Annotated in this window: 62 protein-coding genes (1 of these 62 cut by a window edge); 24 read left to right on the top strand and 38 right to left on the bottom strand. The window is 70.4% G+C overall.

Annotated features, from left to right (window positions below; all coding sequences use genetic code 11):
- The 7 genes from paaZ to AL2_RS02870 form a co-directional block, all read left to right on the top strand.
- On the top strand, positions 1-1,710 hold the 3' portion of the coding sequence (paaZ, locus tag AL2_RS02900) for a phenylacetic acid degradation bifunctional protein PaaZ (protein WP_067628833.1). The gene continues 327 nt to the left of window position 1, outside the view; 1,710 of the gene's 2,037 nt are visible here — the last part of the coding sequence; its start codon lies off the left edge, out of view; it ends in the stop codon at positions 1,708-1,710.
- Positions 1,707-2,636 (top strand): 1,2-phenylacetyl-CoA epoxidase subunit PaaA, encoded by a 930-nt coding sequence (gene paaA / locus AL2_RS02895; RefSeq protein ID WP_067628832.1) that lies wholly within the window; start codon positions 1,707-1,709, stop codon positions 2,634-2,636. The genes paaZ and paaA overlap by 4 nt, the downstream gene beginning before the upstream one ends.
- Positions 2,636-2,920, top strand: coding sequence for a 1,2-phenylacetyl-CoA epoxidase subunit PaaB (gene paaB / locus AL2_RS02890; RefSeq protein WP_067628830.1), 285 nt, complete (start codon positions 2,636-2,638; stop codon positions 2,918-2,920). The genes paaA and paaB overlap by 1 nt, the downstream gene beginning before the upstream one ends.
- A gap of 7 nt (positions 2,921-2,927) precedes the next feature.
- A complete protein-coding gene (gene paaC, locus AL2_RS02885; RefSeq protein WP_067628829.1) occupies positions 2,928-3,800 on the top strand; it encodes a 1,2-phenylacetyl-CoA epoxidase subunit PaaC in 873 nt (290 codons plus the stop codon).
- Positions 3,794-4,282: a 1,2-phenylacetyl-CoA epoxidase subunit PaaD gene (gene paaD, locus AL2_RS02880; RefSeq protein WP_067628827.1), complete on the top strand. Its 489-nt coding sequence runs from the start codon at positions 3,794-3,796 to the stop codon at positions 4,280-4,282. Before paaC ends, paaD begins: the two co-directional genes overlap by 7 nt.
- Positions 4,279-5,361 (top strand): 1,2-phenylacetyl-CoA epoxidase subunit PaaE, encoded by a 1,083-nt coding sequence (paaE, locus tag AL2_RS02875; protein WP_210748569.1) that lies wholly within the window; start codon positions 4,279-4,281, stop codon positions 5,359-5,361. Before paaD ends, paaE begins: the two co-directional genes overlap by 4 nt.
- 190 nt (positions 5,362-5,551) lie before the next feature.
- Positions 5,552-7,156: a GMC family oxidoreductase gene (locus AL2_RS02870; RefSeq protein WP_067628823.1), complete on the top strand. Its 1,605-nt coding sequence runs from the start codon at positions 5,552-5,554 to the stop codon at positions 7,154-7,156.
- Between the two features lie 19 nt (positions 7,157-7,175).
- Here AL2_RS02870 and AL2_RS02865 read toward each other — a convergent pair whose 3' ends face one another.
- The 5 genes from AL2_RS02865 to AL2_RS02845 all read right to left on the bottom strand — a co-directional run bounded on the left by AL2_RS02865 (position 7,176) and on the right by AL2_RS02845 (position 12,271).
- Entirely contained in the window at positions 7,176-7,610 is a 435-nt protein-coding gene (locus AL2_RS02865; RefSeq protein ID WP_067628820.1) for a protein-tyrosine phosphatase family protein, read from the bottom strand.
- Positions 7,611-7,637: 27 nt separating this feature from the next.
- Positions 7,638-10,136, bottom strand: a complete 2,499-nt coding sequence (locus AL2_RS02860; RefSeq protein WP_067630123.1) for an ATP-dependent Clp protease ATP-binding subunit — start codon at positions 10,134-10,136, stop codon at positions 7,638-7,640.
- Positions 10,137-10,240: 104 nt separating this feature from the next.
- Positions 10,241-10,726: an aldehyde dehydrogenase family protein gene (locus tag AL2_RS02855; RefSeq protein ID WP_083945871.1), complete on the bottom strand. Its 486-nt coding sequence runs from the start codon at positions 10,724-10,726 to the stop codon at positions 10,241-10,243.
- Positions 10,723-11,706, bottom strand: a complete 984-nt coding sequence (locus tag AL2_RS02850; RefSeq protein WP_067628815.1) for a TIGR01777 family oxidoreductase — start codon at positions 11,704-11,706, stop codon at positions 10,723-10,725. Before AL2_RS02850 ends, AL2_RS02855 begins: the two co-directional genes overlap by 4 nt.
- 70 nt (positions 11,707-11,776) lie before the next feature.
- Entirely contained in the window at positions 11,777-12,271 is a 495-nt protein-coding gene (locus AL2_RS02845) for a hypothetical protein (RefSeq protein WP_210748567.1), read from the bottom strand.
- A 130-nt stretch (positions 12,272-12,401) separates the two neighbouring features.
- Here AL2_RS02845 and AL2_RS02840 point away from each other — a divergent pair, with 130 nt between their 5' ends.
- Entirely contained in the window at positions 12,402-12,746 is a 345-nt protein-coding gene (locus AL2_RS02840; RefSeq protein ID WP_067628810.1) for a cupin domain-containing protein, read from the top strand.
- A 187-nt stretch (positions 12,747-12,933) separates the two neighbouring features.
- Here AL2_RS02840 and AL2_RS02835 read toward each other — a convergent pair whose 3' ends face one another.
- The 3 genes from AL2_RS02835 to AL2_RS02825 all read right to left on the bottom strand — a co-directional run bounded on the left by AL2_RS02835 (position 12,934) and on the right by AL2_RS02825 (position 15,607).
- The gene (locus AL2_RS02835; protein WP_067628808.1) at positions 12,934-14,166 is read right to left on the bottom strand and encodes an HNH endonuclease signature motif containing protein; all 1,233 of its coding nucleotides are present in this window, start codon (positions 14,164-14,166) and stop codon (positions 12,934-12,936) included.
- 483 nt (positions 14,167-14,649) lie between these two features.
- Entirely contained in the window at positions 14,650-14,835 is a 186-nt protein-coding gene (locus tag AL2_RS02830; RefSeq protein ID WP_067628806.1) for a DUF397 domain-containing protein, read from the bottom strand.
- A complete protein-coding gene (locus AL2_RS02825; protein WP_168444772.1) occupies positions 14,819-15,607 on the bottom strand; it encodes a helix-turn-helix domain-containing protein in 789 nt (262 codons plus the stop codon). Before AL2_RS02825 ends, AL2_RS02830 begins: the two co-directional genes overlap by 17 nt.
- On the opposite strand from AL2_RS02825, the gene AL2_RS36010 reads away from it, so the two are divergent.
- Positions 15,606-16,187, top strand: coding sequence for an ATP-binding protein (locus AL2_RS36010; RefSeq protein WP_083946003.1), 582 nt, complete (start codon positions 15,606-15,608; stop codon positions 16,185-16,187). The genes AL2_RS02825 and AL2_RS36010 overlap by 2 nt on opposite strands.
- A gap of 222 nt (positions 16,188-16,409) precedes the next feature.
- Here AL2_RS36010 and AL2_RS02815 read toward each other — a convergent pair whose 3' ends face one another.
- The 5 genes from AL2_RS02815 to AL2_RS02795 form a co-directional block, all read right to left on the bottom strand.
- Entirely contained in the window at positions 16,410-16,910 is a 501-nt protein-coding gene (locus tag AL2_RS02815; RefSeq protein ID WP_083945869.1) for a potassium channel family protein, read from the bottom strand.
- A gap of 803 nt (positions 16,911-17,713) precedes the next feature.
- On the bottom strand, positions 17,714-19,090 hold the full coding sequence (gdhA, locus tag AL2_RS02810; protein ID WP_083945868.1) for an NADP-specific glutamate dehydrogenase: 1,377 nt from the start codon (positions 19,088-19,090) through the stop codon (positions 17,714-17,716).
- Between the two features lie 243 nt (positions 19,091-19,333).
- Positions 19,334-19,984: a DUF4360 domain-containing protein gene (locus tag AL2_RS02805; RefSeq protein ID WP_067628795.1), complete on the bottom strand. Its 651-nt coding sequence runs from the start codon at positions 19,982-19,984 to the stop codon at positions 19,334-19,336.
- A 71-nt stretch (positions 19,985-20,055) separates the two neighbouring features.
- Complete coding sequence (locus AL2_RS02800; protein ID WP_067628793.1) at positions 20,056-20,721, bottom strand: DUF4360 domain-containing protein; 666 nt, start codon at positions 20,719-20,721, stop codon at positions 20,056-20,058.
- 293 nt (positions 20,722-21,014) lie between these two features.
- Positions 21,015-21,371, bottom strand: a complete 357-nt coding sequence (locus tag AL2_RS02795; RefSeq protein ID WP_067628790.1) for a DUF488 domain-containing protein — start codon at positions 21,369-21,371, stop codon at positions 21,015-21,017.
- 91 nt (positions 21,372-21,462) lie between these two features.
- Between AL2_RS02795 and AL2_RS02790 the strand changes: the two genes are divergently transcribed.
- A complete protein-coding gene (locus tag AL2_RS02790) occupies positions 21,463-22,704 on the top strand; it encodes an MFS transporter (RefSeq protein ID WP_067628787.1) in 1,242 nt (413 codons plus the stop codon).
- A gap of 97 nt (positions 22,705-22,801) precedes the next feature.
- Here the strand turns inward: AL2_RS02790 and AL2_RS02785 are convergent, their stop codons facing one another.
- Entirely contained in the window at positions 22,802-23,053 is a 252-nt protein-coding gene (locus AL2_RS02785; RefSeq protein ID WP_067628785.1) for a hypothetical protein, read from the bottom strand.
- Positions 23,054-23,138: 85 nt separating this feature from the next.
- On the opposite strand from AL2_RS02785, the gene AL2_RS02780 reads away from it, so the two are divergent.
- Positions 23,139-23,333, top strand: coding sequence for a hypothetical protein (locus AL2_RS02780; RefSeq protein WP_067628783.1), 195 nt, complete (start codon positions 23,139-23,141; stop codon positions 23,331-23,333).
- A 63-nt stretch (positions 23,334-23,396) separates the two neighbouring features.
- Here the strand turns inward: AL2_RS02780 and AL2_RS02775 are convergent, their stop codons facing one another.
- Together AL2_RS02775 and AL2_RS02770 are read right to left on the bottom strand one after the other, a co-directional pair.
- The gene (locus AL2_RS02775) at positions 23,397-24,194 is read right to left on the bottom strand and encodes a hypothetical protein (RefSeq protein WP_067628781.1); all 798 of its coding nucleotides are present in this window, start codon (positions 24,192-24,194) and stop codon (positions 23,397-23,399) included.
- Positions 24,195-24,202: 8 nt separating this feature from the next.
- Entirely contained in the window at positions 24,203-24,451 is a 249-nt protein-coding gene (locus tag AL2_RS02770; protein ID WP_157437978.1) for a hypothetical protein, read from the bottom strand.
- A 382-nt stretch (positions 24,452-24,833) separates the two neighbouring features.
- Between AL2_RS02770 and AL2_RS02765 the strand changes: the two genes are divergently transcribed.
- Positions 24,834-26,069 (top strand): PucR-like N-terminal domain-containing protein, encoded by a 1,236-nt coding sequence (locus AL2_RS02765; RefSeq protein WP_067628778.1) that lies wholly within the window; start codon positions 24,834-24,836, stop codon positions 26,067-26,069.
- 90 nt (positions 26,070-26,159) lie between these two features.
- Here the strand turns inward: AL2_RS02765 and AL2_RS02760 are convergent, their stop codons facing one another.
- Positions 26,160-27,071 (bottom strand): alpha/beta hydrolase family protein, encoded by a 912-nt coding sequence (locus AL2_RS02760; protein ID WP_067628777.1) that lies wholly within the window; start codon positions 27,069-27,071, stop codon positions 26,160-26,162.
- A gap of 407 nt (positions 27,072-27,478) precedes the next feature.
- Between AL2_RS02760 and def the strand changes: the two genes are divergently transcribed.
- Positions 27,479-28,012 (top strand): peptide deformylase, encoded by a 534-nt coding sequence (gene def / locus AL2_RS02755; protein ID WP_067628776.1) that lies wholly within the window; start codon positions 27,479-27,481, stop codon positions 28,010-28,012.
- On the opposite strand, the gene AL2_RS02750 is transcribed toward def, so the two are convergent.
- From AL2_RS02750 to AL2_RS02740, 3 genes are read right to left on the bottom strand one after another with little or no spacing between them, the layout of a single operon-like run.
- Positions 28,009-29,625 (bottom strand): CocE/NonD family hydrolase, encoded by a 1,617-nt coding sequence (locus AL2_RS02750; protein ID WP_210748147.1) that lies wholly within the window; start codon positions 29,623-29,625, stop codon positions 28,009-28,011. The genes def and AL2_RS02750 overlap by 4 nt on opposite strands.
- 48 nt (positions 29,626-29,673) lie before the next feature.
- Positions 29,674-30,789, bottom strand: a complete 1,116-nt coding sequence (locus tag AL2_RS02745) for a hypothetical protein (RefSeq protein ID WP_157437977.1) — start codon at positions 30,787-30,789, stop codon at positions 29,674-29,676.
- Positions 30,790-30,848: 59 nt separating this feature from the next.
- Positions 30,849-31,466 (bottom strand): DJ-1/PfpI family protein, encoded by a 618-nt coding sequence (locus AL2_RS02740; RefSeq protein WP_067628773.1) that lies wholly within the window; start codon positions 31,464-31,466, stop codon positions 30,849-30,851.
- Between the two features lie 255 nt (positions 31,467-31,721).
- Between AL2_RS02740 and AL2_RS37180 the strand changes: the two genes are divergently transcribed.
- Complete coding sequence (locus tag AL2_RS37180) at positions 31,722-31,874, top strand: hypothetical protein (protein ID WP_157437976.1); 153 nt, start codon at positions 31,722-31,724, stop codon at positions 31,872-31,874.
- Between the two features lie 22 nt (positions 31,875-31,896).
- Here AL2_RS37180 and AL2_RS02735 read toward each other — a convergent pair whose 3' ends face one another.
- On the bottom strand, positions 31,897-32,313 hold the full coding sequence (locus tag AL2_RS02735; protein WP_169806463.1) for an ATP-binding protein: 417 nt from the start codon (positions 32,311-32,313) through the stop codon (positions 31,897-31,899).
- 272 nt (positions 32,314-32,585) lie between these two features.
- Here AL2_RS02735 and AL2_RS02730 point away from each other — a divergent pair, with 272 nt between their 5' ends.
- The 3 genes from AL2_RS02730 to AL2_RS02720 are packed head-to-tail and all read left to right on the top strand — an operon-like array spanning position 32,586 to position 34,340.
- On the top strand, positions 32,586-33,467 hold the full coding sequence (locus AL2_RS02730; RefSeq protein ID WP_067628771.1) for an arylamine N-acetyltransferase family protein: 882 nt from the start codon (positions 32,586-32,588) through the stop codon (positions 33,465-33,467).
- A 53-nt stretch (positions 33,468-33,520) separates the two neighbouring features.
- Positions 33,521-34,072 carry a hemerythrin domain-containing protein gene (locus AL2_RS02725; protein WP_067628770.1) on the top strand — a complete coding sequence of 184 codons (552 nt, stop codon included), beginning with the start codon at positions 33,521-33,523 and terminating at the stop codon, positions 34,070-34,072.
- A 52-nt stretch (positions 34,073-34,124) separates the two neighbouring features.
- Positions 34,125-34,340, top strand: a complete 216-nt coding sequence (locus AL2_RS02720) for a hypothetical protein (RefSeq protein WP_067628767.1) — start codon at positions 34,125-34,127, stop codon at positions 34,338-34,340.
- Positions 34,341-34,344: 4 nt separating this feature from the next.
- Here AL2_RS02720 and AL2_RS02715 read toward each other — a convergent pair whose 3' ends face one another.
- The 4 genes from AL2_RS02715 to AL2_RS02700 form a co-directional block, all read right to left on the bottom strand.
- Positions 34,345-35,118, bottom strand: a complete 774-nt coding sequence (locus AL2_RS02715) for an MgtC/SapB family protein (protein WP_305790663.1) — start codon at positions 35,116-35,118, stop codon at positions 34,345-34,347.
- Between the two features lie 90 nt (positions 35,119-35,208).
- Positions 35,209-35,400 carry a hypothetical protein gene (locus tag AL2_RS02710; RefSeq protein WP_067628758.1) on the bottom strand — a complete coding sequence of 64 codons (192 nt, stop codon included), beginning with the start codon at positions 35,398-35,400 and terminating at the stop codon, positions 35,209-35,211.
- Between the two features lie 11 nt (positions 35,401-35,411).
- Complete coding sequence (locus AL2_RS02705; protein WP_067628755.1) at positions 35,412-35,771, bottom strand: DUF3140 domain-containing protein; 360 nt, start codon at positions 35,769-35,771, stop codon at positions 35,412-35,414.
- On the bottom strand, positions 35,749-36,669 hold the full coding sequence (locus tag AL2_RS02700) for a polysaccharide deacetylase family protein (protein ID WP_083945999.1): 921 nt from the start codon (positions 36,667-36,669) through the stop codon (positions 35,749-35,751). Before AL2_RS02700 ends, AL2_RS02705 begins: the two co-directional genes overlap by 23 nt.
- A gap of 105 nt (positions 36,670-36,774) precedes the next feature.
- Between AL2_RS02700 and AL2_RS02695 the strand changes: the two genes are divergently transcribed.
- A complete protein-coding gene (locus AL2_RS02695) occupies positions 36,775-37,608 on the top strand; it encodes a phosphoribosylaminoimidazolesuccinocarboxamide synthase (protein ID WP_067628752.1) in 834 nt (277 codons plus the stop codon).
- Positions 37,609-37,629: 21 nt separating this feature from the next.
- Here the strand turns inward: AL2_RS02695 and AL2_RS02690 are convergent, their stop codons facing one another.
- The 5 genes from AL2_RS02690 to AL2_RS02670 form a co-directional block, all read right to left on the bottom strand.
- Entirely contained in the window at positions 37,630-38,019 is a 390-nt protein-coding gene (locus AL2_RS02690; protein ID WP_067628751.1) for a YccF domain-containing protein, read from the bottom strand.
- An 87-nt stretch (positions 38,020-38,106) separates the two neighbouring features.
- Entirely contained in the window at positions 38,107-38,421 is a 315-nt protein-coding gene (gene trxA, locus AL2_RS02685; RefSeq protein ID WP_067628749.1) for a thioredoxin, read from the bottom strand.
- The gene (locus tag AL2_RS02680; RefSeq protein ID WP_157437975.1) at positions 38,303-38,797 is read right to left on the bottom strand and encodes a MerR family transcriptional regulator; all 495 of its coding nucleotides are present in this window, start codon (positions 38,795-38,797) and stop codon (positions 38,303-38,305) included. Before AL2_RS02680 ends, trxA begins: the two co-directional genes overlap by 119 nt.
- 136 nt (positions 38,798-38,933) lie before the next feature.
- The gene (locus AL2_RS02675) at positions 38,934-40,298 is read right to left on the bottom strand and encodes a carbohydrate-binding protein (RefSeq protein WP_245666269.1); all 1,365 of its coding nucleotides are present in this window, start codon (positions 40,296-40,298) and stop codon (positions 38,934-38,936) included.
- Positions 40,299-40,691: 393 nt separating this feature from the next.
- The gene (locus AL2_RS02670; protein WP_067628748.1) at positions 40,692-41,099 is read right to left on the bottom strand and encodes an ATP-binding protein; all 408 of its coding nucleotides are present in this window, start codon (positions 41,097-41,099) and stop codon (positions 40,692-40,694) included.
- Positions 41,100-41,240: 141 nt separating this feature from the next.
- Between AL2_RS02670 and AL2_RS02665 the strand changes: the two genes are divergently transcribed.
- The 4 genes from AL2_RS02665 to AL2_RS02650 all read left to right on the top strand — a co-directional run bounded on the left by AL2_RS02665 (position 41,241) and on the right by AL2_RS02650 (position 43,548).
- Positions 41,241-42,050, top strand: a complete 810-nt coding sequence (locus AL2_RS02665; protein ID WP_083945866.1) for a helix-turn-helix domain-containing protein — start codon at positions 41,241-41,243, stop codon at positions 42,048-42,050.
- Positions 42,041-42,235: a DUF397 domain-containing protein gene (locus tag AL2_RS02660; protein ID WP_067628745.1), complete on the top strand. Its 195-nt coding sequence runs from the start codon at positions 42,041-42,043 to the stop codon at positions 42,233-42,235. The genes AL2_RS02665 and AL2_RS02660 overlap by 10 nt, the downstream gene beginning before the upstream one ends.
- Before the next feature lie 228 nt (positions 42,236-42,463).
- Entirely contained in the window at positions 42,464-43,027 is a 564-nt protein-coding gene (locus AL2_RS02655) for a Uma2 family endonuclease (RefSeq protein WP_067628743.1), read from the top strand.
- Between the two features lie 110 nt (positions 43,028-43,137).
- A complete protein-coding gene (locus AL2_RS02650; protein WP_067628742.1) occupies positions 43,138-43,548 on the top strand; it encodes a hypothetical protein in 411 nt (136 codons plus the stop codon).
- Here the strand turns inward: AL2_RS02650 and AL2_RS02645 are convergent.
- The 4 genes from AL2_RS02645 to AL2_RS02630 all read right to left on the bottom strand — a co-directional run bounded on the left by AL2_RS02645 (position 43,545) and on the right by AL2_RS02630 (position 46,827).
- Positions 43,545-44,453, bottom strand: coding sequence for an SDR family oxidoreductase (locus AL2_RS02645; RefSeq protein WP_083945995.1), 909 nt, complete (start codon positions 44,451-44,453; stop codon positions 43,545-43,547). The two genes, AL2_RS02650 and AL2_RS02645, sit on opposite strands and share 4 nt — an antisense overlap.
- Positions 44,454-44,631: 178 nt before the next feature.
- On the bottom strand, positions 44,632-45,378 hold the full coding sequence (locus AL2_RS02640; protein WP_067628740.1) for a tRNA(His) guanylyltransferase Thg1 family protein: 747 nt from the start codon (positions 45,376-45,378) through the stop codon (positions 44,632-44,634).
- A complete protein-coding gene (locus AL2_RS02635; protein ID WP_210748144.1) occupies positions 45,365-45,823 on the bottom strand; it encodes an ATP-binding protein in 459 nt (152 codons plus the stop codon). The genes AL2_RS02640 and AL2_RS02635 overlap by 14 nt, the downstream gene beginning before the upstream one ends.
- A gap of 8 nt (positions 45,824-45,831) precedes the next feature.
- Positions 45,832-46,827 (bottom strand): nitronate monooxygenase, encoded by a 996-nt coding sequence (locus tag AL2_RS02630; RefSeq protein WP_067628736.1) that lies wholly within the window; start codon positions 46,825-46,827, stop codon positions 45,832-45,834.
- A 160-nt stretch (positions 46,828-46,987) separates the two neighbouring features.
- Between AL2_RS02630 and AL2_RS02625 the strand changes: the two genes are divergently transcribed.
- The gene (locus AL2_RS02625) at positions 46,988-47,896 is read left to right on the top strand and encodes an NAD(P)-dependent oxidoreductase (RefSeq protein ID WP_067628735.1); all 909 of its coding nucleotides are present in this window, start codon (positions 46,988-46,990) and stop codon (positions 47,894-47,896) included.
- Positions 47,897-47,910: 14 nt separating this feature from the next.
- On the opposite strand, the gene AL2_RS02620 is transcribed toward AL2_RS02625, so the two are convergent.
- The 4 genes from AL2_RS02620 to AL2_RS02605 all read right to left on the bottom strand — a co-directional run bounded on the left by AL2_RS02620 (position 47,911) and on the right by AL2_RS02605 (position 53,035).
- The gene (locus AL2_RS02620) at positions 47,911-49,005 is read right to left on the bottom strand and encodes an NAD(P)-dependent alcohol dehydrogenase (RefSeq protein ID WP_067628733.1); all 1,095 of its coding nucleotides are present in this window, start codon (positions 49,003-49,005) and stop codon (positions 47,911-47,913) included.
- A gap of 11 nt (positions 49,006-49,016) precedes the next feature.
- Complete coding sequence (locus AL2_RS02615; protein ID WP_067628728.1) at positions 49,017-50,264, bottom strand: cytochrome P450; 1,248 nt, start codon at positions 50,262-50,264, stop codon at positions 49,017-49,019.
- Positions 50,265-50,377: 113 nt separating this feature from the next.
- A complete protein-coding gene (locus AL2_RS02610) occupies positions 50,378-51,145 on the bottom strand; it encodes a crotonase/enoyl-CoA hydratase family protein (protein ID WP_067628727.1) in 768 nt (255 codons plus the stop codon).
- A 129-nt stretch (positions 51,146-51,274) separates the two neighbouring features.
- Entirely contained in the window at positions 51,275-53,035 is a 1,761-nt protein-coding gene (locus tag AL2_RS02605) for an acyl-CoA dehydrogenase family protein (protein ID WP_067628725.1), read from the bottom strand.
- A gap of 102 nt (positions 53,036-53,137) precedes the next feature.
- Between AL2_RS02605 and AL2_RS39700 the strand changes: the two genes are divergently transcribed.
- The gene (locus tag AL2_RS39700; RefSeq protein WP_281181564.1) at positions 53,138-53,266 is read left to right on the top strand and encodes a hypothetical protein; all 129 of its coding nucleotides are present in this window, start codon (positions 53,138-53,140) and stop codon (positions 53,264-53,266) included.
- Positions 53,267-53,724 lie beyond the last annotated feature (458 nt).

Here is a 53,724-nt window from a genome sequence, read left to right as displayed (position 1 = left end):
TACGCGAGCAAGGGCAAGCGCGAACTGCCCAACGACACCGTCCTCGTCGACGGGGACGTGGAGCCGCTGAGCAAGGGCGGCACGTTCGCCGGACGGCACATCTGCACGCCGCTGCAGGGCGTCGCCGTGCAGATCAACGCGTTCAACTTCCCCGTGTGGGGCCCGCTGGAGAAGCTCGCGCCCGCGTTCCTCGCCGGCATGCCCAGCCTGATCAAGCCCGCGCCGCAGACGGCGTACCTGTCCGCGCGGCTGCTAGAGCTGATCATCGAGTCGGGCATCCTGCCGGAGGGGACGCTCCAGTTCGTCTGCGGCGAGCCCGGCGACCTGCTCGACCACCTGACCGAGCAGGACGTCCTGGCCTTCACCGGGTCGGCCGCGACCGGTCGGCTGCTGCGCGCGCACCCGGTCGTGACCGGGCGGTCGGTCCGGTTCAACGCCGAGGCCGACTCGCTGAACTGCTCGATCCTCGGCCCGGACGCCCGTCCGGGAACGGCCGAGTTCGACCTGTTCGTCAAGCAGCTCGTCGCCGAGATGACGGTGAAGGCCGGCCAGAAGTGCACGGCCATCCGGCGCGCGCTGGTCCCGTCCGAGCTGATGGACGACGTGGCCCAGGCCGCGGGCGACCGGCTCGCGCGGGTGAAGATCGGCGACCCGTCCGACCCGGACGTCCGGATGGGCGCGCTCGCCACCCTCGACCAGCGCGACGAGGTCCGCCGGCAGCTGAAGAAGCTCCTGGACGCGGGCAAGATCGTGTTCGGCGACCCCGACCACGTCGAGGTCATCGGCGCCGACGCCGAGCGCGGCGCGTTCATGTCGCCGATCCTGCTGCGCGTGGACGACACCGGCCGCGCCGAGCCGCACGAGGTCGAGGCGTTCGGCCCGGTCAGCACCCTGCTCCCCTACGACGGCGCCGAGCAGGCCGTCGCGCTGGCGGCCCGCGGGCTGGGCAGCCTGGTCGGCTCGGTCGTCACCGCCGACGCCGGGTTCGCGCGCCGCGTCGTGCTGGGCGCCGCGCCGTGGCACGGGCGGCTGCTCGTCCTCAACGAGGAGGACGCGAAGGAGTCCACCGGGCACGGCTCGCCGATGCCGGGGCTCGTCCACGGCGGGCCGGGACGCGCGGGCGGCGGCGAGGAGATGGGCGGCATGCGCGGCGTCATGCACCACATGCAGCGCACCGCCGTGCAGGCCGGGCCGTCGATGCTGTCGGCGATCACCGGGCGCTGGACGCCGGGCACGTCCCGCACCGAGAGCGACGTCCACCCGTTCCGCAAGCACCTCGAAGAGCTGCGGATCGGCGACACCGTCGTCGCCGGCCCCCGCACCGTCACCCTTGAAGACATCGAGCACTTCGCCGAGTTCACCGGCGACACCTTCTACGCGCACATGGACGAGGAGGCCGCCAAGGCGAACCCGTTCTTCGGCGGCCGGGTCGCGCACGGCTACCTGGTGGTCTCGTTCGCGGCGGGCCTGTTCGTGTCGCCGGAGCCCGGTCCCGTCCTCGCGAACTACGGGCTGGAGAACCTGCGGTTCCAGGCCCCGACGTTCCCCGGCGACGAGCTGACGGTGAAGCTCACCGCCAAGCAGATCACCCCGCGCGAGAACGCCGCCTACGGCGAGGTCCGCTGGGACACCGAGGTCACCCGGCAGGACGGCGCCGTCGTCGCGACGTACGACGTCCTGACCCTGGTGGCCAAGCAGGAGGCGGTATGACCCAGGAGACGCAGGACCACTTCGAGCGGACGATCGAGCGCGACCAGCGGATCGAGCCGCGCGACTGGATGCCCGACAAGTACCGGGCGACGATGGTCCGGCAGATCGCCCAGCACGCGCACTCCGAGATCATCGGCATGCAGCCGGAGGGCGTCTGGATCACCCGCGCGCCGTCGCTGCGCCGCAAGGCGATCCTGCTCGCCAAGGTCCAGGACGAGGCGGGCCACGGCCTGTACCTGTACTCGGCGGCGGAGACGCTCGGCGCCGACCGGTCCGACCTGACCGGCAAGCTGATCTCCGGGAAGCAGAAGTACTCGTCGATCTTCAACTACCCGACGCTGACGTTCGCGGACGTCGGCGTGATCGGCTGGCTGGTGGACGGCGCCGCGATCTGCAACCAGGTGCCGCTGTGCCGCAGCTCCTACGGCCCGTACGCGCGGGCGATGATCCGGATCTGCAAGGAGGAGTCGTTCCACCAGCGGCAGGGCTACGAGCTGCTCATGACCCTGATGCGCGGCACGCAGGCCCAGCGGGAGATGGTGCAGGACGCCGTGAACCGGTGGTGGTGGCCGTCCCTGATGATGTTCGGCCCGCCGGACGCCGACTCCACGCACACCGCGCAGTCGATGGCCTGGAAGATCAAGCGGCACACGAACGACGAGCTGCGGCAGCGGTTCGTGGACATGACCGTCCCGCAGGCGGAGGCGCTCGGCGTCACGCTCCCCGACCCGGACCTGCGCTGGAACGAGGAGCGCGGCCACCACGACTTCGGCGCGATCGACTGGTCGGAGCTGAAGCGCGTGATCAGCGGCGACGGCCCCTGCAACGCCGAGCGGGTCGAGCGGCGCCGCAAGGCCCACGAGGACGGCGCCTGGGTGCGCGAGGCCGCCGCCGCGCACGCCGCGAAGCAGAGGAGGGCCGCCTGATGGAGAAGGACTGGCCGCTGTACGAGGTGTTCGTCCGGGGCAAGCGCGGACTGAACCACGTCCACGTCGGCTCGCTGCGCGCCCCCGACGGCGAGATGGCCCTGCGGAACGCCCGCGACGTGTACACGCGGCGGAACGAGGGCGTCAGCATCTGGGTCGTGAGGTCGGCGGACATCACCGCGTCCAGCCCGGACGAGAAGGACCCCTTCTTCGCGCCCAGCGGCGACAAGGTCTACCGGCATCCGACGTTCTACGACATCCCCGAGAACGTCCCGCACATGTGAGGTCCCGATGTCGTCCGACAACCCGTTCGAGGCGCTCTCCGAGCAGAGCGACGACGCCCGCTGGGCGTTCGGCACCGGCTTCGACGACCCGCTCGCCGGGATCGACCCGTCCGTCCCGGACGGCGTCGACCGCGCCGCGCTGGCCGCGTACTGCCTGATGCTCGGCGACGACGCGCTCGTCATGTCGCACCGCCTCCAGGAATGGTGCACGCACGCGCCCGAACTGGAGGAGGAGGTCGCGCTCGCCAACATCGCGCTCGACCTGCTCGGCCAGGCCCGGCTGCTGCTGGCCCGCGCCGGCGTCGCCGAGGACAAGGGCCGGGGCGAGGACGAGCTCGCCTACTTCCGGGACGCGCCCGAGTTCCGCAACGTCGGCCTGGCCGAGGTGGAGAACGGCGACTTCGCGTACTCGACCGTCCGGCTGCTGATGTTCGCGACCTGGCGGCTGGCGCTCCTCGACCGCCTCACCACCTCGCACGACCCCGTGCTCGCCGCGATCGCCGCCAAGGGCGTCAAGGAGGTCGCCTACCACCGCGACCACGCCGCGCTCTGGACGGTCAGGCTCGGCGACGGCACCGACCTCTCCCACGAGCGCGCCCAGCGGGCCTTGGACGAACTCTGGCCGCAGACCGGCGAGCTGTTCGCCACGCACGAGGTCGAGCGCCACCTGAGCGACGCCGGTGTGGGCGTCGACCCGTCCGACACGCGCGCGGAGTTCGACGCCGTCCTCGACGAGGTGCTGTCCAGAGCGACGCTCCGCCGTCCCGACGTCGTCCCCGCCCACCTGGCCGGACGGGACGGCGCGCACTCGCCGGCGCTGGCCGGCCTTCTCACCGAGATGCAGAGCCTGGCCCGGGCCCACCCCGGAGCGACATGGTGAGCGCCCGAGCGATCGCCGAGACGGTCACCGACCCGGAGCTGCCGATGCTCACCCTGGCCGAACTCGGGGTGCTGCGCGACGTCACGGAGGACACCGGCCGCGTCGAGGTGACGATCACCCCGACCTACACCGGCTGCCCCGCCCTGGACACCATGCGCGCCGACCTCCGCAGCAGGCTCGCCGACGCCGGGTACACCGACGTCCAGGTGCGCACGGTCCTCCACCCGCCCTGGACGACCGACTGGATCAGCGACGCGGGCCGCCGCAAGCTGCACGAGGCCGGGATCGCCCCGCCCGGCGCCGCGCCGCACCGCCCCTCGGGCCCGATCCCGCTCTCCCTGGGCCCGACCCGGCGCGTCCGCTGCCCGCGCTGCGGCTCCGCCGACACGGTCGAGCTGTCCCGCTTCGGCGCCACCGCCTGCAAGTCGCTGCGCCGCTGCGACGCCTGCCGCGAACCGTTCGAGCACTTCAAGGAGATCTGAGAGTGACGCTCACCGAGGTCGCCCCCGGCCGCGCCGGCTTCCACGCCCTCCGCGTCGCGGGCGTCGAGCGCCTGTGCGATGACGCGGTCGCGGTGACCTTCGACGTGCCACCGGCCCTGGCCGGCGCCTACGCCTTCCGCCCCGGCCAGTTCCTCACGCTCCGCCGCGTGATCGACGGCATCGAGGAGCGCCGCTCGTACTCGATCTGCGCGCCGGCCGGGGCCGCGCCGCGCATCGGCGTCCGCGAGATCCCGGACGGCCTGTTCTCGTCCTGGCTGGTCCACGAGGTACGGCCGGGCGACGAGATCGAGGTCCTGCCGCCCTCCGGCATGTTCGTCCTCGGCGCCACCTCCGCGCACCACGTGCTGATCGCCGCCGGGTCGGGCATCACCCCGGTGCTGTCGATCGCCGCGTCCGCGCTCGCCGACCCCGGCGCCCGCGTCACCGTCCTGTACGGGAACCGGACGAGCGGCACGGTCATGTTCGCCGACGAGCTGGCCGACCTGAAGGACGCGCACCCCGACCGCTTCGAGCTCGTGCACGTCCTCTCCCAGGAACCCCGCGAAGCCGAACTCTTCAGCGGCCGCCTGGACGCGGACAGGCTCCGCGCGCTCCTGCCCCTCCTCGTCCCCGTCGCCGACGTCGGCCACTGGTGGCTGTGCGGCCCGTTCGGCATGGTCACCGGCGCCCGCGACGTCCTGCAGGGCTTCGGCGTGCCGCGTGACCGCGTCCACCAGGAGCTGTTCTTCGTGGACGAGGCCCCGCCCGAGCCGAACCGGAAGCGATCGGCTCCCACGGGCCCGGCCTGCGAGGTCACCGTCGTCCTCGACGGCCGCTCCACGACCCTGACCCAGCCGCGGGACGCGCGGATCCTGGACTCCGCCCAGCGCGTCCGCCCCGACCTCCCCTTCGCCTGCAAGGGCGGCGTCTGCGGCACCTGCCGCGCCAGGGTCGTCGAGGGCGAAGCCGACATGCACCGCAACTTCGCCCTGGACCCCGCCGAAGTGGACGCCGGCTACATCCTGACCTGCCAGTCGACCCCGTCCACCCCGAACCTCACCGTCGACTACGACGCCTGAGCACCGGTTCCGGCCGACCGCCGCGCCGAGCTCCCGTGTTCCGGTCATCGGGACTGGGCTGGGCCGGGGTCCGCGGGGCCTCTACGATCGGCGCACCCATTCCGTCGCCTCACGGCGGCGCCGACCGGGCCGGGCGCGGGCCCTCGTCTGGGGTCCCTCGCGCGTGCGCGGGGGCCGCTGAGAGGAAGTCATGGACCAGACCGCTGATTACGTCGTGGTGGGGGCCGGGAGCGCCGGGTGCGTGCTGGCGCGGCGGCTCGCCGATTCGGGGGCGAGCGTCGTCCTGGTGGAGGCGGGCGCGTCGGACCGGACGCCGCTGGTCCGCAAGCCGGGTCTGATCGCCGTCTTCCACAACATCCCGCAGCTGAAGAAGAAGCTCGACTGGGGGTTCTACAGCACCCCGCAGAAGCATGCGCTGGACCGGAAGATCCCGCAGGTGCGGGGGAAGGTCCTCGGCGGCTCCGGGTCGATCAACGGGATGCTGTTCGTGCGGGGGCACCGCAAGAACTACGACGACTGGGCCGCGGACGGCTGCACCGGCTGGGGCTACGACGACGTCCTCGCCAGCTACAAGCGCATGGAGAACTGGGAGGACGGCGCCAGCGAGGTGCGCGGCGCCGGCGGCCCGATCCAGGTGACCCGGCAGCGCGACCTCACGCCGGCGTCGGAGGCGTTCATCGAGGCGCTGATCGAGACGGCCGGGGTGAAGCGCAACGACGACTACAACGGCGAGGAGCAGGAGGGCGCGGGCGTCTTCCAGCAGAGCGTCGACAAGGGGCTGCGCTACAGCTCGTCCGTCGGCTACCTGGACGACCACGGGCTCGCGAACCTGACGGTCGTCACGGGCGCGACGGTCGGCAGGGTGGTGATCGACAAGGGGCGCGCCACGGGCGTCGAGATCGTCACCAAGAAGGGGCCCGGGACGATCCGCGCGTCCAGGGAAGTGGTGCTGGCTGCGGGCGCGTTCGGGTCGCCGCACCTGCTGATGCTGTCCGGCGTGGGCCCCGCCGCGCATCTCCGGGAGCACGGCATCGAGGTGCACGCCGACCTGCCCGTCGGCGACAACCTGCACGACCACATGTTCGTGCCGATGACGTTCGTCATGGACACCGCCCGGAACAAGGGCACCGCCCCCTACTTCGCGCGCGGCGTCGCGAAGGAGTGGACGAAGGGCGGGACGTGGGTGGCCCGCAGCGTGTTCGAAGCGGTCGGGTTCGTCCGCAGCGGGCAGGCCGGCGACATCCCCGACATGCAGATCCACGCGCTGCCGTGGTCGTACCCGTTCCCCAACCAGGACGCCCCGGTGCGACACAAGGTGGACAAGCGGCCCGCGCTCACGATCATGCCGACGCTGATCTACCCGAAGAGCCGCGGCACGGTCCGGCTGGCGTCCGCCGACCCGGCCGCCGCGCCCGTCATCGACCCCGGCTACCTGACCGAGCCCGACGACGCCCGGCTGCTGCTGGACGGCATCGAGCTCATCCGCGAGGTGATGGCGAACAAGGCCATCGCCGGGGACGTCAAGGCCGAGCTGTCCCCCGGCCCGCAGTACCCGGACCGCGCGGCACTGGAGAAGGAGCTGCCGAACCGAGCGACGACCGTCTACCACCCGGTGGGCAGCTGCCGGATGGGGTCGGACGAGCGCGCCGTCGTCGACCCGGCGCTGAAGGTGCGCGGCATCGAGGGGCTCCGGGTCGCGGACGCCTCGATCATGCCGAGCATCATCGGCGGCAACACCAACGCGCCCAGCATGATGATCGGCGAGCACGCCGCGACACTGATCCTGGGCGGCTGACGACGCTGATCCCGGGCGGCTAACCGGTCGGGAAACGCGTCACCCAGCGGCGCTGCCAGGGTGTCTCCACGGCGCGCGGGTGGTGGTGCCCGCGCGCCCAGGCGACTGCTTCGGACGGGTCCACGCCGGACAGGACGGCGAGGCAGGCGATGACGGTGCCGGTGCGTCCGACGCCGCCGCCGCAGGCCACCTCGGCGGCTTCGCCCGCCGTGATCCGCTCGTGCAGGGCGCGGATCCGCCGGACGGCCTCGTCCTGGTCGCGGGGCAGCCGGAAGTCGGGCCAGTCGAGCCACGCGGACTCCCAGCGCAGGGCCGGCTCATGGCGGCGCCGGAGTCTCGCCGAGCCCAGGTAGAGGCCGAAGCCGGGCTCGGGACCGTCCGGCGGCGGTCTGCGGAGGCCGCGCCCCCGGATCCAGGCGCCGTCCGGCAACTGGATCGCACCAGTGAGCGTCATCGGGCCACACTAAGTCATCGGGCCGCACTAACTGGAGACGTCGAACTGCAGGCCGCCCTTCACCGCGGAGACCTCGACGTGCCGGCCGTGCTCCAGGTCGCCGGACAGCAGCAGGTCGGCCAGCTGGTCGTCCACCTCCCGCTGGATCGTGCGGCGCAGCGGGCGGGCGCCGAACTCCGGCTGGTAGCCGCGCTCGGCGAGCCAGTCGACGGCCTCGGTGGTGAAGTCGACGTCGACGTCCTGCGCGCGGAGGCGGCGGCGCGTCTCGTCCAGGAGCAGGTCGGTGATCTGCCGGAGCTGGCCCGCCTCCAGCCGCCGGAACACGATGATCTCGTCGATGCGGTTGAGGAACTCGGGCCGGAACGACTCGCGCAGCCGCCGCATGATCCGGTCGCTGAGCGCGCTGCCCTCGCCGTCGCGCCCGCCGAACCCGATCTCGGTGGTGCCGGTGATCAGCTCCGAGCCGAGGTTGCTCGTCATGATCACCACGGTGTTGCGGAAGTCGACCGTGCGGCCCTGCGCGTCGGTGAGCCGGCCGTCGTCGAGGAGCTGGAGCAGGACGTTGAACACGTCCTGGTGCGCCTTCTCGATCTCGTCCAGCAGGATCACCGAGTACGGCTGCCGCCGCACCGCGTCGGTGAGCTGCCCCGCCTCCTCGTATCCGACGTATCCGGGCGGGGCGCCCATCAGCCGGCTGACGGTGTGCCGCTCCTGGAACTCGCTCATGTCGAACCGGATCATCCGGTCCCGGCTGCCGAACAGCGCCTCCGCCAGCGCCTTCGCCAGCTCCGTCTTCCCGACGCCGGTCGGCCCGAGGAACAGGAACCCGCCGATTGGGCGGTCCGGGTCGCCCATGCCCGCGCGGGACCGCCGGACGGCCCGCGCCACCGCCGCCACCGCGTCCTCCTGCCCGACCACGCGCTGGTGCAGGTGCTCCTCAAGGCGGGTCAGCCGCTCCCGCTCCGCCTGCGTGAGCTGCGTGACCGGCACCCCGGAGATCCGGGAGACGACCTCGGCGATGTCCTCCACGGTCACCTCGGGGACGGTCACCGGCGCGTCGTCGTCGCGGGCGGTCTCCAGGTCCTTCTCCAGCCGGAGGATCTCGTCGCGCAGCTCGGTCGCCTTCTCGTAGTCCTCGTCGGCGACGGCCTGGTCCTTCTCCCGGCGCCGCCGGTCCAGCCGCTGCTCCAGCTCGCGCCGGCTGCCGTCCCGCGCGCCCGAGCGCAGCCGGACGCGGGCGCCCGCCTGGTCGATCAGGTCGATCGCCTTGTCCGGCAGGAACCGGTCGGTGAGGTAGCGGCTCGACAGGTCCACGGCCGCGACCAGCGCCTCGTCGTTGTAGCGCACCGAATGGTGGGCCTCGTACCGGTCGCGCAGCCCGCGCAGGATCTCGATGCTGTCATCGGGGCTCGGCTCCGACACGAGGATGGGCTGGAACCGGCGCTCCAGCGCCGCGTCCTTCTCGATGTTCCGGCGGTACTCGTCGATGGTCGTCGCGCCCACCACGTGCAGCTCACCGCGCGCCAGCGGCGGCTTCAGCATGTTCCCCGCGGACACCGCGCCCTCCGCGCCGCCCGCCCCCACGATCGTGTGGATCTCGTCGATGAACACGACCAGCTCGTCGCCGTGCTCGCGGATCTCGTCCACGACCTTCTTCAGCCGCTCCTCGAAGTCGCCCCGGTACCGGGTGCCCGCGACCACGCCGCCCAGATCCAGCTGGACGATCCGCTTCCCGCGCAGCGTCTCCGGCACCTCGTCGTCGATGATCCGCTGCGCGAGCCCCTCGGCGATCGCGGTCTTGCCGACCCCGGGATCGCCGATCAGCACCGGATTGTTCTTGGTGCGCCGCGACAGCACCTCGACGGTCTCCTCGATCTCCTGGTTCCGCCCGATCACCGGGTCGATCCGGCCCTCCCGCGCCAGCGCGGTCAGGTCGCGGCCGAACTCGTCCAGCGTCGGCGTGCCGGACGGCTGCCCGCCGCCCCCGCCGGGCGGCTGCCCGGTCCCGCCGCCGGTCGCCGCCTGCTGCAGCGAATCCGGCGTCACGTGCTCATGGTCGAGGATCCGCCCCGCGCTGGACCCGCGATCGAGCGCCAGCGCGAAAAGCAGATGCTCGGGCCCGATGTAGGACGACCCGAGCGCCCGCGAAACCTGGTGCGAGTCCAGCAGCGCACGCTTCGCGGACGGCGTCAGCTCCGGCGGGACGTCCCGCGGCTCGCCCCGCCGCCCATGGGTCTCGATCTCGCTCTTGATCTTGTCGGGGTCGGCGCCGGCCCGCGCGATCCACTGCCGCGTCCCCTGCTGCCGCGTCGCCGCCCACAGCAGGTGGTCGGTGTCCAGATCGACGCTGCCCCACTGCGCCGCCTGTGCCGCCGCGTCCCGCACCAGCTCCCGCGCGGGCTCGCTCATCAGCCGCGCGATGCTGATCCGCTCCTTCGGGCGGCGCTGCGCCCGCGCACCGAAGAACCGGGCGAGCATCTCCTCGAACGGGTCCATGCCCTCGGACCCGTACCACCCCGCGGTCATCTCCGAAACCCCCCGGTAGTCGAAGAACACGTCTTAGCAATGGTGTCTCACGTGCCCGGGGCATGACCCGGGAAACCCGCGTCAACCGCCGTGCGCCGCGGGGATCAGGGTGGTCCGCGTCTCGGTGTAGAGGTCCAGAACCTCCGGGCCGCCCTCCCGTGCGGCGCCCGGCGCGACACGTCGGCGCTCCACACCGACGCGGACAGCCGGTGCCCGCTGTCGTCGGCGATCGCGACGGCCTCCTCCTCGCTCCCGTACGGGATCACGGTGACGACCGGCCCGAAGATCTCCTCGCGCGCCACCCGCATGCCGTTGCGGACGCCGCCCAGCACGGCCGGCTCGACGAACCAGCCCGGGTCGCGCGGTGCGCCGCCCCGGACGAGTGTGGCGCCGTCCGCGACGCCGCTCTGGACCAGCCCCAGCACGCGGTGTAGAGGTGCCGGACGGAGACGTGGTGGGCGGCGGCGATACGGCCGGGGGTCAGCCCGGTGTCGCCGAGCCGCTCCTCGATGTAGGGACGCGGACGCCCGTGAGCACGCCGAGGACGCCGACCTGCTCCTGCGAGCCGGGCTGAAGCACACCGGGATCATCGCCGCAGCAGGCGCGTTCGCCGTCCTCGAAGCGGTGCCGCTGATGATGTGACCCGGCGCACGAGGTCACCGGCGGCCTCCGGCCAGTGCGGGTGGTCGAAGGCGAAGCCCGCGTCCAGCAGCCGGCCGGGGACGACGCGGCGGCTCTTCAGCAGGAGCTCGGTGTCCGAGCGGATCGCCAGCGCCCCGAACTCCGCCATCCACGCGGTCGCGGGCAGCCCGACCGGCACCCTCCACGCGGCACGCAGCGCGCGCATGAACGACCGCTGCGGCAGCGGCTCCGGGGCGGCGAGGTTCACCGCCCCGGCGAGGTCGTCCCGCTCGATCAGGAACTCCACCGCACGCACGAAGTCCCCGTCATGGATCCAGGACACGTACTGCGCGCCGCCCGCGACGGGCCCGCCCAGCCCGAGCCGCGCCAGCCGCGAGAGGACGTCGAACACCCCACCGCGATCCGGGCTCATCACCATGGCCGCACGCAACGCGACTTTGCGAGTGGCCGGCGTCTCGGCCCGGTCCTGCTCCCGCTCCCAGTTCTCGGCGATCCGGACGCTGTAGTCCCAGTAGCCCGGCACACCGGCCTCACCGCCGCCGATCAGACCGGTCGCCTCGTCATTGGCCGCGTCGAACCGATGCGCGTAGACGGTGGCCGTGCTCATCTGCAACCAGACTCGCGGCGGCTTAGCCGCACCCCCGATCGCCTCGCCCACAACTCGGGCCGACAGCACGCGCGAATCCATCATCTCCTGCAGGTTGGCCGGCGTGTAGCGGCAGCTGACACTGCGTCCGGCCAGGTTGATCACGACATCACTGCCGTCGATCACGTCCGCCCACGGACCGAGCGTCCGCCCGTCCCACCCGACCTCGCGCTCGCGCGTCGGCCTCCTGGTCAGGACGACGACCTCATGCCCCGCCGCCGTCAGAGCGCGATCCAGAATCCCGCCGACCTGCCCGGTCCCCCCGGGGATCACAACCTTCACCGCGCCACCCCTCATCGTCTCCACCGCGACACTAACTCAGAATTGAACACGTTCAAAGAAACATGATGAGCTACACGCCGAGAGCCGCGCCCAGCAGGGCTTGGGCCGATTCACGCATGAGGGTCGCGGCTTCCGTCCGGGGCACGGCCGCGATGTCGACCATCCAGACCCAAGCCTCGATCCCGCAGCCGGCGCGGATGGCGACCGCGAGCCGTCGGCGATCGACGTGCGGGTGCGACTCGGCCAGCGGCACCAGGGCGTCCTCGATCCACGCGATGGCTCGGCCCTGCCGCATTACCGGACGGGCGTCGCGGGACGTCTGCGGATCCTGCTCCAGGGACAGCCGAAGCGCGGCCCGCAGTTGGGGCTCCCACCGCCTCAAGATCTCCGCCTGCTCGGCGATGACCAGGTCCAGCCGGGCCCGGACATCATCGGGCGCGCCCTCGTCGAGCAGGCTGTTCCGGTCAATGGCCGGCACGGCGGCCAAGAGCAGGTGTCTCTGGTTCGGAAAGTAGCGGTAGGCCGTAGTGCGAGAGATGCCGGCGTCGTCGGCAGCCTGCTCCACGGTCGGGGTGTGTCCGCCGTCCAGCAGAGACCGGGCGGACCGAAGGAGGGCGTCGCGAGTGCGCTGCTTCTGCCGAGTACGCCCCGTCGACTCATATGGTACTGACATACCATCATGGTACTGTCATCCCATGAAGGATCCTGTGGACACCGATCCGCAGCTGTACCGGGTCGTGTGGGAGAACGAACGCGTGCGGGTGCTGGAGTACCGCGACGAGCCGGGGGACGCGACGCACCTGCACGCCCATCCGGACAGCGTCATGGTGACTCTGTCCTCCTTCCAGCGGGTGATCTCGGCCGGCGGCCGAGCGGTCCCGGTCGACCTGGCCGCGGGGGAGGCCCGCTGGCTGGACGCGCAGGAGCACCAGGGCCGCAACGTCGGCCAGACGGCCACCCATTCGCTGTTCATCGAGCTCAAGGAACCACGGCCTGGCGCCCAGCGCCCAGATGCCGCACTGGGCCCGGCCGCCCCCTGAATACTCAGCGGGTGTGCGGTGGCGCCAAGGGGTGAGAGGGCTGCATGCCGCAAGTGAACGCACCCGGTGGACCTTGCTGGACACCGCACGAGACCCACGGGACGCGAGTACGTCGTGGCCGCGCCGGTGGAAGCCGACCAGGGGAACTGCCACAGCGGCCCGAAGCGGCCTCAGGTGGATGTGAAGATCAGGCGGCCTGGAGCCGGGGCGGTGGGCGCACGGACGCGGCATCACGCGGTGCCTGCAGGCGGTAAGAGTGCCGTCCGTCAGGACCAACGCCGATCCGGACCCTCGTGCGGTTGGCGTGCACCCAGCGGTTGTGCCAGCCGCAGCACAGGGCGAGTTGGTCGATGTCGGTGGGCGCTCCGAGGGCCCAGCCGCGCACATGATCGACCTCGCACAACGTGCCGGGCACCTCGCACCCTTCGACCGCGCATGTCGGATACAGGGTTTCGAGGACCTGGCGTTGCGCCCCGGTGGCGAAACGGACCCTGCGGCCGAGGTAGAGCGGCACGTTTCCGCGTCCCAGCAGCAGCGGAGAGACGCCCGCCGACAGGGCGATGCGGCGGGCCTGCTCGGCCGGGATCGGGGTCCCATCGGTCAACCGCGCAGGAGCGGTGCCGCCGGTGAGGGTGTCCAGATCGCAGATGACGGTGACCTTGGTGGCCTTGTGCCCGCCCGCCAGGACGCCGCTCATGGCCGCCGCCGTCCGCTCCGACAGGTCACGCCGGTCGTCGGCCCCGGACGGTTTGGCCAGCGGCCCGAGCGTCCCGTCCCAGATGGCGGCGTCCTCGGCGTTGAGCCAGCCCTTGATGTACCGGCCACCGTCCAACGAACGCGTCGAGTCGATCCAGGACCGCTCGTATCCTCGCCGCGAGTCGGCATCCGAGCACTCGGTTCCGTCACGCTCGGCGATCACATCCCGGATCCGCGTACCGAACGAGGCGACCTTCCCCGCCGAGAAGCCCTCCTCGACCATGCCGAGCAGAATTCCTTCAGCAGCCCGGCAATCGGCGTCGTCCAGCCTGGCGACCGCGCCCGCGATGGTGGCGGCGTACCCGAAGGGAAGTTCCCCTGCGGCCCACCGGCCGGTCATCTCGCTGAGGCGGTGGCGCTGCCGGGCAAGGGTCAGACGTTCCCTTGCCCGGGATTCGCGCATGCCCAAGTGGGAGCGCAGCCAAGCCTGCGTGGACGGCAACCCCCAACGCCGCACCTCCCCCGCCCGGTCGACAACGGAGACGAGACCTGCGATGGCCGACTCCGCCTGGTCAATGGCGGTGGCGAGGTTTTCGGTCAGCTCCATGCAAGCCGCCGCCGATTCGGGGGCCGATCGGCCGGCGAGTTCGGACGCGATCTCCGACAGCGCGGCCACCAATTCCCCGGTGGACGCCCCATCCAAGTCGATCGCCGTCGAACACATGCCCCAATTATATAAAACCCCGACCAGACATATCCCCCACCACCCCAAATCCCAAGCCCCAATATTGTCACCTCCCAGACACCCCAAACCCCGCAACACGACGCGGGGAGCCCGTCGAGCGATTAGGTGACCCGAACTAGGCAGACCAGCCCTTCCCAGACCAGGCCAAGGGCACCGATGCGACAAAAAAGCGACGCCCAGCTCGAAACGAATACCCTTCGCTTCTCGGACGTGCTCGAATAAACCCTCTTGGACGGGTGGGGGCGGCGCGTCGGGCAGAGGGCAGGCGGAGCCTGCCCGACGAAAGCTGCACTCAGGGGCCGCAGAGGCTCCAAAGTCAAGGGTGGACGAAGTCCATCGCGAAGCGACGCGAAGCGCCCTTGACTTTGGAGGGGCGGCCCCGTACGCAGCGCCGCCCCCACCACAATTCCGCGGATCGGCAATCCGGTTCGGGATACTCGTGGCCCGACTCCCAGGGGGAAGCTACAAGTCGAGGTCGCCGGCCTTGATCCGGCCGACAAGAGCCCCAAGCTCACCCGGCTCCAGAGCCAACCGCGGCCCCTCCGGATCCTTGGAGTCCCGAATCAGGGGGATCGAGGTGTTGGCCGAGACCTCGACGCACTCGCCTCCGCCACCCTGGCTGTGGGTGCTCTTACGCCATTGGATCATCCCGCATCGTCTCCATCGTCTTCCGGATCAGATTCCGCGTGGCCTCTTCAGACAGCGCATGGCACCTGATCTCGTCGAACCGGACTCCCAGCCGGGTGACTTCGGCCGGATCTTCGATCAGTCTCCCACCGAATTGGGCTTCTACGTACCCGATGCGGCTCCGATCCTTCTTGGTGAGAACGACCATCGCCCCGTCGAACCCGGGGTGCCACCCATCGGTGATCTGCACTGCTTGGATGTGGACCTGATCCTCTTCTCCGGCGTCGAGGAGATAGTCGAGTTGCTCCTCCATGATGCTCACGTCACGCCAGCGCCGAAGGATGGCGGCATGGTCGAGAACTACGAAGAGGTGGGGTTGGTTCGTATCCCGAGTGAGGATGTCTCGGCGAGCCAGCCGTTGGGTGATCCAGCCGTCGTCCATCTGTTTGTTCGGGGTGATGGCCCGCATGTAACCCTCGGTCTGGAGTAGGCCGGGGATGTAGAGCGGCTGGAAGGTCCGTATCTCGGTGGCCTCGTTTTCGTGGGCGATGTAGGCCTCGAACCACTCGTTGAGGTGCTCGCGCTGGGCGTGGTACCAGAGTCCACGGAACATTTCACCGGTTCCGAAGAACTCGTCCAGTTTCTTGCAGAAGTCTTCGTCGGGACGGTTCCGCTGGCTTTCGTAGGCGGCGATGGTCTCGCGAGTCGTGTACAGCTCCTTCGCCAGGTCGTTCTGGCTCATGCTCCTCGCCTCGCGCATCAGCCGCAGCGTGTAGGCCAGCTGGGCTTTCATGCTCTGGCGGGGATCTATGGGGACAGATGGGGGCATGTCTGACCCTCCATGGTTGGTATATCTCGAAGTACCAGACATTCATATAGCCAGCCCAAGTCATGGACGTCAATCTGAAGGTGCATTCATAGGACGCAGCGGAAGCGGACCGATGAGCACGACTCCTGAAAACAAGATCACACCATTCCCACGGGCACTCCGGACGTCCCGGGATCGGAGGTTCACCTTCACCTATCTCGCGACACCGGCAACTGTCGGAATTGCCCGGAAGGCCGCCAAGCAGGCCTCTCTCGCCCTGGGATGTACGGGAGAAAAGGCGGAGAATGTCTGTCTCGTCGTGTCCGAACTGGTGACCAACTCGGTTCACGCAGCCGAGCACACCGGGATCCGGGTGACAGTCGCCGAGGACGTGCCGGGCCACATCACGGTCGAGGTCTGGGACGAGTCCGCCGACCTGCCGCAGCGAAGACTGCCCGGCCCCATGGACGTCAGCGGAAGAGGGCTCGGGATCGTCGAGACGTTGGCCGTCCACTGCGGAGTACGGCGGGAGAACGGCGGCAAAGCCGTCTACGCCGTCCTGTGACCCCTCCCGGCCCGCGACGGCCGGGAGGTACCAGACCTGGCGGATATCGGGAGGAAGGTGGTCTATGGTCTGAGCCCTTTCGGGCGTAGGTCGTGAAGCTGAGAGGCCCCCGGTCGGACGACTTCCGGGGGCTTCTCCACCTGCCGGCGGGTTCACTCATCACGAGCGCCCGTCCTCCTCGGCACGCCGGGCCTCAGAGACACCGGAGATCCAGGTAGCGGGTTACGAATCGCCGTCCCCGCCTCCCTGGTGTTGGACGCCCCTGCGCATCGCATCGACCAGAACCTTCACGACGAACCCGAGGAAGACGAGGTCTCCGAGCATCTGCGCCGACGTCAGCGCCCGCGCCGCCTGCGACCGCGGCACGATGTCTCCGAACCCGACCGACGAGAACACGGTCATGGTGAAGTACAGGGCGTCAAGATGCGTCAGCGGTTCGGAGAAGGCCCCCGGCGCACCGTTCTCCATCAGGCAGTAACCCGCGGCGAAGACCACCAAGAACGCCGGAACGGACGTCGCGAGCGCCTCGATCGTCCGCAGCCGCGGTGAGGGCGACCGCACGATCGCTCGCGCCTGCCACCAGACGACCGCCCCAAGCGCGACCAGGGCACATCCCAGCACCACGGCGGTCACCAACGTGAACGCCCTTGTCAGCGGGGCGGCGAAGTAGGCGGCCAGCAGGCACAGCGTCGTCAACGCCGTGCGCAGGACCGTCCGGAGCACAAGCCTGCCGCGCCCTCTTCGCGCATGCGTCTCCACTTCCCGTCCGTGCCCCGGATAGCGGAAGAATCGCCTAGCCGAGGTGCCGGACGTGGCAAGTGAACCTTCACCAGGCGTCTATCGCTTTAGTAGCGACACGAGTTCGACGCACAGAGGACCCTCGGTGAGGAGAAGCCGGGCCGCAGGGAGACCGGGTGCGCACAGAGCCGAGGGCACAGCGAGACCTGAGCACGCGGCAAACCGGACACGCAAAGAAGCCGATGACACACGGACGCCCGACGACACGCGAACGCCCAGATACGCGGACCTGTGGACACGCGGAGCCCGGAGACACACGGACCCCAACAACACGCGGGCGCCGAGGACACGCAGGGCTCGATGACACACGGACGCCGGCGATACGCGGACGCCGCAGACACACGGACGCCGCAGACACACGGATGCCGGAGATACGCGAAGACCGAGGACACGCGAAGACCCAAGACATGCGGAGACCCAAGACATGCGGAGGCCGCAGACACGGGGAGGCCGCAGACACGGGGAGGCCGCAGACACGGGGAGGCCGCAGACACGCGAAGACCCCAAGACACGCGGAGGCCGAGGACGCGGGGAGACAGGGCAAAGGGCGCGCGAGAGTCGGGGAGGGGAGCTGAGTGCGCGGGAAGACTGGGGAGGCTCGGTGGGTGGGCCTTCGTCGTTGAAGGACGCTCTCTGAGGAGGCCGGGGTGGGCGGGGCCCTCGCCGTTGAAGGCGCCCGCCCCCGGAGGGGCAAGTGGATCGGAACCCGCGGTTCCGGTCAGGTTGGGTCAGATGAGGCCCTGGGCGAGCATGGCGTCGGCGACGCGCTCGAAGCCCGCGATGTTGGCGCCGACGACGTAGTCGCCGGGGGCGCCGTAGCGTTCGGCGGTCTCGTAGCAGGTCTCGTGGATGTTCGTCATGATCGCGGCCAGTTCCTCCTCGACGCGGGAGAAGGACCAGCAGGCGCGGCTCGCGTTCTGCCGCATCTCCAGCGCGCTGACGGCGACGCCGCCGGCGTTGGCGGCCTTGCCGGGGCCGAACGCGACGCCCGCGTCCTGGAAGATGTGCACGGCGTCCGGCATGGTCGGCATGTTGGCGCCCTCGGACACCGCCTTCACGCCGTTGCGGACGAGGATCCGCGCGGCCTCCGCGTCCAGCTCGTTCTGCGTCGCGGACGGCAGCGCGATGTCGGCCGGGACGTCCCATACTCGGCCGCCGGGGACGTAGCGGGCGGATCCGCCGCGCTTCTCCGCGTAGTCGGACACACGGCCCCGCTCGATCTCCTTGACCTGCTTGATCAGGTCGAGGTCGATGCCCTTCTCGTCAACCACGTAGCCGCCGGAGTCCGACACGGTGATCACGTTGGCGCCGAGCTGCTGGGCCTTCTCGATCGTGTAGATCGCGACGTTGCCGGAGCCGGACACGACGATCTGCTGGCCGTCGAGGTCCTCGCCGCGGCGGCGCAGCATCTCGGCGGTGAACATGACGTTGCCGTAGCCGGTCGCCTCCGTCCGGCAGGCGGAGCCGCCCCACAGCGCGCCCTTGCCGGTCAGCATCCCCGCCTCCCAGCGGTTCGTGACGCGGCGGTACTGGCCGAACAGGTAGCCGACCTCGCGGGTGCCGACGCCGATGTCCCCGGCGGGAACGTCGGTGTGCTCGCCGACGTGGCGGTACAGCTCGGTCATGAACGACTGGCAGAACCGCATGACCTCCTCGTCGGAGCGGCCGTGCGGGTCGAAGTCGCTGCCGCCCTTGCCGCCGCCGATGCCGAGCCCGGTCAGCGCGTTCTTGAAGATCTGCTCGAAGCCGAGGAACTTGACGATGCCGAGGTTGACCGTCGGATGAAAGCGGAGCCCGCCCTTGTACGGTCCGAGCGCGCCGTTGAACTCGACGCGGAAGCCGCGGTTGACGTGGATCTCGCCGTTGTCGTCCTGCCACGGCACCCGGAACATGATCTGCCGCTCCGGCTCGATCACCCGCTCGACCATCTTGGCGGCGGCCAGCCCCGGCCGTGCGGCCAGCACCGGACCGAGGGACTCGAGAACCTCGTGGACGGCCTGGTGGAACTCGGGTTCGCCCGGGTCCCGCCGGAGGACCCTGTCGTAGGACTCTTCCAGGACGGCCAGGGTCTCGGGTGGCGCCGGCAGACGGGGGGCCAGTGGCATGGTGAGGTTCCTTCCTTCAGACCCCTCCCACTCTAAAACCTGCGTTTCACCGCCTGAGACGGGGTGACCGCAGGTCGGAACCCGTCCATGACTGACAACTGACCTCCGCCCGACCAGCACGGCCCGACCGGCACGGCACCCGGACGGCACGGCACCGGACGGCACGGCACCCGGACGGCATGACGCCGGGCCGCGTTCCTCCCTGGGCGGGGACGCGGCCCGGCGGGTCCGGGGGACGTGTGGTCAGCCCGGGCACTTCTTCCACGCGAAGTGGTATGTGGTCTTGACGCCGCCGTCGGCCGAGTCGAAGGTCATGAAGCTGGTCTGCGACGCGTCCGAGCTGCCCTGGTACACCCGCAGCTCGGTGTTGATGTTGAAGTTGCGGTCCTCGCCGCAGGGCGCGAACACGAGTTCGGTGACGGGCGTCCGGTCGGAGAACTGCCAGTTGTCCGAGTAGGCGCCCTTGATCGTGTGGCTGACCGGCGTCGTCTGCGCCATGCCCTGGTGGTAGTAGTTCGCCTTCTCCATGCCGGACGCGCCGTCCGCCAGGTACGCGAAGCCCCGGTAGTCGGCGCCGGCGATCGCGTAGGTGAACCCCTGCGGCACGTGCACCCGCAGGTTGATCTGGCAGTTCTTGCGGAAGTCCGTCGGGTTCGAGTTCCCGCCGGCCTGGGCCAGGTAGTCGCTGTAGGTGACGGTGAACGCGGTGTTGTCGCTCGCCGTCGCGACCGCGGCGGTGCCGGCCGCGCAGCCGGACCCGTTCACGGTGAGGACGTCGATGACGATCCGGTCGGGCGGCGCCGGGTCGGCGGGTGCGGCGGAGGCGGGGGCCGCCGACAGCGGCAGCGCCAGGGCGGCCGCGCAGGCCGCCGAGACGGTCAGTCCTTTGCGCATCGGTCGTTACTCCTTTACTCGGGGCTCCTTACCGCGATGTGTCCACCACGGGCTTTGTCGCCACGGGGCGTTCACCACGGGGGGCATTGCATCCAGGAGAAGTGGTAGGTGGTGTTGATGCTGCCGTCGGTCGAGTCCATGGAGATGAAGCTCGTCAGCGACGGGTCGGAGGTGCCCCTGAGCACCCGCAGTTCCGTGTTGATGTTGAAGTTGCGCTCCTCGCCGCACGGCTTGTAGACGAGTTGCGCCACGTCGTTGGTGTCGGTGAACTGCCAGTTGTCGGCGTACTCGCCCTTCAGGTTGTGCGAGATCGCGGAGGTCTGCGGCATGCCCTGGAAGTAGTAGCTCGCCTTCTCAATGGCGCTGGCGCCGGGCTCCAGCCACGCGAACCCGCGGTAGTCGCTGGATGCGATCGCGTAGGTGAACCCCTGCGGGACGTGCACCTTCATGCTGATCTGGCAGTTCTTCCGGAACTCGGTCGGGCTTGAGGAACCGCCCGCCTGGGCCATGTAGTCGCTGTAGGTGACGGTGAACGCCTCCTTGTCGTCCGATACGGCGACCGCGGCGGTCCCGGCCGGGCACCCGGACCCGTTGACGGTCGCGATCTCGATCGTCACGCCGTCCGGGCCGCGCCGGAGCGGGGCGGCGGAGGCCGGCGCGGCGATCCCGGCGGTCACGGCGGTCACGGCGATCCCGGCAATTGCGGCGGCAGCGGAAACGGCAATCCCTTTACGCATGCGATTCCTCCTCGCTGGAGCCTGCGCAAAGGGAGCGTAAAATTGCCTGGTCAGCGGAGTCAATCAGCGGTTTTCAACATCAATGAACCACTTGGAGCGGAACAATTAAGGACGCATCGAGGCCACGAACAGCCATCTTGGAACGTCCATGAAAATTCCCTTAAAAGGGGATCGTTCCATCAAGTTCGCCGAAAAATTCAGAACGTCCCGCAGAACGTCCTTCAGAACGTCCCTCGGCACGCCGGACGGCCCGGCCGCAGCGGGTGCCGGCCGGGCTCGCGAACTCAGCAGGGTCAGGCGGTGTCGCGGAGGCGGGCGGCGAGGACGGCGGCCTGGCTGTGGTCGATGTCCTTGGTCGCGGTGAGCAGGGTGATCGTGCCGTCGCCGGCCAGGTCGCGGAGCCGGTCGAAGGCGGCGGCGCGGCCGGGGTCGCGCAGTTCGGCGTCGTAGCGGTCGATGAACTCGTCGAACCTGTCCACGTCGTGGCCGTACCACTTGCGCAGCTCCGTCGAGGGGGCGACGTCCTTCTCCCACTCGTCCAGGCGGGCCTTGTCCTTGGACAGCCCGCGCGGCCACACGCGATCGACCAGCACCCGCTTGCCGTCCTCGGACGACGCGGGCTCGTACACCCTGCGCAGTTTGACCTCCATGCCTCCTCCTTACCCCGTCCGCCGAAGCGATGTGCGGTTTTGTCGGTGCCGCGTCGTAGCCTCGGCCCGTTCCGCTCAGCGGGGAGGTCGCATGCCGGAGCCGCGGACGCCGTTATGGCGGCTCACCCCGACGCAGCGGCTGCTGGAGGGCGGCGCGCTGCTGAACTCGCTCGCGTTCTTCGCCGCGATGCCGTTCGCGCCGCTGTACCTGAGCGAGCACACGGGCCTCGGCAGGCCCGCCGTGGGCGCCGTCGTCGGCGCGGTCGCGCTCATCGCCGCGTTCGGCGGGCTGCTCGGCGGGATGGTCGTCGACCGGCTCGGCGCGGTCCCGCTGATGCGGGCCGGGCTGGTGTGCTACGTCGCGGTGTACGGGCTGCTGGCGTCGGTCCGCGGGGCGGCGGCGATCGTGGTGCTGTTCCTGCTGCTGGGCGGCGCGCGGCTGATGGTGGAGCCGGGCGCGAAGAAGCTGCTGTCGCACGCGGCGGACGAGTCCCCCGGGCACGCGGAGGGGCGCATGTTCCGGGTGCGGTACATGACGCTGTGCGCGGGCGCCATCGGCGGGCCCGCGATCGGCGGGGCGCTGTACCACGCCGGCCCGGTGGCGTTCTTCGCCGTCCCGGCGTTCTTCTACGCGTCGTATCTGGTCCTCGTGCTGGTGCGGAACCGGGATCTGGTGGCGCTGCGGCCGCCGCGCGGCGGGGGAGGCGGGCCGTCCCCGCGCGAGTCGGTCGCGGCGACGCTCCGCGACCGGCGGCTGCTCGCGGTCGTCACCGGCGGCATCGTGGTGTTCTTCGTCTTCTCCCAGCTGGAGTCGATGATCCCCCTCTACATGAAGGGCCAGTACGGCGACCGCACGGAGGGGTACTTCGCCGTCCTGTTCATCACCAACGCCGTCCTCGCCCTGGCGCTGCAACTCCCGATCGACCGGGTGTCGGGGCGGGTCGGCCGCACCGCCATGGTCGTGCTGGGCGCCGCGAACTTCACGCTCGCGTTCGCGTGCTTCTGGTCGAGCCCGTCCGGCCTGGCCTGGCTGTACGCCGGCATCGTCTTCTGGACGATCGGCGAGGGCATCCTGCTGCCGATGCCGGACATGGCCGTCCACGAACTGGCGTCCGGCGAGCACAAGGGCGCCTACTTCGGCCTGTCGGAGGTACGGCAGCTCGGCTTCTTCCTGGGCCCTTTCGCCGGAGGCTTCCTCCTGGACGCGGGAACGACGCCGTACTTCCTGGTCATGAGCACGTTCACCTTCCTTAGCGTCCCTATGCTGAGGCACCGCCGTCCCACGGCCGCCGCCGACGCGCGAAACCCCGCGCAGCCGACTCCCGCCACCTGAGCTCCGGACGCCGATCCGCGCCCCGCGGAGCGCAGTACCGCCCCGCAACCGCAAGCATCAACGGCGCCTCGAATGCCAGGACCGCGGCGGCGCGGGTTCAGGACGGGTCGGGCGGGCGGCCGCGGCGGGGCGGACGGGTGGTGGCGGTCCGGTCGGCGAACTCGGCGGCGGCGGTGCGGCGGGCGAACTCGGCGGCGAGGGCGCGGCCGAGGACGTCGTCGTCGGGGCGGTGCCGTTCCAGGTAGGCGAGGGCCTCGGCCAGTTCGGCGGCGGTCAGCCGGCGCACCGGTTTGCCGGCCCAGCGCGGCGGCCGGCGGCCGGCGGGCGCCGCCCGCGGTCCTGGGTTCACGTGTCTGGCCCTTTCCATTCCGGTGTCGGTAATGCGGCGGCGCGGCGGCGGGTGCCGCATTCGGCGGCTCGAATAGCATCGCCGCGTGCATTGGTGGAGCCAGCAGGCGTGCGACGCGGCCGCGGAGGCGCAGGCCGCCGATCCGTCGCCGGGAAATCTCATGGCGGCCGCCCAGGTACAGGCGCTCGTATCGCTGGCGGAAGCGCTGCACCGAATTGCGGCGACCCTGGAAGAGCGGGACGAGAGCGATACCGTCCCGTCCGCCGTCCGGCCGAGGTAGTGGCCGTTTCCGCGAAAATACCGGTGCGCCCGGCAAAGGGACGCACCGGTATTTCTCCGGGTATCAGACGTCGCTGAACGACTTGCGCTCCGTCCGGGCGGCGGTGCTCGCGGCGAGGCGGGAGGTCTTGGCGACGGGTGAGCGGGGCGGCGGCACGGTCTCCACGGGGTGGTCGGTGTCGGGCACCGGGGCGCGCTCGTCGGGCGCGGCGGGGCCGGGGTCGTCGCGGGGACGGTCCCGGAGCCGCCGCGCGGCCTGCCGGAGGGCGCGCTCGCCGACGAGGCGGGTCAGCTCCAGGCCCCAGCAGTCGAGCTTGTCGGCGTCGGTGAGGTCGTCGCGGTGGCTGAGTTCGGCGGCGAGCCCGCCGAGCCGCTGCGCCTCGGACAGGTCGAACTCGCGCATGAGGTGGCAGCACAGTTCGGCGAGGGCCGCGTGGTCGCGTTCGAACGACAGCCCCGACAGGTCGTCGTGCGACAGCCTGCTGAGCGCGCGCTTGCGCTCCAGTTCGCCGTCCGCGAGCCGGAGGATGCCGTTGAGGACGGTGATGGGGCCGGTCCCGGCGGCCCTGCTGTGCGCGGGGGCGAACGACATCCGCAGGAGGGCCGCGGACCCGATGCCGGCGGCGATCACCCGGACGACCATGAGGCTCGCCGGGGGCGTTTCGGGGGGCAGGCCGAACGTCCAGCCCGCGGCGGTCACCGCGATCAGCGCGATGATGGACGCGCTGGCGTTGACGAAGACGAACAGCAGGCCGCCGGGGGACAGGAGGGCGGAGACGGGCTTGTCGCGGTAGCGCGCGACGAACTCGGCAAGGCCGATCGCGCCGCCGATCAGGGCGGCGAGGAGCATCTCGATGGTCATGACTTCCTCTATGCGCTGCGGGCGGTCAGCCGGCCGAACGGGGACTCCTCGCGCCGGTCGCGCCGGGTGAGCAGGGTGGCGGGACGCTGCCGGGCGGCCAGTTCGGTGCGCTCGACCTCCAGGAAGACCAGCAGCCATTCCGCGGGGCCGGCGGCGAGGCCGGTGTGGGTGCGCAGCGCCTGCTCGCGGGCGCCGAGAAAGGCGAGCAGCCAGCCGGTGGGTCCGGCCGTTCCGGCGGTTCGAATTCGTGAATACATGCGGACGACCATGGCGCAGGCGGCATCTGAAGTCGACTTCCGCCGGGTCAAGTTTTCGCGGCACGGGAGAGATGGCGGACCATTGGCGTTTCGCCGGGAACGTCCGTTCGGCGCTGCTGATCTACGCCTTGCGGGGAGGTGATCCCATGCCGTTTTGACGGGGCAGGGAATTCCTTTGCGAAGAATTCCGGTTCGGCGGCTGGAGGTCCGCTCCGGGGAGATCTCTTTACCGCCGGCGGGTGCGCCGGAGACGATGCCCGGAGGCGCGGGCGACACGCCGCGCGGCGGGTTCGCGACTGTCAGCGGGATGACAATCGCCCGGCACCGAAACTTTCCGTGCGCGCCTATCGCCGGGCCGTCACCGCGTCCGACGCTGGTGCGCATGAGCCGGAAGAGGTCGTCCAGCGCCGCGGACTTCCCGCTGTCCGGGGTCCCGGCGGAGTTCGCCGGCCCGATGCTCCCGTATCTGGAGGCCGCGGCGGCGGAGATGGTCGAGGAGATCCAGGGCCTCGTCCCGGAGTACGCGCGCCCGCCGGAGAGCCGCTACGGGCAGCGGATGCGGTGGGCCGTCGAGGAGACCGTCCGGCAGTTCGTGGACGCCATCGGCCGCCCCGGCATGGACTGGGAGAAGGTCACCGAGATCTTCGCGGGCATCGGCGCGTACGAGGCGCGGCAGGGCCGGAGCCTGGACGGGCTGCAGACGGCGATCCGGGTGTGCGGGCAGGTCGCGTGCCGCCGGTTCATCAAGGACGCGCGCCGGCTCGGCTGGTCGCTGGACACCCTCGGCCAGATCACCGAGTCGCTGTTCGTGTTCCTGGAGCGCATCGCGGGCGCGGCCGGCCAGGGTTACGCGCGGGCGCAGGGCGAGATCGCGGGCGAGCGGGAGCGGTTCCGGCGGCGGCTCCGCGACCTGCTGGTCATGGAGCCGCCGGCGAGCGCGGAGGCGATCGGGGAGGTGGCGCGGTCGGCGGGCTGGCCGGTGCCGCGGACGCTGGCCGCCGTCGCCGTCCGCCCGGATCCGGGCCGGGCGGTCCCGGTGCTGCCGCCGATGTTCCTCGCCGACTGGGACGCGGCGGAGCCGTACCTGATCTGCCCGGACCCGGACGGCCCCGGCCGCGACCGGATGCTCGCCGCGATCAAGGGCGCGGTGTCCGCGGCGATCGGCCCGGCCGTCCCGCCCGCCCGTACGGCGCTGTCACTGCGCTGGGCGCGGCGCGGGCTCGCGCTGGTCGAGCGCGGCGTGCTGCCGGGCAAGGAGCCGCTGCGCTGCCTGGACCACCTGCCGAGCCTGGTCGCGGCGCAGAGCGAGGAGCTGCTCGACGTGGCGCTGGCCGGCCGGCTCGCACCGCTGATGAAGCTGCCGCCGCACCGGCGGGACGCGCTGTCGCGGACGCTGCTGACCTACATGGAGTGCCGCGACAACGCGGTGGCGGCGTCGGAGCGGCTGCTGGTGCACGAGCAGACCGTCCGGTACCGGATCCGGCGGCTGGAGGAGACGCTCGGCGGCGTCCTGCTCGATCCGGACCGGCGGATCGAGCTGCTGCTGCTCCTGCACCATCTCGTCCGCCTCGATCCGGGCGACCGGCGCCTCTCGCCGGCGGACGCACCGGACGCGTGAGGACGGCGAACCGGACACGCGAGGACGGCGGTGCCGGCCCGGGCGCCTTCGAGGACGCGCCAGCCGCCACCACCGTCCGGGCGATGGGAGTCAGCCGGTCGGGCAGGTGCCCTCGTAGGCGGCGATGTTGCTGTCGGGCCCCGGTTCGGGGCAGAGGAATTTGTCGTAGCGGACGTCGTCGTCGACGAACCGCTTCATCCACGCGATCGCGTATTTCGCGATGGTCGTGTTGGGCGAGTTGAACGTCATGTGCCCGGCGTTCTTCAGCTCCAGATATGCCTTTTCGGGCACGCCGGTGAGGCCCGTGTAATACGAGTGCGCCATCGAGTCGGCCGGCGCGATGAAGTCGTTGTCCGCACCCATGATCAGGGTCGGGGTCTGGACGCTCTTCCAGTCGTAGTTGAGGTCCCAGGGCGCGAGGGGCACGGCGGCCTGCAGCGAGGTCCGCTTCTTCTCCGCCTCCAGGGTTCCGCCGCCGCCCATGGAGTGGCCCATGACGGCGAGGCGGGACGCGTCGATGCGGTCCTTCGCCCTGCTCTTGCCCGTCAGGTAGTCGAGCGCGGCGAGGAGCTGGTCGCCGCGGGCGGCGGGCTGGTCGAGGAGGCTGCTGGTCTCCAGGGTCATGACGACGAAGCCCTGCGAGGCGAGGCGCGGCCCGTACCAGTCGATCAGGGCCTGCGGGGAGACGAAGCCGGGCGAGACGGCGATGGCGCCGAAGGTGCCCTGGCTCAGGTCGGTCGGCGCGTAGATCGTGCCCTTGTTGAAGCCGGTGCCGCTGCCCGCCGGGACGTCGATCTTCTCGATGGCGAACGGGCCCTTCTCCGCGGTGATGCCGGCCTCGGTCGGCGCGGGCCCGCGCTCGTACGGATTGGCGGCGGACTGGACGGCACCGGCGGGACGGGCCGGCGCGGCGGCGGCGGCCGCGGGCGCCAGGGCCGCGCCCGCGGCGAGCACCGCGGCCGCGGGGAGCACTCTGAACGCATTCGTCAGATGCCTGTTCATCGGGCGTACCCTTCACTAGCCGAACCGCGAAAGGGGGAATTCGCGGGTGCCAGAATTGTGGGACGCCCTGCCGGTGTTTACTTCTCATCCGGCTGTACGTTCTCACCGGAGGTCTTATAGCCAACTTACAAACGCCCCCGGGAAAGGACGGAGGGGCCACTCCCCCCGGAGTGACCCCTCTCCCCCCGTTCCGCCGCGCCGGATCCCTGGTGCGCTCACAGGACCGGCCGCTCCCCCCGAAGCGGCTCGTACCGGCCGTCCGGCGGATGTGAAGAACGTAGCGAGGGAGCCGTGGCGGGATCGAGGTTTCCAACCCCGCGCATCGACGAGCGGGCGACTGTGTGCGACGAACGGAACACGCTGCGCGTTCAGAGGTCGTGGTGTAATCGGCGTGGGAGGAACTGGTGATGGTGGGACGCGTGCGGCCGATCACACTGGTGGGGACGCCCGTCCTGCACCAGGCGTGCCGGCCCGTCGAGGACTTCGGTGCGGCGCTGGCGGAGCTGGCCGGCGACATGTTCGCCAGCATGTACGAGGCCGAGGGCGTCGGCCTCGCCGCGAACCAGATCGGCGTGGACCTGCGCGTCTTCGTCTACGACTGCCCGGACGCGGACGGCGAGCGGCGCAGGGGCGCCGTCGTCAACCCGGTCTTGGAGCTGCCGGCGCTGGAGGATCGGCGGCTGGACGACGACGAGGAGGGCTGCCTTTCCGTGCCGGGGCCTCATGCGCGGCTGGCACGTCCTGACCGCGCGACCGTGCACGGCTTCGACGTCGACGGGGCTGAGATCACGGTAGAGGGGACGGGGTTGCTCGCCCGCTGCCTCCAGCACGAGACAGACCACCTTGAGGGCAGGCTCTACATCGACCGGCTCTCGGCCAGGGCGCGCAAGAAGGTGCTCAAGGAGTACGAGGCTCTGCGTGCGGAGAGCGAAGCGAGCTAGCCGTCCCACACCGGGAGATGGACGGCGGACGGGTGTTCCTTGTCGCGGAGGATCTCGAAGCGCGTGCGGCGGGACGCGACGGCCCGCCCGGCGGGCTCGCCGGTGCCGGGGTTGCGGGCGAACCTGGGGAACGCGCCGCCCGCCAGCATGACGCGCAGCCGGTGGCCGCGCAGGAAGCGGTACGCGGTCGGATGCATCTCGATCTCGGCCCGCACCACCCCCTCGGACGCGATGCGCAGGATGCCGTCGGTGACGTTGCGGGAGACGCCGTCGCGGTCGACGTCGCAGAGCCGGATGAACAGGTCGCCGTGGCCGGTGCCGATGCGGACGTGGATCGTCGCGGAGACCGGGCCGATCAGGTCGAGGTCGCCGTCCAGGGGCGCGCCGGTCAGGACGACCACGTCGTCGCGGCGTTCGATCGGCGTGTTGTCCCGCTGCCTGCCCTTGCCGGGTGAGAGCAGCGGTCCTCCTACGGTCGGTGTGGGGTCGAGGGGGTCGTAGGTGAACGTGACGGGGTCCGCGTCAGGGGGCTCGTCCCAGAGGAGGCTTCGGCCTAGGTAGAGGGGCGTGGGCTTGGTCTCGGACGGGGGCCACTGGTCGAAGTCGAGCCAGCGGTCGGCCTTCTGCAGGTGGAGCCTTACCGGAGCCTGGCGGAGCTGGGCCCTGTCGCTGCTCAAGTGGGCGCTGTCGCCGTTCAAGTGGATATCGAGCCAGGACACCTGGTCGGAGACCATGGCGCGGAGGGCTTTCGTGTCGTGCCCCCATGGCCCGATGGTGATGCGCACCTGGCGTCCGGCCGCGTGGAGGGCGGCGAAGTCACGCAGCTGGCCGCGCAGGAAGAGGTCCCACCAGCCCGTCACCATCGTGGTCGGTGCGGTCGTGCCGGGGACGGCGGCGCTGTGGTCGGTCGCCTTCCAGAAGCCGTCGTCAGGCTCGGCATGGGCGGTGACCTCGCGGAGGAACGTTTCGGGACGTCCGATGGCCGCCGTGTCCGCTTCCCCTACCGGGAGGTGGCGCATCGCCTGCCGGACGCGTCTGTTGTGGAGCGGCCGCTTCCTTTCGCCTTGCGTGCCCATCAACGACGACCAGACGAGCGTGTTGTGGAGGGCGAGCGCACCACCCGGGTAGAAGGAGCTCACGAATTCGGACGCAGTGACGCCCAGCCCCAACGCTTCTAGGGGAGGGTCCGCGTAGGGCGCGACGGCCCATTCGGTGAAGCCGAGGTAGCTCGCGCCCACCATGGCGACCTTGCCGTCACACCACGCTTGGCCGCGAACCCACGTGAGCGTCGCGAGGCCGTCGTCCTTCTCGTTGTGGAAGGCGTGGAACTCGCCGCCGGAGCCGAGGACACCGCGCACGTTCTGGACGACGACCTGGAACCCGCGCCTGGCGAGGACCCCGGCGTACAGCCGCATCACGGGCTGCCGTTTGCCGTACGGGGTGCGCATCAGCACGACGGGCATCGGCCCTGCGCCACGCGGACGGTACAGGTCGGCGATGAGGGTGACACCGTCCGGCATGGGTGCGCGCAGGTCGCGCCTGACCTCGATGTCCGGTGTGGACGCCTCGGGAAGGCCGAAGAGGCGGTCCACGAGTCGTCCCAGCACGGCCATCCACGCCCCCTTCGACTGGGTCAATTCGACTGGGTCAATTCGACTGGGTCACGAGGTTACGAGACGCTCGTACTCGTAGAGGACGCCGGCGAACTCGCCCGTCGGCATCTCGCAGGCGTGGCCCGGCAGCCACAGGTGCTCCAGCCGGACGGTCTGGACGTCGACCCGCAGGTGGCAGGCGTTCCCCGTGTGCTCCCAGCCGGGACGCGCCGTACGGACGACCTCCAGATGGTGCCGATGGCTCTGCACGTCATGGAGCAGGAACGCCGCCAGGACGTGACGCGGCCCGTTCACGGCCTTCGCGAACGTGACCGCAGTCGACACGGCCGCCTCCAGATCGACCCCGGAGTCGGCCAGCTCCGGGAAGAACACCCGGACGCGCCGGACGACGCCCTCGATCTCGATCGGCAGGCACGGGAGCCGCAGGACGGCGTCCGGGTCGATGTAGCCGTGCACCGGGACACCGGCGACGACACCGGACCACGCTCCTGGGACGGCGCTGATGAAACGGGCCTGCGTCATGGTGTTGCCCAGTTCCGCCATAAGCCGCTCCGCGTCGAGCCCACGCGGCATGAACGTCTTGGTGCCGCCGCGCAGTCGCGTGCCGGCCTCGTCCAGGACGGCGAGGTCGGCCCAGCAGGCGCCTGAGCCGGTCTCCAGAACGCCGTGCGGAAGGCAGTCGTCCGGGTGCGGGGTGAGCCCGGCGATGTCCTCCAGCATGGCGCGCGGTGACTGGATCAGGCCCCAGCCCAGCGTCCGGTGGGAGACGGAACCGAGGGCGAGGGAGCTCGCCACCGGTTCGCCGTTGCGGGGCTTGCCCAGCACCAGTTCGAGGCTCCGGCGGCTCCGCAGGGAACCGATCTGCTGGAGGTACTCGTCCAGGCACTCCCGCAGGACGGCCGGGTCGAGGTCGCAGGACGCCCATCCGCCGACGTCCCGCACGTGGACGGTGGTGCCGTCGAAGTCGAGGCGGTGGTAGCGGTAGAGCTCCTGCCAGGGCGCGGACGAACCGGCGCCCAGCCGTCCCTGGGCGCGCGCGATCGCTGCGACGTCCTCGCCCAGGTCGTTGATGAGAAAGTCGCGGAGCGGGGCGTGCAGGGGGTCGGTCTCCACCGCCACCCGCCCGCCATCGCTGCGGAACCGCACCGGAAGCGACACTGCCATTCGCGTGATTATGCCGATAAGCGAAGATCATCACTGGTATGATGGAATGTTCGTTCCGATCAGGCCGGTTCGTCGGCCAGGTACGGGGGCGCGGGCTCGTACTGGATGTAGCGGCGGACCGCCCGCGCGTGGTCGCGGCCGTGGATGCGTCCGATCAGCCAGAGGGCCATGTCGATGCCGGCGGAAACGCCCTGGCTGGTGATGAGGTTGCCGTCCACGACGTAGCGCGCATCGCGTACGACGGTCACGTCGCCACGAGCCTCCAGTGCGTCCTCCGATGCCCAGTGGGTCGCGACCCTTCGTCCCTTGGCGGGGCCTGCGGCGTGCAGCAGGATCGAACCGGTGCACACGCTCGTCACCCAATCGGCCTGCTCGGCCGTCCTCGCTATCCAGCCCGTGACGGACGGGTTGTTCGGCTGGGTTTCCCTTGCGCCGCGCCCACCGGGGACCAGGAGGACGTCCACCTTCGGGTGATCGTCCAAGGTGTGGTCTGGGACGACCCGCAGGCCCTTGGCGCAACGCACCGGCCCTGACTGCTCGGCGACCAGAAACGCCCTGTCCCCTTGATCGCGACCGTCCTGATCACGCAGCATCGCCGATGCCGTGAACACCTCCCAGGGACCCACGAAGTCGAGTTCCTCCGCATCCTCGAACACCAGCAGCCCGTACGTGGTCATGTGAACTCCCTCGCCCCTCTGAGATATTAATGATTGACAGCGCATGGGGATCTATGGCTAACTCTTACACATGATCCTTTGATCCTCCTCCGGTTGAGCCGCCCCGGCATCGCCTCGGGCTCGCTCCCGTTCCTCTCACCAGCGCGCTTCTCCTTGCCTACAGGTCACGTGGCCTGTGCTGCAGCCGTGCGCGCACCCTTTTCCTCGTCGGCCCATTCGCGGCCGAATTCACGCCTTCCCGGAGGTGCCGCCTTCATGCGTGCCATTGACAACCCCGAATCCGCGCCCTTCGTCAACTCCAAGAAGAAGGGCAAGCGAAAGAACTCCGACATCCGTTCGGCCAATTTCGCGAACAACCGCCGCAACGCGCGGCAGATGCCGGCCCGGCAGCTCCAGCGGGGCCGCTGACCGGTGCCCCGGCCCCGGCCCGCTACCCGGCGGCCGGGGCCGGGGCCGGAAACTCCGCCCACACCACCGTGCGCGGCCCGTCCGCCCGGAACCCCCACCGCGCCGAGAGCGCCGCCACGATCCGCATTCCGCGCCCGGTCTCCGCGCCCACCTCGTCCTTGACGTGCGGCCGTCCGCAGGCCGCCCCGTCATCGACGACCTCCAGCCGGTACACCCCGTCCCCCACCGTGAGGACGACCGTCACGCGCCCGCCCTCCATCCCCGACGCGGTGTGGGCGACCGCGTTCGCGACCGTCTCGCTCACCACCATGACCAGGTCGTCCACCGCCGGCAGGCCGGCCGCCAGACCACGCACGAAGCTCCGCGCGACCCCGACCGACCGCCGCGCCCCCGGCAACGTGATCTCGCCGAGCACCACGCGGCCCCGCGGCTCCCCCACAGCACCGCCTCCCCCAGACCGGGCGGAGCCGGCCCCAAGGCCCGGCCCGCCCGCCACGGCAGTTCCCAACGCGTCCTCGACACCCACGCGACGGCCCCCTCCACGTCCGGAAAGTCGCCCGTCACCCTCGCTGTACGGTTCCGCTCCCCCGCCCGTTCAGGCCGCCCGGAGCCCGCGGCGCTCGCTTCGCGCTCCGGCTTCCGCTCGGCCGGAGCGCGCCGGGAGGATTCGGGGGACGTGCGGTGTTGTCCCGGTGAGCGGGAGAGGGAGTCATGAGCGAGGATCTCGGATACGGGTGGCAGAACGAACTGCTGGATCTGCCCGCCTACCTGAAGCGGACCGGGTACGACGGAGGGCTCCCACCGACCGAGGCGACGCTGAAGGCGCTGCATCGGGCGCACGTCATGTCCATCCCGTTCGAGAACCTGGAACTCATGCTCGGGCGGCCGATCGAACTGTCGCTGGACGCCGTCCAGGCGAAGCTGGTCGAGCGGCCGCGCGGCGGTTACTGCTTCGAGCACAACCGGCTGTTCGCGGCGGTGCTGGAGAGGCTGGGCTTCGAGGTCACCGCGCTGACCGGGCGGGTCATGCTGGGCGCGACGGGTTTCCGGCCGACGACGCACGCGCTGCTGCACGTCCGGCCGCCCGGTCAGGCGCGTGATGAGCCGGCCTGGCTGTGCGATGTGGGGTTCGGCGCCGGGCCGCTGGAACCGCTGCGGTTCGTCGACGGCGAGGAGGTCGTCCAGGACGGCTGGGGCTTCCGGCTCCAGCGGGGCCGCACCGTCAGGACGTGGAGCCCCCACACGGCCGGCTGGGAACTGCACCAGACCGGGGAGGACGGCTGGGTCCGGCGGCACATGTTCGCGATGAACGAGACGTTCCGCATCGACTTCGACGTGCTGAACTACTACGTCTCGACCAACCCGCGATCGCCGTTCACGGCCCGTCCGTTCACGCAGAAGTTCTCGTCCGACGCCCTCCGCGTGCTGGACGGGACGACGCTGACCGTCACCCGGCCGGACGGCTCCGCCGAGACGCGCGCCCTCAAGCCCGGAGACCTGCCGGAAGTGCTGGCCGCGGACTTCGAGATCGTCCTGGACGAGGAGGACGCCGCCGGCCTCATCGCGTTCGTCCGCGCCCGCGCGGAGGGTTGAACTCCGCCGTCCGGGTATCGCCTCCGTTCGAGCGTTTGACGAGGAGGATGATGATGGCCGAGACGGCCGAGAACGTTGTCGACCTGCTGCGGGCGCAGCACGATGAGATCCGCAGGCTGGCGTCGACGGTGGAGAACAGCACCGGCACGATCCGCAAGGACGCCTTCGACCAGCTCCGCGAACTCCTGGCCGTGCACGAGACCGCGGAGGAGGAGGTCGTCCACCCGTTCGCGCGCCGCGCCATCGGCGACGGCTCCCACCTGGTGGACGACCGGTTGGAGGAGGAGAACAAGGCCAAGGGCGCCCTGTCCGAGCTGGAGAAGATGGACACCGACTCGCCGGAGTTCCTGGAGAAGTTCTCCAAGTTCCACAGGGACGTGGAGGCGCACGCCTCGCACGAGGAGAAGGAAGAGTTCCCGCGCATCCGGCAGGAGGCCACGCCCGAGCAGATGCGCGGCATGGCCAAGGCCGTGCACGCCGCTGAGGCCGCCGCCCCGACGCATCCGCACCAGGGGACGGAGTCGCCCACCAAGAACCTCGCGGTCGGCCCGATGGCCGCCGTCGCGGACCGCGTCCGCGACGCCATCGGGAAGATCCGCAGCTGATGAGCACGGGGCGGTCCCGGGCCGCCGGGGCCGCCGCCCGGGAGGAGGGCCGATGACCGCAGACGAACACGGGGACGAGCGCGCCGGGGACAAGCGCGACGAGGACAAGCCGCTCGCCGACCGGCGCGCCGAGGCGGGTGCGCCGCAGGACGCGGACGCCGACTTCGCGGACGAGCACACCCCGAGCCCGACGGACCCGCCGATCGCCGAGGCCGAGACCCCGGGCGGCGAGGACGACGGCTACAGCCCGCAGACCGAGGTCCCCTAGCCGGTCACTCGTTGTCGTCACGGGGGTCGGAGCCGATCGTGACGCCGACGACGTCCGGCAGTTCGCTCAGGTGCGCGGCGAGGTCCGGGATCGATCCCGTGCCCTCCAGCACCAGCGACACGACCGCGTTGCCGGGACGCCGCCGCTCGGGCGGTTCGCGCCGGTCGCGGCGCTCGTCCCGGCCGCGGTCGGTGTCGTCCGGCAGGTAGTCGCGGTCGACGTTGACCTCCAGGATCACGAACCCGCGCTGCGTGCACTCCATCAGGACCTGCCGCAGCGCGCCCCGCCCGTCCCGGTAGACGAGCCGCATCCGGGCGAGGCCCGCCGGCCGGAACCGGTGCACCGGCAGCCACTTCGTCAGGGCGCTCAGCCCGTAGACGACGAGGAAGTGCAGGGCCGTCACCGCGACCGCCAGGACCCACAGCCCGCCGCCGGCCGCCATGCCGACCGCCGCCGTCACCCACACGACCGCCGCGGTCGTCAGCCCGCGCACCGCGTCCCGCCGGACGAAGATCAGCCCGCCGCCGATGAACCCGATGCCGGACACGATCTGCGCCGCCACGCGGGACGGGTCGAGCGACACGTTCCCCGGGACGTTCTCGAACCCGTACTTGCTGACCAGCATGAACAGGGCCGCGCCGACGCCGACGAGGGTGTGCGTGCGCAGCCCAGCGCTCTTGTTGCGCAGCCCCCGTTCCAGCCCGATCGAGGCCGACAGCACCATCGCCAGCAGCAGCTCACCTATCTCGACGAACCCCTGGCCCGGCAACAGCTCGATCACCTTTTGTCTCTACCCTGCCGTCACGTCCCACAAGCCACGCATGCGCGGGCCGCCCCGGTCTGCTCCGGGACGGCCCGCGATCCTCCGCTATGACGGGTGCGGCGGCTGCTGGTCGGGCGGGGTCCCGCCGCCCTTGCCGCCGCCCTTGTCTCCCTTGTCGGTGCCGTGCGCGTGGCCCTTGGCCCGCGTCGACTTCGGGTCGGTGGCCTCCGGCGCCGGCTCCTCGGTCACCGCGGTCCGCTCCGACCGCCTCATCTCGGGCTGCTGCGGGTTCGGCATGCTCTCGCCTCCTATGCGCTGGACGGGTCGGGACGCAGTGGGTCGTGCCCCACGCTCATCAGCGCGTGCCGCCACTCCTCGTCCCGCTCCGCGTTGGGCGGACGGTTCTCCAGGCGGTCCTCGACGAAGTCCACGACCTCCACCATCAGCTCGGTGTCGCTGTCGGTCAGGTCGACCTTCCGCTTTCGCAGGACGTCCACCACGCGGGCGCCGAGCTCGTCGACCCCCGGACCGGACCCGTCCGCGGGGAATGCCTCCTCACCCGAGGCGTCCGTGAGCAGCCACGTCCGCAGCTCGTCCGAGGTCATGTTGACGAGCCGGTGGAAGTCCTCCCAGGCCAGCTCCGCCTCAGCCGGTATGCGATCGTTCATCGGTAACTCCCTCTCGGCCGTTGATGGCCGCCCTACCCGATGACCGGCGTCGCATTCGTTGTGAAGACGGTTCGGGCCCTGGTCGAGGACTGATGTAGTCCTCCAGGCGCGCGACGGCGAAACCCTGCTTCTCGATGCGCTTGAGCATGTGGGCGAACATCTCTGTCATCGTCTCGCCCTTGAGCTGCTTCGGGCCCCTGAAGTGGGCCAGCAGGATGTCGCCGGGGTGCAGCTCCTTGTTGAGGTCGTCGTACTGCATGTCGTGGATCTGCATGGAGGCCCGCCACATGACGATTCCGTCGATGCCGCACTCGCGGGCCGCCTGCTGTGTGGCCCAATTCCACCGTCCGTAGGGCGGCCTCAACAGGGTGGGCTTCGTCCCGTACTGCTTGGTCAGGACCTCCTGGTCCCCGCAGATTTCATGCTTCTGGCCGTCCAACCCTAGGAACGGCAGGACGGGATGGGTCAGCGTGTGGTTCTGGACGTGATTCCCCAGCGCCTGCAAGGGCTTGAAGTAGGCGTAGTCGTCCTGGATGACGTTGTCGGTGAGGAACATGGTGACCGGCACCTTGAGGTCCGTCAGCATCTGGACGAACCCGGGGTCCTTCTCCTGCCCGTCATCGATCGTGATGAAGACGACCCGATCCTCGGTCGGAACCCGGTCGAAGACCTTCACAGGCCCCTTACCGCCGAGCTTGAGGGGCTTGTCCTCCGGTGGCGCGGGCGCCGGAGGCAGCGGCTTGAGCTTCCACCCCCTCCACACGGCCGCCTCGTCCCGCACGGCGGGCGTCACGCTCGGTTTCACCGTCCGCGCGACCCTGCCGGCCTCGGACGGCTGGCATCCACCCGCCACCGCGATCAGCAGAGCGGCCCCGGCCGCCACACGAAAAGCCCGCACCCCGACGGCCTCCCCCACCCGACTGATCAAAACCTATCGGCCCTCGTGAGGCGGCCGGACGCCGTTGTGCCAGACTCCTATCCGGCGGTCGAGATGAGGAGCGACATGGAGCTGATCCACTCGGGGAAGGTGCGGGACGTCTACGCGGACGGCGACGAGCTGATCCTGGTGGCGTCCGACCGGGTGAGCGTCTACGACGTCGTGCTGCCGACGCGGATCCCCGACAAGGGCAAGATCCTCACGCAGCTCTCCCTCTGGTGGTTCGAGCAGCTCGCCGACATCATCCCGAACCACGTCGTGTCGGCGGCCGACGTCCCCGCCGAATGGGCCGGCCGCGCCATCCGCTGCCGCCGCCTCACCATGCTCCCCGTCGAGTGGATCGCCCGCGGCTACCTGACCGGCCTCGGCCTCAAGGAGTACGAAAAGAACGGCACCGTCTCCGGCATCTCGCTGCCCACCGGCCTGGTCGACGCCTCGCGGCTCCCCGAGCCGATCTTCACGCCGACGACCAAGGCCACCGAGGGCCACGACGAGTTCATCACCTACGCCGACGTCGTGACCGAGATCGGCGACGACACCGCCGCCCGCCTCAAGGACGTCACCCTGGAGATCTACAAGCGCGGCGCCGCGCTGGCCGCCGAGCGGGGCATCATCATCGCCGACACCAAGCTGGAGTTCGGCCGCGCCGCCGACGGCGCCCTCGTCCTGGGCGACGAGGTTCTGACGCCCGACTCGTCCCGCTTCTGGCCCGCCGACGACTGGGAGCCAGGCCGCGCCCAGCGCTCCCTCGACAAGCAGTTCGTCCGCGACTGGAGCAGCACCCTCGACTGGGACCGCACCCCACCCGGCCCCGCCATCCCCCAGGACGTAGTGGACGCCACCCGAGCCCGCTACACCGAAGTCTACGAACGCCTGACCGGCACCCCCTGGACGTCCTGACCCCCGCGACCGGAGCGGCGCTCAGAAGGCCGAGCGGTCGCGGGAGGAGACGATGTCGTGGCCGAGGGGGGTCAAGGAGATCGGGATCAGCTTGAAGTTGGCGATGCCGAACGGGATGCCGATGATCGTGATGCAGAGCAGCACGCCGGTGATCAGGTGCCCGAGGGCCAGCCACCAGCCGGCGACGATGATCCAGATGATGTTGCCGATGAGGGACCCGGCGCCCGCGTCGCGCTTGGGGACGGCCGTCCGGCCGAACGGCCACAGCGCGAAGCCCGCGATGCGGAACGACGCGATGCCGAACGGGATCGTGATGATGAGGATGCAGCAGACGATCCCGGCGATCACGTAGCTCAGCGCCAGCCAGAACCCCGCCAGCACCAGCCAGATCACGTTCAGCAATGTCCGCATCAGCAGCCCTCCCGACGGCAGCACCCACCTACGCCGAGCATAGGTCTTTCGCCGCCGGGCCCGTCCCGCGATCCGCTCACGCGTTGGTCAGAAATGGCCGTCCAGAGCGGCGAGGAGGGCGCGCTTGGGCTTGGCGCCGATGATCTGCCGGACGACCTCGCCGTCGCGGTACAGGTTGAGGGTGGGGAAGCCCATGACGCCGTAGCGGGTCACGATGTCGGGGTTCTCGTCGCCGTTGATCTTCGCGACCGTGAGCCGGTCGCCGTGCTCCGCCTCGATCTGCTCAAGGATCGGCGCGATCATCTTGCAGGGAGGACACCAGTCCGCCCAGAATTCGACCAGTACCGGCCTGCCGGCGCGGAGCACCTGGTCGTCGAAGTTCTCGCTGGTCAGAGTGATCATTCGTCGCCTCCGGGAAGAGGGCGCAGCCCGGGCAGGCCCGCGCCAGCTGGTCGGCCACGTCCGCGCGCAGGCGGATCAGGGTGCGCAGCTCCGCGTCGATCTCCGCGAGTTTCCGCTGGTAGACCGCCACGGACTCGGGGCAGGACGCGCCGTCGGCGTGCCCGGCGCGCAGGCAGTCGACGAACGGGCGGGTGTCGTCCAGCGTGAACCCGGCCGCCAGCAGCGAGCGGATCTCCGAGACGAGCCGCAGATCGGACTCCTCGTACTGCCGGTACCCGTTGGACGCGCGCCGCGCCGGCAGCAGCCCCTGCTGCTCGTAGTAGCGCAGCGTGCGGGTGCTGACGCCCGCGCGTGCGGCGAGTTCCCCGATCCGCATCCGCCCTCCCTTGTGGCCGTTCGCGACGCTATCCCCTGACACCGGCGTCAAGGTCAAGCCCTCGTTCTGGCGGCGGGGCCGGGACGGGGCGCGGGGACGGGTCCGGCGGCGCGGTGCCGGACCCGTCCCCGGGCCGTCACCGGCCCTGCAGGCCGCGGACGTTGTCGCCGAACGTCCAGCCCTTCGAGCCGTCCCAGTTGATGGACCAGGTCATCAGACCCTTCAACTGGCCGTTGAAGTGGTTCCATGCCTGGCCGACGAGGCCGGTCGGCATGAAGCCGCCGCCGGCGCCCGGCTGCGCGGGCAGGCCCGGGACCTGCTTGTCGTACGGCACCCGGATGGTGGTGCCCTGGATGACGAGGCCGTTGTTCAGGCATTCCGTCTGCTTCACGAAGCCCTCGACCGTCCCGGCGGAGTAGGAGTCACCCGAGCACCCGTACATGCTGCCGTTGTAGTACTGCATGTTGAGCCACCACAGGCGGCCGTTGTCCGCGTACTTCTTGACGATCGGCAGGTACGCGCCCCAAATGGAGCCGTAGGTGACGCTGCCGCCGGTCACGTAGGCGGTCTCCGGCGCCATCGTGAGCCCGAAGTTGGACGGCATCTGCGCGAGCACGCCGTCGATGATGCGGATCAGGTTCGCCTGCGACGCCGACAACTGGTTGATGTTGCCGCTGCCCGACAGGCCCGTCTCGATGTCGATGTCGATGCCGTCGAAGTTGTACTTCTTCAGGATCGGCACGACGGTCTCGACGAACCGGTCCGCGACGCTGCTGGAGCTGAGGTCGATGCCCGCGGTGGCCCCGCCGATGGACATCAGGATGGTGGCGCCCGCGGCCTTCGCCGCGCACATCTCGGCGGGTGTGGCGACCTTGACGGTCGAGTCCATGCCGTCCTCCCACAGGACGGTGCCGTCCGACCGGATGACGGGGAACGCGGCGTTGATCACGTTGTAGCCGTGCTGCTTGATGACGGGGTTGTCGATCGGCGTCCAGCCGAACGGCGGGTGGACACCGTTGGACGACCCGTCCCAGTTCTCCCAGTACCCCTGCAGCACCTTGCCGGCGGGCTTCGACTTGACCCCGCAAGTACCGTCCCCGGGCGGCTGAGTAGTGGGCGGCGTGGTCGGCGGTGTCGTGGGTGGGGTCGTAGGCGGCGTGGTGGGGGGCGTGGTGGGCGGCGTGGACCCATCGCACGCACCGAGGTCGCGCCACAGCGTCGGGGTGGACGCGGGGTTCCAGTTGGCGCCGGGCCATGCGGTGTGGGCGACGATCGCCTCGTAGCCGTGTCCGCTGTAGGTGACCTTGTCACCGACCTTGTAGCTGTTGCCCTCGGCCCAGGCCGAGTAGGTGCAGGCGACCTGAGCGGCCGACAGGACGGTGGGTTGAGCGGACGACGGCGAGGACAGCACCACCAGCGCGCCCAGCGACAGCACCAACGCCGCCAAGGCCGACGCCAGCGCGGCGACGGCCGGGGACCATCGCTTGTACGTGATTCTCACGGGGACGACTCCTCCAGAACGGGGACAGAGGAGCCGGTGCAAGAGCCGAACAAGTCCCGCGGACGGAACTCTCCCAGGCGCAAGGCGCAAACGACCGGCATGGACGCCACCAGAAGAGTAACCGCGCCGCCCTACGCCGGGAAGCCCCCGCCGCGACCGAGCGGAATCGACCAGCGCGCCGACCGCGACAGACGAAGAGTCACGAATCAGTAGCGCAGCGTCATGGAGTGATCAAGAATGTGGGGCGGCGGTCGAACCACCGATGCCCTCCTACGAGAAGCCGCAGCGGTGACGCCTTCCACCCCCCAGAAAAGGCGATGGGGAGCGGCCCTTTCGGGCGACTCCCCTGCCTAAGCGTGTTTGCGGTGCGCGGGAACTACCTCCACGCCACCGTCATGTGCGGTCGAGGACCGCGAAGACAACCTTACCAACGTTGTCGGCCAGGGCGCGGATGCCCCAGCAGCGGGCGTACTGGTCGACGATGAACAGGCCCCGGCCCGTCTCGCTGGTCGTGTCTGCCGCCAGCATGTGCGGGAGTCCGTAGGCGGCGTCCTGCACCTCCATCCACAGGGCGTCGTCCTCGGTGCGGCTCAGCCGCAAGATCACGTCGTCGCCCGTCGCGGACGTCGCGGACTCCGCGTGCTGGAGGGCGTTGGTGACCAGCTCACTGGCCACCAGGCACGGCACGAAGTCGTCCATGCCCCACTGGCCCGTGACCAGCCGCACGAACCGCCGCACCTCCGCGACCACCTTCAGGTCCTGCTTCACCACCATCTCGTTCTCCGCCGCGCCCTGACCCATGACCTCTCCTCACGGTGTGTGTCGGACACCACACATTTTGCAAGGTTCCGCTGTATGCTGGTGTTACCAAGTGCAGCTGGTGACGACTGGTGACAGGCGTGTCTGTTCGGCGAGATACCACGGAAGGGAAACTTTGCGATCATGCCCCCGCGACGCCAACGCCCCAAGGAATCCCCCGCCCTGATCGCGTTCGGTGGACAGATGCGCAGGATGCGCGAGGCAAAGGGCATCACTCAGCAGTCCATCGCCGACCATACGAACATCAGCAAGGCTCAGGTGAGCCGCATTGAAAACGGCACCAGGCGGGCCACGCGCTCATTCGTCGAGCAGGTCGACCGTATCCTCGGTTCGGACGGCGCCTTGATCAAGCTCTGGGAAGACCTGAACAGGAACGGTCACCCGGTCCCGATCTGGTTCGACTGGCCCAAGATCGAATCGGACGCGGCGATGCTCGTCTCATGGGAGCCCATGTTGATCGCGGGCCTCGTCCAGACTCCGGCTTACGCATCCGCCCTCCTACAGGGCAACGAGGAAGCCGTGGCAGCGCGGCTCGCTCGCCAGGAGATCCTCACGAGGAGCGATGGACGCACTCCTCCGGAGTTCGTGCTGCTGGTTGACGAGCAAGCACTTCGCCGTCCGGTCGGCACGGCCGAGACGATGAGGGAGCAACTCCAGCACCTGCTTGAGCTGAGCATGTTGCCCAACATCACGGTTCAAGTAGTGTTGGAAAGTGGCGAGCACGACGGCAACACGGGCGCGTTCACCATCGCCACGATGGACGATCGAAGCGAGATCGCATACGTCGAGACAGCCATACGAGCCATCACGACCGACGACCCAACGGACCTGTCCATGCTGGCGCGTACTCTCAATGCCCTTCGTTCACGGGCACTCACCGAAGAGATGTCGCGCGAGTTGATTAGAAAGGTGGTCCAAGAAAGATGGACCTGAGAAACGCCAAGTGGCGCAAGAGTAGCTACACCGCTTCCAACGGCGGCAACTGCGTCGAACTGGCGCACGTGGCCGGTGCGGCGGTGGTGGCGGTGCGGGACAGCAAGGACCCGGACGGCCCCGTCCTCCTGCTGACAACGGCGGCGCTGCGCACAGCCGTCCAGTCCGCCGCCGACACGCACTGACGCCTCGGCGCCACCCACCCCGCCGGCCCCGGCGAGCAGCGGCAAGTCGCCCCGTCCCCGCCCGGACGACCCGCCGCCCCCACGGGCACGCGCTGCGCCCCTCCACCTATCCAGAGGCAACCCTGCCAAGTGGACGCGCCCAATGACACGGCTCGGCCCGCCGGGAAAGATGCGTTGCTAGTGTCAAGGGTATTGCGCAACCTCTCTGACACCATGAGGAGAATTGTCATGACGGCGATGCCAGAAGAGCCGTCGCCCGTCCGTGGCGACCTGCGCGAGGCGTACGCTGCGCTCGATGTGATGCCGGGCTTCCGTGCCGAGTTGGTAGATGGAGAGATCATCGTGTCACCGACCCCCGACGGGCAGCACGAGACCATCGTCGTGGCCGTCGATGACTGGGTACGGGATGTCCATGGTCTGCGGCTGCACCGCAACCTGACACTGATCAGCCCAGAGGGCGAGTACGTCCCAGACGGGATCGCCGCCCCCAAGGGCGCCTTCGCCGGACGGGAATGGCACAGCAAGCCCGACGGCGTGGCGATGGTCTTGGAAGTGACCTCTGGCCGCCCGCGCGATCGCAAAGGCGCCGAACGCGACCGGGGGCCCAAGCGCCGGGGCTACGCCGCTGCCGATATCCCGCTATACCTGCTGATCGACCGGCTGGACGGCAAGGCCACGATCTTCTCCGAGCCGCGCGGCAACGACTACGCGCACAGCGCCTCGGCCGCCCTCGGCGACGACCTGAGCATCCCCGAACCGCTCGAAGGCGTCCTCCCGACCCTCGGCTTCTGACGCGTCGGCCGCGGCGGCGGAGACGTGCGGGTTGGCGTCTGTGGATTGGTGTTCTTGACCGCGGTTTGATGGGGGTGGGGTCGGGGCGGCGTCCTGGAGGTGACGGGGCTATGGGGTCCTTCTGGGTGCGGCTTCTGGCGGGGGTTGCCGTCCTCCTCGTCGTGGTGGTCAGTGGAGTTTTCGGGGCCACGCTCTTCTGGTCCCCCGCTTTCGTCGCGTGGGCCTGCCTGTATGTGGCGATCGGCGTCCTTGCCGAGGCTTGGTTGCGTTGGCGTGAGCGGGCACGGGGATGGGACGTGGCGGACCGTCCCGTTCTGCAGCGTCCGGTCGGATGGTCGATCGCCCTCGTCGTCATGGCGGCGCTGGCCGGGACCGGCAACACGCACCTCACCAGCCTGGCCCCTGGCCTCGCAGTGTTCTTTATTGTCATTCCCTACGCGTGGCGTGAACGGCGTAGGGCTGCGGCTCGTAAGCGGGCCGAGGGCGTGGCCGGTTCGTCCGGTGAGGGGGACGCGGTCTAGCGGGTGGTGGTCAGGCCGCCGGTGATGGCGAGGATCTCGCCGACGGTGTAGCTGGAGTCGGCGTCGGACGCCAGGTACACGTACGCCGGCGCCATCTCCTCCGGCTGCGCGACACGTCCCATCGGCCCCTCACTGCCGAGGTTCGCGAGGCCGTCCTGCGGCATGTTCTGGTCGGCGATGTTGAGGACGGTCCAGGTGGGGCCCGGGGCGACCACGTTCGCGCGGATGCCGTCCTTGGCCAGGTGGAAGGCGATCGACTTGGTGAAGTTGACGAGGGCGGCCTTGCTGGCCGCGTAGTCGATCATCGTGTCGCTGCCCTTGAGGGCCTCCTCCGAGGCGGTCGCGATGATGGAGTCGCCCGCCTTGAGATGCGGGCGCGCGGCCTGGACGAGATGGAAGTACGAGTACACGTTCACCTTGAAGGACCGGTCCCAGTCCTCGAAGGAGAGCTGCGACAGGTCCAGTTGGCTGTTCAGGTGGGCCGCGTTCTGCACCAGGATGTTCAGGTCGCCCAGGTCCCGCACCGTCCGCTCGACGGCGTCGTAGCAGAACGACGCTTCGGCCAGGTCGCCGGGCAGCAGCAGGCACGTGCGGCCTTCGGCCTCCACCGCGCGTCGGGTCTCCTCCGCGTCCGGCTGCTCCTCCGGCAGGTACACGATGGCGACGTCGGCGCCCTCGCGGGCGTAGAGCACGGCCACCGCGCGGCCGATGCCGGAGTCGCCGCCCGTGATGAGCGCGACCTTGTCGCGGAGCTTGTCCGCCGGGCGGTAGCGCTCCGCCTGGTAGCGCGGCCTCGGTTCCACGTCCTGTTCGCTGCCGGGCGGCTGCTGTCGCTGCCCGGGGTAGGGAGGCGTCGGTTCCGCGAGAATCTGCGGATCCGTGCGGTCGTCTCCGTTGTCCTGCACGTTCGGCAACCCCCTGGGCGTCTGTGGCGGGAAGGGACAGGGCCCCGTCACTGCGTGTGGGCGGCTACCCCCGCAGCCATCCGTCAAACAGAACGCCTGTGGACGTCGGAGGGCTCGCGACCGTCAGGCCGGTGCCGCCGCAGTGCCGAAGATCCCTCTGGGACCGGGGCGACGAACTCTAACTCGACTCCAAGAGCGACCGGACGAAGCCCCGGTAGGCGCCCTTCATGGGGAGTTCGCGTTGGACGTGGACACGGCGGCGGGTGGCGACCACGTCGATGCCCCGAATCGGGTCGTGGCCGGGCTTCTCGTAGTTCTCCCACCAGAGCCCCACGCCGCGGCGCTGCCAAGTCGGGACTTCGTTGAAATTGATTCCGCGGGCGTAGAGGAGTTCGTTCTTCCCCGAGACGGAGGTGCGTTCGAGTTCGCGAGTCGCCTGACGGGCGGAGCGGCCCTCGTTGCGGAGCGTCCAGTAGCACCAGCCGTTCAGCGCGCAGCGGGCGGCGTCGGCTTGGCGCCAGGAAAGGTAGTCGACGACCTCGTCCAGGGTGGTCCCCATCCAGATGCGGCTGTCGAACGCGACGGGTTCGCCGGCGGCGTGGGTGAACGCGGCGGTCGCGATGCTCGCCGACAGGGAGACGAGCTTCTCCACCTCGCGGCCGAACAAGTCGAACGACGGGTCGAGCACGACGGAGATCTCGTCGCTCTCGGTGTAGGCGTAACGGCCGTCGAGGTCGCTGAGGAGCGCCTGCGCGGTGTCCGCCATGAGTGCCGAGAAACGCTCGTCGAAGGGCTTGTCGAAGCGGGTCTCGGTGAAGCGGGAGAAGGAGCGGCCGTCCACGCGAACGACCGTCCACGCGCCGGGGAACAGGGTCAGGGAGTGGAACCACTCGCGGGCGCGCATCCGCGACTCAAGGTCCTTCATCGGTCATCTCCTTGACGTCGAACGCGCCGTCGGCGGCGGGGACCACCGTGAACAACGCGTCGAAGCCGTCTGACGGGCGCGGACGGCGAAGACGTTTGAGGGCGGCATAGACGCCGACGTCCGGCACCTGGATTTCGGGTGGGCGGACGGCGTTGCGGCGCATCGAGAGCGCGACGTCCGGCGGAAACCAATAACCGACGATGTGCGCGCGGTGGCGCCGGCCCACGGTGATGAGCGGCTGCCATTCGTCCGGGGACGGGTTCGTGTTGTCGACCGCCACGTCACGGTCTTGTTCAAGGGCCTCGGAAATGAGCCGCAACTGGCGTGCCTGCTTGCGCCGGGCGCCCCTGGGGAAGAGGTCCTTGCTGACGTGGACGTGTCCGGCCAGATGCCGGCGGTAGAACGTCGTCTTCCCGGACGCCTGAAGGCCGATCAGGATGGCCAACTCGGGCATTAGCGTGGCGTCAGGACGCGTACCAGGTCGGCGGCGGGGGCTTCGGTCGTGTTGTGGAAGGACTCTCCCGCCCACAGGTTGACCCCTTCCGGGTCGCCTTGAGCGGCGGCCGCCTTGCGCAGTGGCGAAGTCACGTAGTGGACGTCCGGGTAAGCGGCCGGTGCATGCGCCGAGTGTTCGGTGAGGAATCGGTTGACCAGGCCACGAGCGAGTCGTCCGCTGAAGGCTCGGGTCAGTGCGGTGGACGTGAAACGCGGGTCGGTCAGGGCGGCCTTGTGGACGGCGTTGGCACCGCTCTCCGGGCAGCGGACGAAGGCCGTCCCCAACTGGGCTGCGACCGCGCCCATGGTTAGCACCTCGGCCACGTCACCGGATGAGGCGAGACCACCGGCGGCGATGAGAGGCCGGGAAGTCATCGCGCGCACGGAGCGAAGCAGGACGCGCAACGGCAGTGGCTCGTCGGACGTGTTCGTGAACGACCCGCGATGCCCGCCCGCCTCGGAGCCCTGCAGGCAGAGGGCGTCGGCGGACGAAGCTTGGCGAGCCTCGTCCACGGACGTCACGGTGACGACCACCGTCACACCCTTGGCCTGGAACGCCTGGATGACGTCGGGCGCCGGGCAGCCGAACGTGAAGCTCACGAACGGCGGCGGGTCCGACAGCAGGTCGGCGATTTTCGCCTCGTACGCGTCGTCGCGGGCGGCCGGGGTGCCGGGGGAGACGCCGAGGCGGTCGGCTTCGGGCGCGAGACGGTCGCGGTAGGCGGCGACTTCGGCGGCGTCGATCTCGTCCGTCGACGGCATGAAGACGTTCATCCCGAACGGGCGGGACGTCAGTTTCCGGGTCGCGGCGATGTCGGCGCGCATGGCCTCGGGCGTCTTGTATCCGGCGGCGAGGAACCCGAGGCCGCCCGCGTCCGACACGGCGGCGGCCAGTTCGGGCGTCGACGGGCCGCCCGCCATCGGCGCCTGGATGATGGGGACGTCCGTCCACATGGCGTTACCTCGTCTCCGGTCGGGTGGACGCGGTCGCGGCGGCCGGCGGCGAGGCCGTCCGGTGCGGTTCCCCGGGACTCGTCCTCATGATCCGCACCATAATCCGGTGGGAAGGCCGGGGGCCGACCCGGGGTTCCCTGAAGGACGGAAAGGGGGCGGCATGCGGGTGCTGCTGCATTACGACATGGACCACGCGGAGTCCGATATCGACATCGTGAGCTGCTCCGAGCAGGACGATGCGCGGTTCGCGGAGCTGCTGCCGGACGCCGAGGTCATCTGGCACGTGCTGCGTCCGCTCACGGCTGCCGACATGGACCGGGCACCGAAACTCAAGCTGATCCAGAAGCTCGGCACCGGGGTCAACACGATCGACCTGGACGCGGCCGAGGAACGCGGGATCGCCGTCGCGAACATGCCGGGGCAGAACGCGCAGGCCGTCGCGGAGACGTCGCTGCTGCTGATGCTCGCGGCGCTGCGCAGGGTCGTCCCGTTCGACGCGCGGACGCGGCGCGGCGAAGGCTGGCCCGCCGACCGCGGCCTCGTCGGCGGGGAGATCGCCGGACGGACGGTCGGGCTCCTCGGCGGCGGTGAGATCGCCACGCTGCTGCGCGGCATGCTGGAGGCGATTGGCGCGAACGTCCTCTACACGTCACGGCGCCCGCGCCGCGACGACCCGGCCTGGCGGGAGCTGGACGACCTGCTGCGGGCGAGCGACATCGTGTCGGTGCACATTCCGCTGACCGACGAGACGCACCATCTGCTCGACGCCGAGAGGCTCGCACTGCTGCCGAAGGGCGCGGTCGTCGTGAACACGGCGCGCGGGGCGGTCATCGATGAGGCGGCGCTGGTGGACGCGCTGACGTCGGGGCGGCTGGGCGGCGCCGGGCTCGACGTGTTCGAGACCGAACCGGTGGACGCGTCCAATCCGCTCCTGGCCTTGGACAACGTCGCCGTCATGCCGCACGTCGCCTGGCTGACCCGCGAGACCTGGGACCGCTACTTCGCGGTCGCCGCGGAGAACTGCCGCCGCCTCGCTCGAGGCGACGGCCTCCTCCACCGCGTCGTCTAGCTGACCGGGACGGTCTACGGGATCAGGACGGGCTTCACGACCTTGCCGGACGTCGTGTCCGCCTCCGCCTCGTTGATCTGGTCGAGCGGGTAGGTCGTGATGAGGCGGTCGAACGGGAACCGGTCCTGCCGCCACAGCTCGATCAGCTTCGGGATGAACGTCTGCGGGACGGCGTCGCCCTCGATGATGCCCTTCACCGTCCGGCCCATGAGCAGCAGGTTCGCGTCCAGGGTGTACTCGGCGGCGCCGACGCCGACGAGGCCGCAGACGCCGGTCGTGCGCAGCGACGCGACCGCCGTCGCGACGACCGCGGGAACGGCGGTGGTGTCGAACGAGTACTGCACGCCCTCGCCGCCGGCGAGCGCCCGGATCTGCCCGGCTATGTCGTCGTCCGCCCCGTTCAGGACGTGGGTGGCGCCGAGTTCGCGGGCCAGGTCGAGCCGCGACTCGTGCAGGTCGACGGCGACGATCGTGGTCGCGCCCGCGACCCGCGCGGCCATCACGGCGGACAGCCCGACCGCGCCCGCGCCGAACACCGCGATGCTGTCGCCGGCGCGGACGCCGAGGGAGATCAGCACCGAGCCCGCGCCCGTCTGGACGCCGCAGCCGAGCGGCCCGAGCTGCTCGATCGGGACGTCGTGCGGCACCGGCACCACGTTGCGGACGGTCCCGAGCGCGTGGCTCGCGAACGACGACTGCCCGAACCAGCGGGTGTGGACGGCCTCGCCGCCGGCGGTGGTCGCGCGCGGCCGCCCGTCCAGCGGCATGGCGAGCATGTTGAGCGCCATCATCTGCGGGCAGGCGCCGGGGTTCGCGGCGTGGCAGTTGTCGCACGTCCCGCACGAGTCGAACGACATGACCACGTGGTCGCCGACGGTGAGGCCGGTGACGTCCGGGCCGACCGCCTCGACCACGCCCGACCCCTCGTGGCCGAGCACGACGGGCTTGCCGACGAGGTCGCCCGGCACGCGGCCGAGCATGTCGGTGTGGCACATCCCGGTGCCCGCGATCTTGACGAGGACCTCGCCGGGGCCGGGGTCGGCCAGGTCGAGGGACTCGATCGTGTAGGGGGCGTCTGCGGCGCGCAGCACCGCGGCGTTGATCTGCACCAGGGGTTCCTTCAGGCGATGGAGTAGCGGATCGGAAGGCGCTTCAGGCCGCCGACGAACGTGGTCGCGATCCCTTCCGGAGTTCCGGCGATCTCGATGGAGCGCAGGCGCGGCAGGAGTTCCGCGAAGAACGCGCGGATCTCCATGCGGGCGAGTGCCGCGCCGAGGCAGTAGTGGACGCCGAACCCGAACGCGAGATGCCTGTTCGGGTCGCGGCCGACGTCGAACCGGAAGGGGTCGTCGAAAACGTCCTCGTCACGGTTCGCGGACGGGTAGGAGAGCAGGACGGCGTCGCCCTCGCGAATCGTCACCCCGCGCAGCTCGTAATCCTGGTTCGCGGTGCGCATGAACTCCTTGACGGGCGTGACCCAGCGGATCATCTCGTCCACCGCGAACGGCAGCAGCTCGGGCTTGTCGCGGAGCCGTCCGAGCTGGTCGGGGTGCTCGATGAGCGCCCGGAGGCCGCCGGAGATCGTCGCGCTCGTGGTGTCGTGGCCGGCCGTCGCGACGATGACGTAGTAGGACGCGGTGTCGAAGTCGTTGAGGGGCTCGCCGTCGACCCGGGCGTTCGCGATGGCGGACGCGAGGTCGTCCGTCGGGTTCTTGCGGCGCGCCTCCGTCAGCTCCTGGAAATAGGCGAAGAAGTCGAGCAGGACCTGGAGTTTCTCCTCGTTGGTCGCGCCCCGCTGGAACTCGTCGTCATCGCCGCCGAAAAGCTCCTGCGTCAGCTTCAGCATGCGGCCGAAGTCGCTCTCGGGAAGGCCGAGCAGCGACAGGATGACGTACAGCGGGAAATGGACGGCGACCTCCTGGACGAAGTCGCATTCGCCGCCGAGGTCCACCATCCGGTCGACGTAGCGTTTCGCCAGTTCCTTGATGCGCGGCTCCAGCGCCCGCATCGCGCGCGGCCGGAACCAGTCCGCGCCGATCGCCCGGATGACCCGGTGGTCGGGGTCGTCCATGTGGATCAGCGTGCGCAGCGCGATGCCCTGCTCGGCCCGCTGCCGGTTCAACTCGTCGAACTCGGCGGTGCCGAGCAGCGGGCGCGGCGCGTTGAGGAAGATCTGGTGGTTGCGCTCGATCTCCAGGACGTCCTCGTTCTTGGTGATCGCCCAGAACGGGGTGTAGCCCGGTGCGTCCACCCAGTGCACCGGCGACTCGCGGCGCAGCAGCGCGAGCGACTCGTGGAACCGCTGGTCGTCCGCGTAGGCCTTCGGGTCGGCCAGGTCGAGGCCCGCCCGCTCCACGGTCAGCGTCATCGCACCGCTCCTTGATCGTGACTGCCGCCACACAGGAACCTACGGGCCCGAATCCCGTTCGGTCAACGCTGCGGGGTCGGCGGCATTCCCCGGACGCCGTCCGGTTCGGGCCGCTAGATGTCGGTGAAGTCGCCGTGGCGGCCGCGGCCGTCCGCGAACCGGGCGGCGCCCTCGACGGCGTCGGCGAGCGAGCCGATCCCGTGCCGGTACTCGAGGGCGATCGCCTCGTCCTCGGGACGTCCCTCCGCGTCCAGCACCGACATGCGGTCGTTGCGCAGGCAGGTCTGCGGGAACCCGGCGAGTTCGGCGGCGAGCGCCTCGGCGGCCTCCCGCGACGTGCCCGCCGGGACGAGCCGGTTCGCGAGACCGATCTCGAACGCCTCCTCCGCGGTCACGGCACGTCCCGTGAGGATGAGGTCCATCGCGCGGCTCGCGCCGATCAGCCGGGGCAGCCGGACCGTCCCGCCGTCCACGAGCGGGACGCCCCAGCGGCGGCAGTAGACGCCGAACGCCGCGTCCTCTTCGACGACCCGCAGATCGCACCAGAGGGCCAGTTCCATCCCGCCGGCGACCGCGTGGCCCGCGACCGCGGCGATCACCGGCTTGGACAGCCGCATCCGCGTGCAGCCGAGCGGGCCGTCCGCCGGGGGCGGATCGACGCGCGGGCTGCGCTCGGTGCCGATCGACGTGAGGTCGGCGCCGGAGCAGAACGTCCCGCCCTCGCCCCACAGGACGGCGGCGCTCGCGCCCTCGTCGGCGTCGAACGCGCGGAACGCCTCGGCCAGCTCGCGCGCCGTCGCCCCGTCCACCGCGTTGCGGGTCTCGGGACGGGACATGATCACCGTCGTGACGGGGCCGTCCCGCTCGATCCGTACCGCCACGCGGCCTCCTGGTCGCCGATGAAAGAACCGTCCCGCCCGACTCTAGAACCGGCCGGAACCTCGCGCCTCGGCGGCGCCGCCGTCCACCTGCCCCCCGGGTGGCGCTTATAGCGTGGTGGACGTCGCCTCCTAGTCGCTGGTGAACGCGCCGTCCGCCAGGTCTTCGAAGCGGTCGAGGTCCTCGGCCGGGGCGTCGATCGCGCGCAGCGGACCGGCGTCGGCGAGGCGCGTCCGGGCGTAGAGGCGGGCGACGAGCGCCTTGCGGTCCGTCCCCGAGTCGGCGCGTTCCCAGCCGGCCTGCTCCAGCAGCAGCGCCGCCGCGTAGACGTCCGCCATGTACTGGGCGAGCGGGAAGAGCCGCGCTTCGGCCACGGGCCTGTCGAGGCCGCGCCACGTTTCTATGGCCTGCCGGAGATGCCCGATGCGCTCGTCGACCAGGCCGGCCGTCGCGTCGTCCCCCGGCGGCGCCTGCTCGACGGCCTGGGTGAGCCTTTCGAGGAACGGTTCGTGCGCGTCCTGCCGCTCGATGGCGCGGCGGACGTCCAGGCACAGGATGTTGTCGCCGCCCTCCCAGATGGGGTTGACCTGCGCGTCCCGGAGGATGCGGGCCACCGGCCACTGCTCGATGTACCCGTTGCCGCCGTGGATCTCGATGGCGTCACTGGCCGCCGTCACGCCCAGCCTGGACGCCCTCAGCTTGATCAGCGCGGCGCCGACGCGGAGGCGGGGCCGTCCCAGGTACCCGTCGAACACGAGCGCCTGGGCGGCCTCGGTCTCCACGATCAGTTCGGCGAGCTTGCGCCGCATGAGCGGCTGGTCGATGAGCGCGGCCCCGAACGCCTCCCGCGCACCCGCGTAGCAGAGCGACTCGACCAGTGCCCGCCGCGCGCACCCGAGACCCATCATCGAGATGCCGAGACGGGCCCCGTTCGTCAGCTCCATCATGCGGGCGAGGCCCTTGCCGTCCCCGCCCTGGCCGGCGCTCGACGACGGGGCCAGCAGGAACGCCTCCGCGTCCGTGAACTCGATCTCCGCGGACGCGACCGACCTGGTGCCGAGCTTGTCCTTGAGCCGCCGGATCCGGACGCCGTTGCGCGACCCGTCCCGCCGCTCCTTCAGGACGAGGAACGGCGCGATCCCCCGCACGCCGTCCACGCCGCCCTCCGACTTGGCCAGCACCACGAACGCCGACCCGTTGGCATTGGACGCGAACCACTTGAGCCCGTTGAGCCGCCAGGCGTCGCCGTCCTTGGACGCGGTCGACTCCAGCGCGCCCAGATCCGACCCGCCCGACCGTTCCGTAAGCATCTGTGCGGCCTCGCCGGACATCTCCCCGGCCGCGAACAGTTCCCGCACCCGCTCCTTGACGTCCTCGGGCGCGAACATCTCCGTCAGCCGCACGACCATGTCGCCACCGGTGCCGAGCGCGCAGGCCATGCCGATGTCGGCCTGGTCCAGCAGGTAGCTCCAGGCCACGCCCAGCGGCGCGGCGTCGACCCCGTTGGCCTTCGCCTCCGCGACGAAGTCCGGACGGGTGAACGAGGTCGCGACGATGTCCCGCCGGGCCGCCTCGAAGGACGGCGGCATGACGACCTCGCTGACATCGCGTCCCCACCGGTCGTACTTCTCCAGCCGCGGCGGGTTCCGGTCGGTCTCCTCGGCGCGCTCGGCGATCGGCCCGCCCATCAGCGCGCCCATCTCCTTCAGCCGCGGCTCGGCCCAGCCGAACCCGTCCCCGAGGTGCCGCCGCATGAGGAACCGCAGCGTGGGGTCGCAGTCGTACCAGTTGCGGCCCGCGGCCCCGCGGTAGCGCTCGGTCGCGTACCGGCGCGCCTTCTCCGCGTCACCGAACGGCAGCCGGTCGAACGGCTCGATCAGATAGGACGTCATGCCTCGACATTACGCTTTTCTGTCACATGATGGAAGTCTGTAAGGCATCGCACGGCAAACGATGAGGTCGGTACCCTCTGCCTGATCAGGGGGGGTGGGGCGGTGTTCGGGATCTTCAAGCGGCGGCGCGAGGACGAACTGGCTCAGGTCGAGGCCGAGATCACCGCGTTCGGCGAGGAACTCGCGCGGCTCACCCTCGACCCGGAGGAACACGGCGCCGACCCGACCTGATGGCCGATTACGGCCGCGTCCTGGACGCCTACGAGCAGGCCAAGGTGCACTTCCTGGGCGACCGGGACCGCGAGGAGGCCGCCGACGTCCTGCACACACTCGCGGAGGGACGCCGCACCCTCGCCCAGGTCAAAGCCGCCTTGGACGGCCGTCCCCTCTGCTTCTTCGACGCCCGGCACGGGCCGTCGGTGAACCGCGTCGCCTGGGCCCCGCCGGGCGGCACCCCGCGCGACGTCGACGTGTGCGCCGCGGACGCGATCCGCCTCACCGAGGGACTGCCGCCGATCGCGACGGGCGTCCGTCCACCACCCGTCCCCGCGCGCCGTCCCCCGGCGCCCCGCCCCTCCCGCCCCGGCAAGCAGCCCGCGCCGTTCAAAGTGGCACCCCCGAATCTGAGCAAGAGAGCCCACGTCAAAGACCGAGGCGACGTGAGGCGGCGCTGCGCCGCCCCAAATGGG

Source organism: Actinomadura latina NBRC 106108, from assembly GCF_001552195.1.
In the GTDB taxonomy this organism is placed as follows: Bacteria; Actinomycetota; Actinomycetes; order Streptosporangiales; family Streptosporangiaceae; genus Spirillospora; species Spirillospora latina.
Note: the sequence above shows the minus strand (reverse complement) of the source record. Positions and strands in the feature narration are given on the sequence as shown.

Excerpts from the sequence above, each read along its gene's own strand:
- paaA (WP_067628832.1), top strand. The coding sequence starts at position 1,707 with ATGACCCAGGAGACGCAGGACCACTTCGAGCGGACGATCGAGCGCGAC.
- paaB (WP_067628830.1), top strand. The coding sequence starts at position 2,636 with ATGGAGAAGGACTGGCCGCTGTACGAGGTGTTCGTCCGGGGCAAGCGC.
- paaC (WP_067628829.1), top strand. The coding sequence starts at position 2,928 with ATGTCGTCCGACAACCCGTTCGAGGCGCTCTCCGAGCAGAGCGACGAC.
- paaD (WP_067628827.1), top strand. The coding sequence starts at position 3,794 with ATGGTGAGCGCCCGAGCGATCGCCGAGACGGTCACCGACCCGGAGCTG.
- AL2_RS02870 (WP_067628823.1), top strand. The coding sequence starts at position 5,552 with ATGGACCAGACCGCTGATTACGTCGTGGTGGGGGCCGGGAGCGCCGGG.
- AL2_RS02865 (WP_067628820.1), bottom strand. The coding sequence starts at position 7,610 with ATGACGCTCACTGGTGCGATCCAGTTGCCGGACGGCGCCTGGATCCGG.
- AL2_RS02860 (WP_067630123.1), bottom strand. The coding sequence starts at position 10,136 with ATGACCGCGGGGTGGTACGGGTCCGAGGGCATGGACCCGTTCGAGGAG.
- AL2_RS02855 (WP_083945871.1), bottom strand. The coding sequence starts at position 10,726 with ATGATCCCGGTGTGCTTCAGCCCGGCTCGCAGGAGCAGGTCGGCGTCC.
- AL2_RS02840 (WP_067628810.1), top strand. The coding sequence starts at position 12,402 with ATGAAGGATCCTGTGGACACCGATCCGCAGCTGTACCGGGTCGTGTGG.
- AL2_RS02835 (WP_067628808.1), bottom strand. The coding sequence starts at position 14,166 with ATGTGTTCGACGGCGATCGACTTGGATGGGGCGTCCACCGGGGAATTG.
- AL2_RS02830 (WP_067628806.1), bottom strand. The coding sequence starts at position 14,835 with ATGATCCAATGGCGTAAGAGCACCCACAGCCAGGGTGGCGGAGGCGAG.
- AL2_RS36010 (WP_083946003.1), top strand. The coding sequence starts at position 15,606 with ATGCTCTGGCGGGGATCTATGGGGACAGATGGGGGCATGTCTGACCCT.
- AL2_RS02825 (WP_168444772.1), bottom strand. The coding sequence starts at position 15,607 with ATGAAAGCCCAGCTGGCCTACACGCTGCGGCTGATGCGCGAGGCGAGG.
- gdhA (WP_083945868.1), bottom strand. The coding sequence starts at position 19,090 with ATGCCACTGGCCCCCCGTCTGCCGGCGCCACCCGAGACCCTGGCCGTC.
- AL2_RS02805 (WP_067628795.1), bottom strand. The coding sequence starts at position 19,984 with ATGCGCAAAGGACTGACCGTCTCGGCGGCCTGCGCGGCCGCCCTGGCG.
- AL2_RS02800 (WP_067628793.1), bottom strand. The coding sequence starts at position 20,721 with ATGCGTAAAGGGATTGCCGTTTCCGCTGCCGCCGCAATTGCCGGGATC.
- AL2_RS02795 (WP_067628790.1), bottom strand. The coding sequence starts at position 21,371 with ATGGAGGTCAAACTGCGCAGGGTGTACGAGCCCGCGTCGTCCGAGGAC.
- AL2_RS02790 (WP_067628787.1), top strand. The coding sequence starts at position 21,463 with ATGCCGGAGCCGCGGACGCCGTTATGGCGGCTCACCCCGACGCAGCGG.
- AL2_RS02775 (WP_067628781.1), bottom strand. The coding sequence starts at position 24,194 with ATGACCATCGAGATGCTCCTCGCCGCCCTGATCGGCGGCGCGATCGGC.
- AL2_RS02770 (WP_157437978.1), bottom strand. The coding sequence starts at position 24,451 with ATGTATTCACGAATTCGAACCGCCGGAACGGCCGGACCCACCGGCTGG.
- AL2_RS02765 (WP_067628778.1), top strand. The coding sequence starts at position 24,834 with ATGAGCCGGAAGAGGTCGTCCAGCGCCGCGGACTTCCCGCTGTCCGGG.
- AL2_RS02760 (WP_067628777.1), bottom strand. The coding sequence starts at position 27,071 with ATGAACAGGCATCTGACGAATGCGTTCAGAGTGCTCCCCGCGGCCGCG.
- def (WP_067628776.1), top strand. The coding sequence starts at position 27,479 with ATGGTGGGACGCGTGCGGCCGATCACACTGGTGGGGACGCCCGTCCTG.
- AL2_RS02750 (WP_210748147.1), bottom strand. The coding sequence starts at position 29,625 with ATGGCCGTGCTGGGACGACTCGTGGACCGCCTCTTCGGCCTTCCCGAG.
- AL2_RS02745 (WP_157437977.1), bottom strand. The coding sequence starts at position 30,789 with ATGGCAGTGTCGCTTCCGGTGCGGTTCCGCAGCGATGGCGGGCGGGTG.
- AL2_RS02740 (WP_067628773.1), bottom strand. The coding sequence starts at position 31,466 with ATGACCACGTACGGGCTGCTGGTGTTCGAGGATGCGGAGGAACTCGAC.
- AL2_RS37180 (WP_157437976.1), top strand. The coding sequence starts at position 31,722 with ATGCGTGCCATTGACAACCCCGAATCCGCGCCCTTCGTCAACTCCAAG.
- AL2_RS02730 (WP_067628771.1), top strand. The coding sequence starts at position 32,586 with ATGAGCGAGGATCTCGGATACGGGTGGCAGAACGAACTGCTGGATCTG.
- AL2_RS02725 (WP_067628770.1), top strand. The coding sequence starts at position 33,521 with ATGGCCGAGACGGCCGAGAACGTTGTCGACCTGCTGCGGGCGCAGCAC.
- AL2_RS02720 (WP_067628767.1), top strand. The coding sequence starts at position 34,125 with ATGACCGCAGACGAACACGGGGACGAGCGCGCCGGGGACAAGCGCGAC.
- AL2_RS02710 (WP_067628758.1), bottom strand. The coding sequence starts at position 35,400 with ATGCCGAACCCGCAGCAGCCCGAGATGAGGCGGTCGGAGCGGACCGCG.
- AL2_RS02705 (WP_067628755.1), bottom strand. The coding sequence starts at position 35,771 with ATGAACGATCGCATACCGGCTGAGGCGGAGCTGGCCTGGGAGGACTTC.
- AL2_RS02695 (WP_067628752.1), top strand. The coding sequence starts at position 36,775 with ATGGAGCTGATCCACTCGGGGAAGGTGCGGGACGTCTACGCGGACGGC.
- AL2_RS02690 (WP_067628751.1), bottom strand. The coding sequence starts at position 38,019 with ATGCGGACATTGCTGAACGTGATCTGGCTGGTGCTGGCGGGGTTCTGG.
- trxA (WP_067628749.1), bottom strand. The coding sequence starts at position 38,421 with ATGATCACTCTGACCAGCGAGAACTTCGACGACCAGGTGCTCCGCGCC.
- AL2_RS02680 (WP_157437975.1), bottom strand. The coding sequence starts at position 38,797 with ATGCGGATCGGGGAACTCGCCGCACGCGCGGGCGTCAGCACCCGCACG.
- AL2_RS02670 (WP_067628748.1), bottom strand. The coding sequence starts at position 41,099 with ATGGGTCAGGGCGCGGCGGAGAACGAGATGGTGGTGAAGCAGGACCTG.
- AL2_RS02665 (WP_083945866.1), top strand. The coding sequence starts at position 41,241 with ATGCCCCCGCGACGCCAACGCCCCAAGGAATCCCCCGCCCTGATCGCG.
- AL2_RS02660 (WP_067628745.1), top strand. The coding sequence starts at position 42,041 with ATGGACCTGAGAAACGCCAAGTGGCGCAAGAGTAGCTACACCGCTTCC.
- AL2_RS02655 (WP_067628743.1), top strand. The coding sequence starts at position 42,464 with ATGACGGCGATGCCAGAAGAGCCGTCGCCCGTCCGTGGCGACCTGCGC.
- AL2_RS02650 (WP_067628742.1), top strand. The coding sequence starts at position 43,138 with ATGGGGTCCTTCTGGGTGCGGCTTCTGGCGGGGGTTGCCGTCCTCCTC.
- AL2_RS02640 (WP_067628740.1), bottom strand. The coding sequence starts at position 45,378 with ATGAAGGACCTTGAGTCGCGGATGCGCGCCCGCGAGTGGTTCCACTCC.
- AL2_RS02630 (WP_067628736.1), bottom strand. The coding sequence starts at position 46,827 with ATGTGGACGGACGTCCCCATCATCCAGGCGCCGATGGCGGGCGGCCCG.
- AL2_RS02625 (WP_067628735.1), top strand. The coding sequence starts at position 46,988 with ATGCGGGTGCTGCTGCATTACGACATGGACCACGCGGAGTCCGATATC.
- AL2_RS02615 (WP_067628728.1), bottom strand. The coding sequence starts at position 50,264 with ATGACGCTGACCGTGGAGCGGGCGGGCCTCGACCTGGCCGACCCGAAG.
- AL2_RS02605 (WP_067628725.1), bottom strand. The coding sequence starts at position 53,035 with ATGACGTCCTATCTGATCGAGCCGTTCGACCGGCTGCCGTTCGGTGAC.